58 protein-coding genes and 1 pseudogene (2 of these 59 running past the window's edge) are annotated in these 54172 nt (G+C 68.4%); 21 read left to right on the forward strand and 38 right to left on the reverse strand.

Features of this window, described 5'->3' with window-relative positions; translation table 11 throughout:
• The 3 genes from flhD to FJ694_RS11135 form a co-directional block, all read left to right on the forward strand.
• On the forward strand, positions 1–56 hold the end of the coding sequence (gene flhD / locus FJ694_RS11125; protein ID WP_157267050.1) for a flagellar transcriptional regulator FlhD. 268 nt of this gene lie to the left of the window's left edge; 56 of the gene's 324 nt are visible here — the last part of the coding sequence; the start codon falls outside the window, past its left edge; its stop codon occupies positions 54–56.
• Between the two features lie 14 nt (positions 57–70).
• A complete protein-coding gene (locus FJ694_RS11130) occupies positions 71–292 on the forward strand; it encodes a hypothetical protein (RefSeq protein WP_157267054.1) in 222 nt (73 codons plus the stop codon).
• 61 nt (positions 293–353) lie between these two features.
• Positions 354–671, forward strand: coding sequence for a thioredoxin domain-containing protein (locus FJ694_RS11135; protein ID WP_232539987.1), 318 nt, complete (start codon positions 354–356; stop codon positions 669–671).
• 31 nt (positions 672–702) lie between these two features.
• Here FJ694_RS11135 and ribA read toward each other — a convergent pair whose 3' ends face one another.
• Positions 703–1371, reverse strand: coding sequence for a GTP cyclohydrolase II (gene ribA, locus FJ694_RS11140; protein WP_157267057.1), 669 nt, complete (start codon positions 1369–1371; stop codon positions 703–705).
• On the opposite strand from ribA, the gene FJ694_RS11145 reads away from it, so the two are divergent.
• Together FJ694_RS11145 and FJ694_RS11150 are read left to right on the forward strand one after the other, a co-directional pair.
• Complete coding sequence (locus FJ694_RS11145) at positions 1282–1497, forward strand: nuclear transport factor 2 family protein (RefSeq protein ID WP_157267060.1); 216 nt, start codon at positions 1282–1284, stop codon at positions 1495–1497. The two genes, ribA and FJ694_RS11145, sit on opposite strands and share 90 nt — an antisense overlap.
• A gap of 125 nt (positions 1498–1622) precedes the next feature.
• Complete coding sequence (locus tag FJ694_RS11150) at positions 1623–2558, forward strand: alpha/beta hydrolase (RefSeq protein WP_157267063.1); 936 nt, start codon at positions 1623–1625, stop codon at positions 2556–2558.
• A 39-nt stretch (positions 2559–2597) separates the two neighbouring features.
• On the opposite strand, the gene FJ694_RS11155 is transcribed toward FJ694_RS11150, so the two are convergent.
• The 6 genes from FJ694_RS11155 to FJ694_RS11180 form a co-directional block, all read right to left on the reverse strand.
• Complete coding sequence (locus FJ694_RS11155) at positions 2598–5000, reverse strand: bifunctional diguanylate cyclase/phosphodiesterase (RefSeq protein WP_157267066.1); 2403 nt, start codon at positions 4998–5000, stop codon at positions 2598–2600.
• A gap of 102 nt (positions 5001–5102) precedes the next feature.
• Positions 5103–5510, reverse strand: coding sequence for a heme-binding protein (locus tag FJ694_RS11160; protein WP_157267069.1), 408 nt, complete (start codon positions 5508–5510; stop codon positions 5103–5105).
• Complete coding sequence (locus FJ694_RS11165; RefSeq protein ID WP_157267073.1) at positions 5507–6193, reverse strand: class II aldolase/adducin family protein; 687 nt, start codon at positions 6191–6193, stop codon at positions 5507–5509. Before FJ694_RS11165 ends, FJ694_RS11160 begins: the two co-directional genes overlap by 4 nt.
• 7 nt (positions 6194–6200) lie before the next feature.
• Complete coding sequence (locus FJ694_RS11170; protein ID WP_157267075.1) at positions 6201–7094, reverse strand: fumarylacetoacetate hydrolase family protein; 894 nt, start codon at positions 7092–7094, stop codon at positions 6201–6203.
• On the reverse strand, positions 7094–7624 hold the full coding sequence (locus FJ694_RS11175; RefSeq protein ID WP_232539989.1) for a VOC family protein: 531 nt from the start codon (positions 7622–7624) through the stop codon (positions 7094–7096). Before FJ694_RS11175 ends, FJ694_RS11170 begins: the two co-directional genes overlap by 1 nt.
• Positions 7625–7666: 42 nt before the next feature.
• A complete protein-coding gene (locus FJ694_RS11180; protein WP_157267078.1) occupies positions 7667–8704 on the reverse strand; it encodes a CDP-6-deoxy-delta-3,4-glucoseen reductase in 1038 nt (345 codons plus the stop codon).
• 248 nt (positions 8705–8952) lie between these two features.
• Here FJ694_RS11180 and FJ694_RS11185 point away from each other — a divergent pair, with 248 nt between their 5' ends.
• The 4 genes from FJ694_RS11185 to FJ694_RS11200 are packed head-to-tail and all read left to right on the forward strand — an operon-like array spanning position 8953 to position 11010.
• The gene (locus FJ694_RS11185; RefSeq protein WP_375140211.1) at positions 8953–9735 is read left to right on the forward strand and encodes a fumarylacetoacetate hydrolase family protein; all 783 of its coding nucleotides are present in this window, start codon (positions 8953–8955) and stop codon (positions 9733–9735) included.
• Between the two features lie 19 nt (positions 9736–9754).
• Positions 9755–10543, forward strand: a complete 789-nt coding sequence (gene dmpH, locus FJ694_RS11190; RefSeq protein WP_157267084.1) for a 2-oxo-3-hexenedioate decarboxylase — start codon at positions 9755–9757, stop codon at positions 10541–10543.
• A gap of 19 nt (positions 10544–10562) precedes the next feature.
• Positions 10563–10754 (forward strand): 4-oxalocrotonate tautomerase, encoded by a 192-nt coding sequence (locus tag FJ694_RS11195; RefSeq protein WP_157267087.1) that lies wholly within the window; start codon positions 10563–10565, stop codon positions 10752–10754.
• 19 nt (positions 10755–10773) lie between these two features.
• The gene (locus FJ694_RS11200; RefSeq protein ID WP_157267090.1) at positions 10774–11010 is read left to right on the forward strand and encodes a DUF2798 domain-containing protein; all 237 of its coding nucleotides are present in this window, start codon (positions 10774–10776) and stop codon (positions 11008–11010) included.
• A 253-nt stretch (positions 11011–11263) separates the two neighbouring features.
• Here FJ694_RS11200 and FJ694_RS11205 read toward each other — a convergent pair whose 3' ends face one another.
• From FJ694_RS11205 to FJ694_RS11250, 10 genes are all read right to left on the reverse strand, one after another.
• Positions 11264–12244 carry a Bug family tripartite tricarboxylate transporter substrate binding protein gene (locus FJ694_RS11205; protein ID WP_157267093.1) on the reverse strand — a complete coding sequence of 327 codons (981 nt, stop codon included), beginning with the start codon at positions 12242–12244 and terminating at the stop codon, positions 11264–11266.
• Positions 12245–12259: 15 nt separating this feature from the next.
• Complete coding sequence (locus tag FJ694_RS11210; RefSeq protein WP_157267096.1) at positions 12260–15826, reverse strand: indolepyruvate ferredoxin oxidoreductase family protein; 3567 nt, start codon at positions 15824–15826, stop codon at positions 12260–12262.
• An 11-nt stretch (positions 15827–15837) separates the two neighbouring features.
• Entirely contained in the window at positions 15838–16710 is an 873-nt protein-coding gene (locus tag FJ694_RS11215) for a VOC family protein (protein ID WP_157267100.1), read from the reverse strand.
• Positions 16711–16748: 38 nt separating this feature from the next.
• Complete coding sequence (locus FJ694_RS11220; RefSeq protein WP_157267104.1) at positions 16749–18215, reverse strand: 2-hydroxymuconic semialdehyde dehydrogenase; 1467 nt, start codon at positions 18213–18215, stop codon at positions 16749–16751.
• A gap of 49 nt (positions 18216–18264) precedes the next feature.
• Entirely contained in the window at positions 18265–19377 is a 1113-nt protein-coding gene (locus FJ694_RS11225; protein WP_157267107.1) for a porin, read from the reverse strand.
• Positions 19378–19612: 235 nt separating this feature from the next.
• On the reverse strand, positions 19613–20641 hold the full coding sequence (locus FJ694_RS11230) for a LysR family transcriptional regulator (protein ID WP_198320795.1): 1029 nt from the start codon (positions 20639–20641) through the stop codon (positions 19613–19615).
• Positions 20642–20798: 157 nt separating this feature from the next.
• Entirely contained in the window at positions 20799–21239 is a 441-nt protein-coding gene (locus FJ694_RS11235) for a MaoC family dehydratase (protein ID WP_157267113.1), read from the reverse strand.
• A gap of 141 nt (positions 21240–21380) precedes the next feature.
• A complete protein-coding gene (locus FJ694_RS11240) occupies positions 21381–22262 on the reverse strand; it encodes a VOC family protein (RefSeq protein WP_157267116.1) in 882 nt (293 codons plus the stop codon).
• Between the two features lies 1 nt (position 22263).
• Entirely contained in the window at positions 22264–23115 is an 852-nt protein-coding gene (locus tag FJ694_RS11245; protein ID WP_157267119.1) for an alpha/beta fold hydrolase, read from the reverse strand.
• A gap of 82 nt (positions 23116–23197) precedes the next feature.
• Positions 23198–24127 carry a LysR family transcriptional regulator gene (locus FJ694_RS11250; RefSeq protein ID WP_198320796.1) on the reverse strand — a complete coding sequence of 310 codons (930 nt, stop codon included), beginning with the start codon at positions 24125–24127 and terminating at the stop codon, positions 23198–23200.
• A 154-nt stretch (positions 24128–24281) separates the two neighbouring features.
• On the opposite strand from FJ694_RS11250, the gene FJ694_RS11255 reads away from it, so the two are divergent.
• On the forward strand, positions 24282–25100 hold the full coding sequence (locus tag FJ694_RS11255; protein ID WP_157267126.1) for a sulfite exporter TauE/SafE family protein: 819 nt from the start codon (positions 24282–24284) through the stop codon (positions 25098–25100).
• A 71-nt stretch (positions 25101–25171) separates the two neighbouring features.
• Here the strand turns inward: FJ694_RS11255 and FJ694_RS11260 are convergent, their stop codons facing one another.
• From FJ694_RS11260 to FJ694_RS11270, 3 genes are read right to left on the reverse strand one after another with little or no spacing between them, the layout of a single operon-like run.
• Positions 25172–26494 carry a TRAP transporter large permease gene (locus FJ694_RS11260; protein ID WP_157267129.1) on the reverse strand — a complete coding sequence of 441 codons (1323 nt, stop codon included), beginning with the start codon at positions 26492–26494 and terminating at the stop codon, positions 25172–25174.
• Between the two features lie 2 nt (positions 26495–26496).
• Positions 26497–27075 (reverse strand): TRAP transporter small permease subunit, encoded by a 579-nt coding sequence (locus tag FJ694_RS11265; protein WP_157267132.1) that lies wholly within the window; start codon positions 27073–27075, stop codon positions 26497–26499.
• 29 nt (positions 27076–27104) lie between these two features.
• Positions 27105–28205: a C4-dicarboxylate TRAP transporter substrate-binding protein gene (locus FJ694_RS11270; protein ID WP_157267135.1), complete on the reverse strand. Its 1101-nt coding sequence runs from the start codon at positions 28203–28205 to the stop codon at positions 27105–27107.
• A 426-nt stretch (positions 28206–28631) separates the two neighbouring features.
• On the opposite strand from FJ694_RS11270, the pseudogene ycaC reads away from it, so the two are divergent.
• Positions 28632–29236: pseudogene (gene ycaC, locus FJ694_RS11275) on the forward strand (isochorismate family cysteine hydrolase YcaC).
• Between the two features lie 221 nt (positions 29237–29457).
• On the opposite strand, the gene FJ694_RS11280 reads toward ycaC, so the two are convergent.
• From FJ694_RS11280 to FJ694_RS11290, 3 genes are all read right to left on the reverse strand, one after another.
• The gene (locus tag FJ694_RS11280; RefSeq protein WP_157267139.1) at positions 29458–29712 is read right to left on the reverse strand and encodes a hypothetical protein; all 255 of its coding nucleotides are present in this window, start codon (positions 29710–29712) and stop codon (positions 29458–29460) included.
• The gene (locus FJ694_RS11285) at positions 29709–32108 is read right to left on the reverse strand and encodes a bifunctional diguanylate cyclase/phosphodiesterase (protein ID WP_157267141.1); all 2400 of its coding nucleotides are present in this window, start codon (positions 32106–32108) and stop codon (positions 29709–29711) included. Before FJ694_RS11285 ends, FJ694_RS11280 begins: the two co-directional genes overlap by 4 nt.
• A gap of 357 nt (positions 32109–32465) precedes the next feature.
• Positions 32466–32852, reverse strand: a complete 387-nt coding sequence (locus tag FJ694_RS11290) for a DUF4188 domain-containing protein (RefSeq protein ID WP_157267144.1) — start codon at positions 32850–32852, stop codon at positions 32466–32468.
• A 108-nt stretch (positions 32853–32960) separates the two neighbouring features.
• Here FJ694_RS11290 and FJ694_RS11295 point away from each other — a divergent pair, with 108 nt between their 5' ends.
• Entirely contained in the window at positions 32961–33662 is a 702-nt protein-coding gene (locus FJ694_RS11295; RefSeq protein WP_157267147.1) for a hypothetical protein, read from the forward strand.
• Positions 33659–34495, forward strand: a complete 837-nt coding sequence (locus FJ694_RS11300) for a hypothetical protein (RefSeq protein WP_157267150.1) — start codon at positions 33659–33661, stop codon at positions 34493–34495. Before FJ694_RS11295 ends, FJ694_RS11300 begins: the two co-directional genes overlap by 4 nt.
• A 101-nt stretch (positions 34496–34596) precedes the next feature.
• Here the strand turns inward: FJ694_RS11300 and FJ694_RS37590 are convergent, their stop codons facing one another.
• From FJ694_RS37590 to FJ694_RS11310, 3 genes are all read right to left on the reverse strand, one after another.
• Complete coding sequence (locus FJ694_RS37590; protein ID WP_259373161.1) at positions 34597–34728, reverse strand: hypothetical protein; 132 nt, start codon at positions 34726–34728, stop codon at positions 34597–34599.
• 407 nt (positions 34729–35135) lie between these two features.
• Positions 35136–36200: a ParB/RepB/Spo0J family partition protein gene (locus FJ694_RS11305; protein ID WP_157267153.1), complete on the reverse strand. Its 1065-nt coding sequence runs from the start codon at positions 36198–36200 to the stop codon at positions 35136–35138.
• Positions 36197–37330 (reverse strand): ParA family protein, encoded by a 1134-nt coding sequence (locus FJ694_RS11310; protein ID WP_157267156.1) that lies wholly within the window; start codon positions 37328–37330, stop codon positions 36197–36199. Before FJ694_RS11310 ends, FJ694_RS11305 begins: the two co-directional genes overlap by 4 nt.
• Positions 37331–38325: 995 nt before the next feature.
• Here FJ694_RS11310 and FJ694_RS11315 point away from each other — a divergent pair.
• Positions 38326–39792, forward strand: coding sequence for a replication initiation protein (locus FJ694_RS11315; protein WP_157267159.1), 1467 nt, complete (start codon positions 38326–38328; stop codon positions 39790–39792).
• 145 nt (positions 39793–39937) lie between these two features.
• Here the strand turns inward: FJ694_RS11315 and FJ694_RS11320 are convergent, their stop codons facing one another.
• Both FJ694_RS11320 and FJ694_RS11325 read right to left on the reverse strand, forming a co-directional pair.
• Positions 39938–40081 (reverse strand): hypothetical protein, encoded by a 144-nt coding sequence (locus FJ694_RS11320; protein WP_157267162.1) that lies wholly within the window; start codon positions 40079–40081, stop codon positions 39938–39940.
• A 47-nt stretch (positions 40082–40128) separates the two neighbouring features.
• A protein-coding gene (locus tag FJ694_RS11325) for an IS3 family transposase (protein WP_232539992.1) occupies positions 40129–41288 on the reverse strand; the annotation gives its coding sequence in 2 pieces (ribosomal slippage) (positions 40129–41054 and positions 41054–41288; 1161 coding nt in all).
• 53 nt (positions 41289–41341) lie between these two features.
• Here FJ694_RS11325 and FJ694_RS37925 point away from each other — a divergent pair.
• Positions 41342–41629: a TrfB-related DNA-binding protein gene (locus tag FJ694_RS37925; RefSeq protein ID WP_157267165.1), complete on the forward strand. Its 288-nt coding sequence runs from the start codon at positions 41342–41344 to the stop codon at positions 41627–41629.
• Between the two features lie 126 nt (positions 41630–41755).
• The gene (locus FJ694_RS11335; RefSeq protein WP_157267168.1) at positions 41756–41950 is read left to right on the forward strand and encodes a hypothetical protein; all 195 of its coding nucleotides are present in this window, start codon (positions 41756–41758) and stop codon (positions 41948–41950) included.
• A 61-nt stretch (positions 41951–42011) separates the two neighbouring features.
• Here FJ694_RS11335 and FJ694_RS11340 read toward each other — a convergent pair whose 3' ends face one another.
• Positions 42012–42389: a hypothetical protein gene (locus FJ694_RS11340; RefSeq protein ID WP_157267171.1), complete on the reverse strand. Its 378-nt coding sequence runs from the start codon at positions 42387–42389 to the stop codon at positions 42012–42014.
• 69 nt (positions 42390–42458) lie between these two features.
• Positions 42459–42980 (reverse strand): hypothetical protein, encoded by a 522-nt coding sequence (locus FJ694_RS36680; protein ID WP_198320797.1) that lies wholly within the window; start codon positions 42978–42980, stop codon positions 42459–42461.
• A 43-nt stretch (positions 42981–43023) separates the two neighbouring features.
• Between FJ694_RS36680 and FJ694_RS11350 the strand changes: the two genes are divergently transcribed.
• Entirely contained in the window at positions 43024–43239 is a 216-nt protein-coding gene (locus FJ694_RS11350) for a hypothetical protein (protein ID WP_157267174.1), read from the forward strand.
• Between the two features lie 157 nt (positions 43240–43396).
• On the forward strand, positions 43397–43690 hold the full coding sequence (locus tag FJ694_RS11355) for a hypothetical protein (RefSeq protein WP_157267177.1): 294 nt from the start codon (positions 43397–43399) through the stop codon (positions 43688–43690).
• A gap of 55 nt (positions 43691–43745) precedes the next feature.
• Here the strand turns inward: FJ694_RS11355 and FJ694_RS11360 are convergent, their stop codons facing one another.
• From FJ694_RS11360 to FJ694_RS11390, 7 genes are all read right to left on the reverse strand, one after another.
• Positions 43746–44639, reverse strand: a complete 894-nt coding sequence (locus FJ694_RS11360; RefSeq protein WP_198320798.1) for a LysR family transcriptional regulator — start codon at positions 44637–44639, stop codon at positions 43746–43748.
• A gap of 63 nt (positions 44640–44702) precedes the next feature.
• Positions 44703–45797 carry an Ldh family oxidoreductase gene (locus FJ694_RS11365; RefSeq protein ID WP_157267184.1) on the reverse strand — a complete coding sequence of 365 codons (1095 nt, stop codon included), beginning with the start codon at positions 45795–45797 and terminating at the stop codon, positions 44703–44705.
• A complete protein-coding gene (locus FJ694_RS11370; protein ID WP_157267187.1) occupies positions 45794–46768 on the reverse strand; it encodes a Bug family tripartite tricarboxylate transporter substrate binding protein in 975 nt (324 codons plus the stop codon). The genes FJ694_RS11365 and FJ694_RS11370 overlap by 4 nt, the downstream gene beginning before the upstream one ends.
• Positions 46769–47678: 910 nt before the next feature.
• Complete coding sequence (locus tag FJ694_RS11375; protein ID WP_157267189.1) at positions 47679–48629, reverse strand: 2-hydroxyacid dehydrogenase; 951 nt, start codon at positions 48627–48629, stop codon at positions 47679–47681.
• 78 nt (positions 48630–48707) lie between these two features.
• Positions 48708–49418: a ribonuclease activity regulator RraA gene (locus FJ694_RS11380; RefSeq protein WP_157267192.1), complete on the reverse strand. Its 711-nt coding sequence runs from the start codon at positions 49416–49418 to the stop codon at positions 48708–48710.
• Positions 49419–49420: 2 nt separating this feature from the next.
• Positions 49421–50395, reverse strand: a complete 975-nt coding sequence (locus tag FJ694_RS11385; protein WP_157267195.1) for a tripartite tricarboxylate transporter substrate binding protein — start codon at positions 50393–50395, stop codon at positions 49421–49423.
• Between the two features lie 37 nt (positions 50396–50432).
• Entirely contained in the window at positions 50433–51380 is a 948-nt protein-coding gene (locus FJ694_RS11390) for a Bug family tripartite tricarboxylate transporter substrate binding protein (protein ID WP_375140210.1), read from the reverse strand.
• A gap of 183 nt (positions 51381–51563) precedes the next feature.
• On the opposite strand from FJ694_RS11390, the gene FJ694_RS11395 reads away from it, so the two are divergent.
• Positions 51564–52481, forward strand: coding sequence for a LysR family transcriptional regulator (locus FJ694_RS11395; protein WP_375140212.1), 918 nt, complete (start codon positions 51564–51566; stop codon positions 52479–52481).
• A 67-nt stretch (positions 52482–52548) separates the two neighbouring features.
• Here the strand turns inward: FJ694_RS11395 and FJ694_RS11400 are convergent, their stop codons facing one another.
• Entirely contained in the window at positions 52549–53049 is a 501-nt protein-coding gene (locus tag FJ694_RS11400) for an acyl-CoA thioesterase (RefSeq protein WP_157267203.1), read from the reverse strand.
• 209 nt (positions 53050–53258) lie between these two features.
• On the opposite strand from FJ694_RS11400, the gene FJ694_RS11405 reads away from it, so the two are divergent.
• Together FJ694_RS11405 and kdgD are read left to right on the forward strand one after the other, a co-directional pair.
• Positions 53259–53963: a FadR/GntR family transcriptional regulator gene (locus tag FJ694_RS11405; RefSeq protein ID WP_157267206.1), complete on the forward strand. Its 705-nt coding sequence runs from the start codon at positions 53259–53261 to the stop codon at positions 53961–53963.
• A gap of 190 nt (positions 53964–54153) precedes the next feature.
• On the forward strand, positions 54154–54172 hold the 5' portion of the coding sequence (gene kdgD / locus FJ694_RS11410) for a 5-dehydro-4-deoxyglucarate dehydratase (RefSeq protein ID WP_157267209.1). 893 nt of this gene lie beyond the right edge of the window; only the first 19 of its 912 coding nucleotides appear in the window; its start codon is at positions 54154–54156; its stop codon lies beyond the right edge, outside the window.

Consider the following 54172-nt stretch of genomic DNA (forward strand, 5'->3'; position numbering starts at 1 on the left):
CAAGCCGCCTGCATGCAGCAATCCTGATGGCCGGGCGCCATCTGGAAGCCGCCTGACCACCATTAGCGAGTTGCTGCGCCTGGACTTCAAGGGCAGCCCCAACCGCGCCACGCTGGCCGTCCTGCGCGGCACCTACCACCTCCCCAAGCGCACGGCGGCCTACGTCTCGGTCGGTCACATGCGCAACGACGGCGCGCCGGCGCTGGCGGTGAGTTCCGGCGCCGCGGGCAGCGCGCCCGAGCCCGGCGGCAACCAGAACAGCGTGATCGTCGGTCTGCGCCATGCGTTCTGACGCCCAACGCGCCGCCCCGGCTGCCGAGCCCGGAGACACCTTTCAATGAAGGACGCCCCGCATGGACAGGCTGATGCCTCTGCAGCCCGTACCGCCCCAGGCCGTACCCACGGTGGGCGGCCGCAACCGGAGCCTGCAGCAGGCCGACATCCCGATGCTGCAGCTGATCGTCTTCTACCGTGGCTCGCACTGCCCCGTCTGCCAGCGTCGAGGAGCCACCCATCTTGAGCGAACCGGGCGTGTCCCTCGTCAAGCCGGACTGCACGCTGTACGCGGCCTTCGTCAACACCAGGCCCTTCGCACGACCGCAACTCCGGGAAATCCTGCTTCGCTGCAGAAGATCCTGGAAGTGGACTATCCGGCGCGCGGCGAAGCGTGAGCAGATGTGCTGCGGGCCGTGGCCCGGCCCCTTACCGGGGCGCGAACGCTGCGTTCACGTGCATGTTCTGGGCCTTGGGCTCGCCGTCAAGCAACTGGTGTCCGAGCATCAGCTGCTTGGTCCGCAGGTAGGCGCGGTTGGCCTCGTGCACCGGTGTCAACAGCGGCACGCGCTCGTTCACCGGCAGGCCGGAGCGAAGCACTTGCTCGACCTTGCGCGGGTTGTTCGTCATCAGGCGCACGCTGCAAACGCCCAGGTCGCGCAGCATGGCAACGCCGACGCCGTAATCGCGCCCGTCCACGGGCAATCCCAGACGCAGGTTCGCTTCCACGGTATCGGCGCCCTCGTCCTGCAGCGCATAAGCGCGCAGTTTTTCCAGCAGGCCGATGCCGCGGCCCTCGTGCCCGCGCAGGTACACGATGACGCCGCGCCCTTCGCGGGCAACGCGCGCCATCGCCGTCTCCAGCTGCGGCTGGCAGTCGCAGCGCATGGAGCCGAAGCTCTCACCCGTGAGGCACTCTGAGTGCAGGCGGGCGAGGACAGCATCCCCAGCTGGGTCACCCAGGCACAGGGCAACATGCTCTCGGTCGGAAGACGCTTCCCTGTAGCCGTGCAACGTGAACAACCCCCCAACGTCGTCATTGCCGAGTTCGACGGCGACATCCGCGTCGCCGGCACGGGCCGCAAGTACGACAACCACTACATCAACGTCTTCACCTTCCGTGCCGACGGCAAGCTCGTGCACGTCAAGGAGTTCTTCAACCCGTTGGTGCTGATCGATGGCGGTGCCTTCGACAACGGGGCCCCTCGCACCGGGCGTCCCTGAGCACGCCCCCCACACGTTGCCTCCCCGCACTCCCTGCCTGTTGAAGGAACGCCATGAAACGCCGTGCCGCCGCCCAACTGCTTGCCACCTCGCTCCTGTCCATCGCCTCCTACGGAGTCCTGTCCATGAACACGCCTGTCCACGCCGCGCCCTCTTCCGAGCTTCGTCCCGGTCCCAACCGGGTGCACTTCACCAGCGAGGGCGTGCCCATGGTGGGAGACCTGTACCTGCCCGCGGGCTACCGCGCTGGCGACAAGCTGCCGGCCGTGGTCGTCACAGGCTCCTGGACCACCGTCAAGGAACAGATGGCCGGTGCCTACGCACGCCGGCTTGCCGAGCAGGGCTACGCTGCGCTGGCTTTCGACTTCCGCTTCTTTGGCGAGAGTGGCGGCGAGCCGCGGCAGCTCGAGTCGCCGGCGGCCAAGACGCGCGACATCCTCAGCGCCGTGACCTTCCTGGAATCGGTGCCGGCCGTGCACCGGGGCCGCATCGGCGCGCTGGCCGTGTGCGCCAGCGCCGGCTACATGGCCGATGCCGTGGCGCAGGACCGGCGACTGCGCGCCTACGTGGCGGTCGCGCCCTGGCTGCATGACGCCGAGTTGGTCGAGGCCATCTACGGTGGCGAGGCCGGCGTTCAGCGGCGCCTGCAGGCCACCGACGAGGCCGAGGCACAGGCGCGCCGGGGCGAAGGGGTGCGCTACGTGCCGGCCGTCAGCACCACCGACGCCAGTGCCGCCATGTTTGGCCAGCTGGACTACTACCTGAACCCGCGCCGCGGTGCGATCCCGGCCTGGGACAACCGCTTTGCCGTGCAGTCGTGGCGCGAGTGGCTGATCTACTCGCCCATGCCGTCGGCCGCGCGCATCCGCGTGCCGGTGCTGCTGGTGCACAGCGAGCAAGCGGCGGTGCCCGCGGGGGCCAGGAAATGGTTCGGCCAGGTGTCAGCGCCCAAGAAGATGCTCTGGCTCGACGGCGCGACGCAGTTCGATTTCTACGACCAGCCCGCACAGATGGAAGCGGCCATCCGTGCCGCCGTGGCCCACTTCGCGGCCAGCCTCTGACCGCGCTGCCAAGCCGCGCCCTCTGTTCCGTGGCACGGTCTAGTTACGGGCCTCGCACCAACTGTGGAACTGCTCAGCCGGCATAGGCCGGCTGATGCAGTAGCCCTGGGCCTGATCACATTGCAGCGCTGCGAGGTCGTCCAAAGTCTCCTTGTCTTCCACGCCCTCGCCGATCACGAGCAGCCGCAGGTCATGGGCCAGCTCGATGGTCGAGCGCACGATGGCGGCCGAGCCGCTTTCGCGACGCATGCGGCTGACGAAGGACTGGTCGATCTTGATGGCGTCCACCGGCAGGCGCTGCAGGTAGGACAGCGAGGAATAGCCCGTGCCGTAGTCGTCTATGGCCAGGCGCAGCTCCAGCCGCTTGAGCCGCCCAAGCGTTTCCAGCGCCGCGTTGGGATCGAGCATCAATGCACTTTCAGTGAGCTCAAACTCGATCCAGTCGGGCTCCGCGCCCCAGGTCATCAGCGCTCCCTCGATGCGGTCAAGCAGCTTGGGGTCCTGCAGGTCGCGCGCCGAAAGGTTCACGGACAAGGGACACTCCTGCCCCTGTTCGCGCCAGGCATGGCTGTAGCGCAACGATGTGTTGAGCATCCAGTAGGTCAGCGGCGTGATGAGGCCGGTCTGCTCCGCGAGCTTGATGAAGTCGCCGGGATGGACCTGGCCCAACCGCGGATGCTGCCAGCGCACCAGGGCCTCCGCGCCGCACACCTTGCCCGTGTCCAGCTTCACCTTGGGCTGGCAGTACAGCAGCAACTCGTCCCGTGCCAGGGCCTCGCGCAGTTCGGCCAGAAGCTCCAGGCGCTGGGCATATTGCTGGTCCAGACCATTGCGGTAGAACGAGACTGAAGTGCCGCAGACGCGGCCCTGGGTCAGCGCCACGCCGGCTCGGCGCAGCAGGGCTTCGCCGTCATTGCCGTGCCCGGGATACAGACTGATGCCCACGTTGGCCCGCGCATCGAGCCGCAGCCCGGAAACGTCGATGGCGCCGCCCAGCGCCATCAGCAGCCGCTGGGCCAGCCCACCGGCCTCTTCAGCGCCGGCGCGTGGCAACACCACCGCGAACTCGGCCTCCGCAAGGCGGCCCAGCGTTGCCGGGCTGTCGCATAGCGCCTGCTGCAGCCGCTCACCGACGGCCTGTACCAGCTTGTCCACCTCGGTGCTGCCCAGCGTCTCGTTGAGCTCGGCCAGGTGCGTCAGGCCGATGCGCAGCAGCGCCAGCGAACGGCGCTGGTCGCGCGCGGCGGCAATGGCCTCGCTGAGCACCTCGCACAACTGCGCGCGGTTGGGCAGTCCCGTCACCGTGTCGAAGTACGCCATGCGGCGTATGGTCTGCTCGGCCGCCAGGGCCTTGGCACGGTGGTGCAGCGCATCCAGCCCATAGCCCAGATCGGCAACCGTGGCCGCAAGCAGTTCGACCTCCTGGGCATCGAATCCGTCGCATTCCTTGGCCAGGATGTAGAGCGCGCCCAGGACCTGCTCGCCGACACGCAGTGGCAGCAAGACCACCGAGCCGTAACTGCGGGAGGCGTACTCCTGCCGCAACGGAAAGCTCGGGTCGTTGGCCAGGTCATGAAACACCATGGGCTGACCCGCATCCAGCCGCGCAGCCCGTTCGGGGTCGCTGCGCAACCAGCTCAGGTTGCGCCGCCCATCCAGAAAGCCTTCCTCGAAGCCGGCATGGGCCATTGGGCGCACGCTCAGCATCTCGTCGTGCTCGAAGTAGCCGACCCAGGCCATGCGGTAGCCGCATTCCTCCACCGCCACGCGGCAGATCTCCTGCAGCAGCGCCGTTTCGTCACGGGCCTGGGCGAGCGCGCGGTTGACGGCCGCGCGCGTGCGCACGGCACGGTTGAGGCGCTGCACCTCGGCCTCGGCGCGCTCGCGGCGCCGGCGCAGCCGCAGGATTTCCAGGCCGAAGGCCACGTCGCCGGCGACCTCGTCCAGCACCTGCCGCTCCTGGCCGCTGAAGGCGTCCGTCTCCGGCGCCCCAATGGTCAGGGCCCCGAACAGCTCGCCCTCGATGCGCAAGGGCAGCGCCAGCACCGAGCCCAGGCCGTGACGGCGCGCCAGGTCGCGCCAGACGGCGGGGAAGAAGTCGCCCTGCGCGTCGTTGACCAGGCAGGCCGTGCCGGTGCGTATGGCCATGCCCGTGGCGCTGCGGCCGCGCTCGGTGTCGCTCCAGACCAGCGGCTCCACCTCGGTCTGGTTGGTCCCGCGCCCGGCATGGGCCAGCAGCGTGACGGTCTTGTCCGCGTCGTGCTCGGCCCGGCCTATGCGCGCCAGGTGGTAGCCGCCGTCCTCGACAACCACGCGGCAGATTTCCTGCATCAACGCGCCCTCTTCCTGGGCGCGCAGCAGGGCCCGATTGCAGCCGCTCAAGGTGCGCAACGCGCGCTCCAGGCGCTCCATGTCTTCCTGCTTGGACCGGGGCTTGTTCATGGCGTGACGCCGCGGACGCGGCGGGCAGAGGACCTGCCCGCCCTTTACTCCTTCCCTCGCCGGTCGTCACTCCCCGTGCAAACCCCAGGTGCTGCGAACGCGTCAAGCGGAGAGCACCGCGCAGCCCGCACGCGCGACTTGCGCGTCCTCGTGGGACTTCACGCCGCTAACGCCCAGGGCCCCAACCACGTGGCCGTCCACCACCACGGGCACGCCGCCTTCGAGCAGGCAGCCCAGCCCCGGCGCGCTGAGGAATCCCGTGCGCCCGGCGTTGAGCATCTCCTCGTAGAAGCGGCTCTCGCGCCGGCCCTGGGCGGCGGTCTGCGCCTTGGCGATGGCGATGGCCGCCGTTGCCGGCGCGGCGCCGTCCTCGCGCTCCAGCCACAGCAGGTGGCCGCCGTCGTCCACCACGGCGATGCACACCGGCCAGGCATTGCGGCGGGCCTCGGCTTGCGCCGCGGCCGCCATGCCGCGCACCACGTCCAGCGTCAGGTAGGGTTTTGCATTCATCGTTGTGCTCCAGTGGATTCCAGGGTCAGGTAGTCCCACAGGCGCTCGGCGATGCGCCCTTCCCAGGTGGCGCGTTCGCGGGCCTGTGCCTCGTCGGCAAAGCTCTGGTGGTTGGTGCCCGCGGCCGCGCGCACGGCCAGTTCCACGCGCGCGGCGTCTTCCAGGAACCAGGCCAGGGCCACGGCCTGCGGCAGCGAGGCCCCCACCGTGACGGCGCCGTTGCCCGCCAGCACGATGGCCGGCGCCTCGCCCAACGCGTGGGCCACGCGTGCCGCGCGGCTGTCGTCGCGCACCAGCGTCGGGTCGCCCCACAGCGGCACGCCGCCATGGAAGTAGCTGCCGAAGCCGTGCCGCGCGCGCGGCGTCAGCCCCATGGCGCCCAACGCCATCACCTGCGGCGACATGAAACGGCAGAGGGCCTGCACGTCGCCGCGGCGGCGGTAGATCTGCTGGTGCACCCGCACCTCGCCCAACACGCCGGGCGGCAGCGGGCCTTCCACCGGGACCACGGTGCCCTCATCGCCGGGGCCTATGAGCCCAAGCGGCTTGGCCGCGCACACCAGGAAGCTCGTGGGCGACAGCCGCAGGCTGACATGGCCGAAGGCCGTCACCAGGGCACCGCGCGCCAGCGCGCGGGCCGCGTCGCGCAGCAGTTGCTGCTGCTCGGGGGTCGCTTGGGACATGGCGGCCTCAACCAATGGTGATCTCGAACACGCCGATGTTCTCTATCCACTGCCGCACCACGTCGCCCGGCTGCAGGAAGCGGTTGCGCGCCATGCCCACGCCGGCCGGCGTGCCGGTGAGGATCACGTCGCCCGGCAGCAGCGTGACACAGGAGGAGAGGTGCGCGATCTGCTCACGCACGTCGTAGATCATCTGGCCGGTGTTGGAGTCCTGCATGAGCTCGCCGTTGACCCACAGCCGCATCTGCAGCTTGTGCGGGTCCGGAATGAACGCGGCGGGCGTGATGGCCGGGCCCAGCGGGCAGGAGCCGTCAAAAGTCTTCTGGCCTATCCAGTCCCAGCGGAAGGGCGAGTCGTCCGGCACGCCCTCGCGCGCGATGTGGTCGCGTGCCGAGAGGTCGTTGGCCACGGTGTAGCCGGCCACCACGTCCAGCGCGCGCTCCACGGGCACATCCTTGCAGCGCTGGCCTATGACCACGGCCAGTTCCAACTCCCAGTCCAGCATGCGCGTGCCGCGCGGGCGCTCCACGCGCGCGCCGGGGCCCACCACGGTGCTGCCGGTGGCCTTGGTGGAAAACCACGGCGACTGGCCGCCGGCCTTGGGGTCCTCGTCCAGCGGCAGGCCCAGGCGGCGCTTCATCTCCGCCACGTGGTCCTTGTAGTTGGCGCCGGCGAAGTAAATGTTGCGCGGTGCGGGCAACGGCGCCAACAGCTCCGCATCCATCTCCGGGCTGCGGTCGGCCAACCGTTGCGCGACGTCGGGCAGCCGCTCGGAGGCCTGCGCCCAGTCGTCGAGCACGTCCTGCATGCTCGCGTAGCGGCCGGAGGCATAGATCTTGTCGTTCTGCATCAGCCCGGTGCGGATGCCCTGGGCATTGCGGTAAGTCACGAGTTGCAGCATCACAGCACCTCCACGCGGGGCAGCACTTCATCCTCACGGCCGTGGCAGTGGCCGTCCTGCATCGAGAAGCGGTCGCCGAAGTCGAAGTAGTCGTCGTGCAGGAAGCCGTTCTCGTAGTGCTGGATCTCCCACCAGTTGTGGTCCAGGTCCACGAGGTAGAACGAGTAGACGCCGTGCTGGTCCAGCGGCTTGGTGACCTGGCGAATGCCGTACTCCTCCTTGTGTTGCAGCGCGTTGGCGTAGGCCTCGTCGACCTCGGCACGCGTGGCCACGTCCACGCCCCAGTGGTTGAGCAGGTGCACGGGCTTGAGCTGGTCGCCGACCTCGACGCAGATGATGTGGAAGCGCATGCCCAGCCGCACGGCCATCGAGGGGCTGGCATGGCGCACTACCTCCAGGCCGAGGAACTCCTCGTAGAAGCGGCGCGACGCCGCCAGGCTGTAGCACTCCAGCGTGCCGTGGCTGAGGCAGAAGGGCTTGACGAGCGAGCGCCCCTTGGGCGGTTCGACCCGGCAGTTCTCGGGAAGCATGGGGTGATCTCCTGATGTGGTGGGTGTGCAGGCAACCGCCGTTCAGGCAGCGGCCTTCTCTTTCTCGGTGAGGAAGGAGTCGGCGAAGAAGGCGCCGGCGGGCAGGCCGCATTCGTGCGAGAAGTCGCGCCGCGCGGCCTCCACCATCAGCGGCGTGCCGCAGGCGTAGACCTCGTGGCCCGAGAGGTCCGGGAAGTCCTGCATCACCGCGTGGTGGACGAAGCCGGTGCGCCCTTCCCAGCGGCACGCGGCCGTGGCGTTGCTGAGCACCGGCACATAGCGGATGTGCACATGCTCGCGCGCCCATTGCTCGCACAGCTCGTGCATGTAGAGGTCCGCGCGCGTGCGGCCGCCCCAGTACAGCGTGACCGGGCGCTCGATGCCGCGCGCCAGGCTGTCGCCGACGATGGACTTGATGGGCGCGAAGCCCGTGCCCGAGGCCAGCAGCACGATGGGCTTGTCGCTCTTGTCGCGCAGGAAGAACGAGCCCAGCGGCAGCTCGACCTTGTGCACCTCGCGCAGTTGCATGCCGCCATCGAACACGCGGTCCGTGAAGCGGCCGCCGGGCAGGTGGCGGATGTGCAGCTCCACGCTGCGCACGCCGGCCGGGCTGGGCGTGGTGGCGATGGAGTAGCTGCGGCGCGTGCCGTCGCGCAGCACGAACTCGATGTACTGGCCGGCGCGGAATGCGATGGGCTCGTTCATCGGCATGCCCACCGTGACGATCATCACGTCCGGCGCCGCGCGCTTCATGTCCAGGATGCGGCAAGGCACGAACTTGGATTTCACGCCGGCGCCGACGTCGATCTCATCGACCTCGATGGTCACGTCGCTGCAGGGCCGCGCCTGGCACAGCAGCGCATAGCCGCGGGCGCGGTCCTCGGCCGTGAGGTACTTGGGATGCACCTCGCCCAGGTCCACCTCGCCGGCCTTCACATGGCCGCGGCAGGTGTTGCACACGCCGGAGCGGCAGCTGTAGGGCAGCATCAGGCCCGAGGCCAGGCCGGCGCGAAGGATCTCGGTGTCGGGGTCGCAGCGGAAGCTGCGCCCGCTGGGGCTGATCGTGACGGTGTAGACCATGGCGGACTCCGTTCGAAGCGGTGTTGGGCGGTGTGAGGCAATGAACATCGACGCCGCAAAGCCTATGCACCGGCCCTTCGTGGAGCCACTCAAGAAGCTGAATGGCGCGCATTCGGCGCATGAATTCCGCCGGCGCCGCGCGGCCATTCAGCGCGCGAATTCGCCGCATTCGCAAAGCTCGTTCGACACCCCTTCGCCTCTTGACCAGACTCGGCCGTGTTCCTTCAGACGGGAAGACCGCCATGCCTTTGAACCCTGCCACCCTCCAGGCCCTGGGCGACGAGCTCTATGACGCCTGGGCCACCAACAGCGTCGTGGAGCCGCTGACCTCGCGCGTCGAGGGCATCACCATTGACGATGCCTACCGCATCCAGTTGCGCACCATCGAGCGCCGCGTGCAAGGCGGCGAGCGCCATGTCGGCAAGAAGATCGGCCTGACCGCCGCCGTGGTGCAGGCCGCCTTCGGCGTGGACCGCCCCGACTTCGGCCACCTTCTCTCCGGCATGAGCCACAACGACGGCGCCACCATTCCCGCGGCCCGCTTCATCCAGCCCAAGGGCGAAGGCGAGCTGGGCTTCGTGCTCAAGCGCGACCTGCTCGGCCCGGGCATCACCAACGCCCATGTGCTGGCCGCCACCGAGTGCGTGCTGCCCTGCTTCGAGATCGTCGATTCGCGCATCCGCGACTGGCAGATCAAGGTGCAGGACACCATTGCCGACAACGGCTCCTCGGCCGCCTTCGTGATCGGTGATCACGCCGTCGACCCGCGCCGCGTGGACCTGTCCACCGTGGGCATGGTGCTGGAGAAGAACGGCGAGATCATCGGCACCGGCGCGGGCGCCGCCACGCTGGGCCACCCCCTCAACGCCGTCACGTGGCTGGCCAATGCGCTGGGCGCCTACGGCATACCGCTCAAGGCCGGCGAGGTGATCCTGGCCGGGTCGCTGTCGATCATGTTCCCCATCGCCGCCGGCGACCACCTGCGCATGACGCTGGGCGGCGTCGGCTCGGCGTCCTGCCGCTTTGCCTGAACCGAGAGGAGCACGACCCATGAATCTCAACGCCGCCACGCTGGACGCCCTGGCCGTCCATCTGGAGACCGCCGAACGCCAGGCGCGCGACGTGGTCAAGATCACCGACGAGCACCCGCAGATGGACTGGGAGGACGCCTATGCCATACAGGACCGCATCCGCGCCTTGAAGCTTGCCCGCGGCAGCCGCCTCACCGGCCTGAAGATGGGCCTGACATCGTTCGCCAAGATGAAGCAGATGGGTGTGGAAGCACCGATCTGGGGCTTCCTGGTGGACGACTACGTGCGGCCCGACGGCGGGGCCATCGAAATGGGCACGCTGATCCATCCCAAGGTCGAGGCCGAGATTGCCTTCGTCACCAAGGCGCCGCTGCGCGGCCCGGGCTGCCACATCGGCGACGTGCTGGCCGCCACGGACTTCGTGCTGCCGGCGGTGGAGGTCATCGACTCGCGCTACCGCGACTTCCGCTTCGACCTCAAGAGCGTGATCGCCGACAACTGCTCCTCGGCCCGCTACGTCACGGGCGGCGTCGCGCGCCCGGCCGAGGAACTGGACCTGCGCGCGCTGGGCATCGTCATCGAGAAGAACGGCGAGGTCATAGCCACCGGCGCCGGCGCCGCCGTGCTCGGCCACCCAGCGGCCAGCGTCGCGATGCTGGCCAACATGCTGGGGGAGCGCGGGCAGGAGCTCCCGGCCGGCACCTTCATCATGACCGGCGGCGCCACCGAGGCCTACGCGGTGGAGCGCGGCGACTCGGTGGTGGTGCGCTACCAGGGCCTGGGATCGGTCTCGATGCGCTTCGTTTGAGATCGGCAAGGAAAACCACATGCCGATCCTGACCGTTCGCGTCCTGGAAGGGCGCCCACCCGAGAAGATCGAGGCGCTGATCAGCGCCCTCACCGAGGCCGCCAGCCGGGTGCTCGATGCGCCGGCCGAGTCTGTGCGCGTGCTCGTGGAAGAGGTGCCCAGGACGCACTGGGGCATCGGCGGCCAGAGCGCCGCCGCGCGCGGCCGATGAGCACGAGCGGAGGCCAGTGATGCGCAAGCTTTCGCGCCGCTGGCGCCCCGTGGTGGCGTCGTTCTGGATGTCGCTGGCGATGAGCCTGGTGCTCTGCACCGTCCTCACGGCCGCACGGAACGGCGGCGCCGATGCCGGCTTTGTGTCCCGCTGGCTGCAGAGTTGGCTGCTGGCCTGGCCGGTGGCCATGCTCGCCTCGCTGGCGGCGCTGCCGCTGGTGGGGCGGCTGGTGGACTGGATGGTGGAGGCGGGGTGAACTGAATCCGCTCCCGTGCCTTGCCATCGTTTGACGCCGCCCGGTGGGTCGAGCCCGCCGGGCGGCGTTGTCCATTGCAGCCCTGGCTGCGGACGCCCACTGCCGTCCGGGGAAAGCGGCACCTTGTCACGCCCCGTCAGCCCAGGCGCTGTGCCCTTGAAGCGTCATGCCCGCGCAGGCAGGTATTCGCACGAGTACCGGAATGAAGAAAGGCTGCCGCAGCAGCCCCCGGAACGAAGCACATCGAACCCCGTCAATCCAGTCTCAGGTTCGTGCGCCGCACGACGTCGCCCCACTCCTGTGTCTCGCGCTCGATCAGCGCCGCAAATGCACGCCAGTCGAGCTCCGGGCGTTCGTAGCCGAGTGCCTTGTAGCGCTCGATCACCTCCGGCCGTGCCAGCGCCTGGCCGATGTCGCCGGCAATGCGCTCCATCACGGGGACCGGTACGGCCGCCGGGGCAAACAGCCCGGTCCAGCCGCTCACCTCGTAGCCTTGCAAGCCCGGGATCTCGCTGCTCGTCGGCACCTCGGGATACGAGGGCTCGCGCGCCGGCGCGGCATAGGCCAGGAAGCGCAGCCGTCCCGCCTTCTCCAGGGCCCCGGCACTGGCGACGGAGCCCAATGCCCAGTCCACCTCGCCGCTGGCCACGGCAGCGTAGAGCTGGCCGAAGTCCCGGTAGGGCACATGCAGCATCTGCAGATCCCGCAGGGTCTGCAGGCGAAGGGCGCCCATGTGCCCAGGGCTGCCGTTGAACCACGACCCATAGCTCACCCGCCCCGGTTGCGCACGCGCCTCGCGCAGCAGGTCCTCAACGCTGCGGAAGCGGCTGTTGCGCCCCACGGCGACGAAGAAATGGCTGCGCAGCAGCATGCGCAGCGGGGCGAAGTCACGCGCCGGGTCGTAAGGCAGCTTGCGGAAGGTATGCGGATGCGTGGTGAGGTGGTTGCTGTCGAGCTGGATCAGGTCGTGCCCATCCGTCGCACCCTGGAGGAAGGAAGCGATGGCGAGGAAGCCATTACCCCCCGGCTTGTTCTCCACCAGCACCGGCTGCTTCCACTGCCGAGCCAGTTGCTCCGCTACCAGGCGCAGCGCGGCGTCGGGGCCGCTGCCCGCCGGGAACGGCGTGGTAATGCGCACCGGGCGCTGTGGGAACGGCGCGGGCTGGGCCCGGCTCACGCCGGGCAGTCCAGCCATGGCACCGAGCAGAACACGAAGCACATGCCTTCGGATCATGGTGGACTCCTCTACTCAGGCGGCCAGCGACTCGGCGGCGACCTCGCGCGGCGCGCGCCAGGCCTGCAGCAGGGACTGCTGCCGCTCACGGAAGCGATCGATGGCGCGGGCCTTCACGTGCCCATAGCCGCGGATGTCGTCCGGCAGGCTCGCCAGCTCCACGGCCAGCGCATGGCGTGCGGCATCCAGCCCGGCGGCAAGCTCCTCCACCAGCTGCACGTACTCGCCGATGAGCCGTCGCTCCTCGCGCCGCTCCTCGGTGCGCCCGAACACGTCCAGCGGTCCGCCGCGCAGGCCCTTGAGCCGTGCCAGCAGCCGGAACACCGGCAGCATCCAGCCGCCGTACTCGCGCTTGAGGAGTTCGCCCGTGCGCGGGTCGCGCCGGGCCAGCAGCGGCGGCGCCAGGTGGTAGCGCAGCTCATAGCCGTTGGGGAAGCGCGAGCGCAGCTGCGCCAGGAAGGCCGGGTCGCTCTGCAGTCGCGCTACCTCGTACTCGTCCTTGTAGGCCATGAGCTTGTGCAGGTTGCGAGCCACCGCCTCGGTCAGCTCGCTGCGGCCCAGCGGCCTCTCGGCCCGCCACACCCGGCCCACCAGCTCGGCATAGCGCTGGGCATAAGCCGCGTTCTGGTAGGCGATGAGATCGGGCACGCGCACCTGGAGCAGCCGCAGCGCCTCGCCCTGCACGCCGGCCGCGCTGACGATGGCCAACGCCTCGGCCGACAGCACCGCTTCGGTCAGGAACGCACCGTCCGGCGTGGCTTGTCCCTCTTGGGCCGCCTTCAGCGCCGCCTGGCCCGCCTGCTGCACGTACGACGCGTCCAGCACCGCCATGCGCCCCCAGCGGAAGGCCAGGATGCTCAGCTCCACGGCCACCCCGCCCTGGCGCATGGCCTCCTCGATGGACCCGGCTGCCATCGGCAGTCCACCCGCCTGGTAGGCCACACCCACCAGGAAGCTGTTGGTGGCCATGCTGTCGCCGAACAGGCCCTCGGCCAGCGCCTGCGCGTCCAGGTACACGTTCTCGCCCTTGCGCGTGACGCGGTCGATGCCGCCGGTCAGCGCCCGCACCGCCGGGAAGATGACGTTGCGGTCGCGCACCATCTGCCCGGTGGGCGATTGCGTGGTGGACACCACCGCCAGCGTGCGCTCCGGGTGGCACTTGTCCAGGTTCTTCGGATCGGTGGCGTTGAGGACGTCGAAGCCCAGGTACAGGTCGGCACTGCCGTCGCTGATCTTGGGCACGCCCGCGAAGGGCTCGCGCGTGATCTTGATGTCGGAGATCACCGCCCCGCCCTTCTGTGCCAGGCCCGTCTGGTCCAAGCCGACGGCGTGGCGGCCTTCGAGGCGCGCGGCCTGCGCCAGCATCGCCGCCACCGTCACGCTGCCCGTGCCACCGATGCCCATGATGTGGATGCTGCAGTCCTGCGGCACCCGGCGCTGCGGGTCGGGCAGCTCGCGCTCCAGCGCCGGCATGCGCGCCTTGCGCTTCTTCTTGCCGTCCGCCGCGCCCGCCCCCGCGCCCTCCCGGGGCGTGACGGTCAGGAACGAGGGGCAGAAGCCCTGCACGCAGGAGTAGTCCTTGTTGCACGAGCCCTGGTGGATGCGCGTCTTGCGCCCGAACTCGGTGGCCACGGGCTCCACGCTCATGCAATTGGACTGCACGCCGCAGTCGCCGCAGCCCTCGCACACGCGCTCGTTGATCAGCACCTGCGCCGCAGGATCCTCGCGCTTGCCGCGGCTGCGCGCGCGGCGCAACTCGGCGGCGCATTCCTGGTCGTGGATCAGCACCGTCACGCCCGGCGTGGCCGCCAGCGCGGCCTGCGCCTCCTGCAGCCGGTCGCGGTGCCAGACCTCGGTGCCGCCCGACAGTGCCACGCTTGCATAGGACTGCGGCTGGTCGGTGGTGACGATCACGCGCTTGACGCCGTTGGCCAGCAGCTCGCTGACGATGTCGGCCACCGGGTGCGATCCCATCGCGTGCTGCCCGCCCGTCATCGACACATGCTGGTTGTGCAGCAGCTTGTAGGTGATGTTCACCCCGGCGGCCACCGCGTAGCGGATCGCCAGGCTGCCGGAGTGGAAGTAGGTGCCGTCGCCGATGTTCTGGAAGATGTGCGGCACCTCGGTGAAGGGTGCCAGGCCGATCCACTGCGCCCCCTCCGCGCCCATGTGTGTGCCCATCACGACATTGCGGTCCATCCACATCGACATGGTGTGGCAGCCGATGCCGGCGGACACCAGGCTGCCATCCAGCGGCTTGGTGGAGCTGTTGTGCGGGCAACCGGAGCAGTACCACGCGGTGCGCGCCATGGTGGGCAGCTTCTTGCGGCCGTGGATCTCGTCGAGCCGCCGCAGCCAGCCTTCGGCCGGCTCCAGGCGCGCCTTGCGCGACAGGCGCTGCACCAGCACGCGCGCGATGACGTCGGACTCGAACTCGCCCCAGCCCGGCAGCAGCGGCCGCTCCTGCTCGTCGAGCTTGCCCACGATGCGCGGCGCGTTGGCACGGCCGTACAGCACCTCCTTGGCGAACATCTCCAGGAAGGGCCGCTTCTCCTCGATGACCAGGATCTCCTCCAGCCCCTGCGCGAACTCGCGCACGATCTGCGGCTCCATCGGAAACAGCATGCCCATCTTGAGGATCCGCACGCCGTAGCGGCGCAGCGCCGCCTCGTCCATGCCCAGCTCGGCGCAGGCCTGCATCAGGTCGCGGTAGGTCTTGCCCGCGGCGACGATGCCCAGCCAAGCGTCCGGGTTCGGCAGGGTGACGTGGTTGAGCCTGTTCTCGCGCGCGTAGCGGCGCGCCATCTCCAGCCGCGCGGTGTAGAGCGAGCGCTCCATCTCCAGCGCCTCGGCACGCACGTTCATGCCCAGGTTCATGTGCGGCACGAAAGGCTTGCCGTCGAACTCCAGCTCCGGGATGACGAAGCGAAGCCGCTCCGGATCCACCTCCGCGCTGCCATGGCCGTCGGCGACGTTGGTGACGATCTTCATGCCCACCCAGAGCCCCGAGGCGCGCGAGAGCTGGTAGCCATGCAGGCCCAGGTCCAGGATTTCCTGCACGTCGCCCGGGTACAGCGAGGGAATGCCCACGTGGTACAGCATGGGCTCGGACTGGCTGGCGAGGCTGGAGGACTTGCAGCTCGGGTCGTCGCCGGCAATGGCCAGCACGCCGCCGTGGGGGCCGATGCCGGTGTAGTTGGCATGCTTGAGGGCGTCGCCGCTGCGGTCCACCCCCGGCGCCTTGCCGTACCACATGCCCGTGACACCATCGACCTTGCGCCGGCCCACGGCACCGAGCATCTGCGAGCCCCACACCGCCGTGGCGGCCAGGTCCTCGTTGACGCCGTCCACGAAGCGGATGTTGTGCGCCTCCAGCCGCTGCTGGTGGCGCATCAACGTCTCGTCAAGCATGCCCAGCGGCGAGCCGCGGTAGCCCGACACCATCATCCCGGTCTTCAAGCCGCGCCGGGTGTCGCTGCGCACCTGGTCCAGCGCCAGGCGCACCAGCGCGTCGATGCCGCCCAGGTGGATCGTTCCCCGCTCCACATCCAGCGGCGAGGGAGCGCGTGCCTTGTTGCTCATGCGGACTCTCCTCAGCTGCTCTTGCGGAACTCGGCGATGTCGGGGCGCGCGCCCCACATGCAGAAGCCGGCCGGGTTGAAGGGAAACTGGCGCGGCTGGTAGCCCGCAGCCTCGTCCTCGACCGTGATGCTGCGCACGCCGCAGGAGTATTCGTAGACCAGGCCGTCCGGACCTTCGAAGTACAGGAAGCGCGCGCCGGAGGTCGGATGCCGGCCGGGGCCGAAGACGATGCGCACGCCCCGCTCCTTGAGCAAATACCAGGAGCGCATGAGGTCGTCCACGCTCTCCACCTGGTGGTTGATGTGCTGGATGCCGGCGCGCTGGCTGGGGAACAGCGCGATCTTGTGGTGCACGTCGTCGATGCGCAGCAGCGGCGCGTCGCCGATCCAGTCGCTCACCTTGGCGCTGCAGACCTGCGTCCAGAAGGCCTCGTCGCGCCTGGCGTCCGTCGTGCACAGCCCGACGTGGCTGAAGCCCGTGATGCCGGCGTCGCGCTGCCCGTGGTAGCGCCGGCCCGAGTGGTGGGGCTTCCACACCAGCTCGACGCGGTTGCCGGTCGGGTCCTGGAAGCGGACCAGCGCCGCCACGCGGCGCGCCTCGCATTCGTCCGGCGTGCCCCAGGCCACCGGCACGCGCAGCGCTTCCAGCTCGGCGGCCGCGGCATCGAGCTCGGCCTTGGCGGTGGCTTCGAAAGCGACGGTGTGATCGCTCGGGTCGCCCTCGAAGTAGACCAGCGTGTGGTCGCGGTCGTCGGACTTGAAGTAGACGTGGCCCCTCTCGCGGCGCGCAATGTCCAGGCCCAGCAGCTCGGTGGCGAACCGGGTGGCGTCCTCCAGGCTGGAGACGCCGACGCGGCAGTAGCGGATGTCGTGCAGGTTGATCATGGTGATCTCCTCGGAACGTGATGGCGGGTGGCTCGGCGTCAGAGCCGCACGCAGACGTTGCGCAGCTCGGTGTAGAACTCCAGCGAGTGCACGCCGCCTTCGCGGCCGATGCCCGAAAGCTTCGAGCCGCCGAAAGCGGTGCGCAGGTCGCGCAGGAACCAGGCGTTGATCCAGCACACGCCCACCTCCAGCCGCGAGGCCAGGCGGTGCGCGCGCTGCAGGTCGCGCGTCCAGACGGTGGCGGCCAGGCCATAGGGCGTGTCGTTGGCCAGGCGCAGCACCTCCGCTTCGTCGTCGAAGGGACGGACGTGGCAGCAGGGGCCGAAGATCTCCTCGCGCACCACCGGGTGGTCGTCGGGCAGGCCGGTCCAGATGGTGGGCTCGATCCAGGCACCGCCGACCAGCTCCGCCGGCACCTCCGGGACGCCGCCGCCGGTAACGACGGTGGCGCCCGCGGCACGGGCCTGCTCGTAGTAGCCCAGCACCTTCTGGCGATGCTCGGCGCTGATCAGCGGGCCCAGCACCGTGCCCGGGTCCTCGGGCCGGCCCAGCTTCCAGCTCTCGACCTTGGCCTTGAGCGCGGCGACGAAGCGCTCGAAGATCGGCCGCTCCACGTACACGCGCTCGGTGCCCAGGCAGACCTGGCCGGTGTTCTCGAAGGCGGCGCGGGCGATGCCTTCCACCGCGGCGTCGAAGTCGCAGTCGGCGAAGACGATGCCGGGGTTCTTGCCGCCGAGTTCGAAGGAAACCGGGCGCACGCGGTCGGCCACCGCCTTCATGATGGCAGCGCCGGTGCGCGTCTCGCCGGTGAAGGTGACGGCGTCGATGCCGGGGTGTCGGGTCAGGAATTCGCCGGCCGAATCGGGCCCGAAGCCGTGCACCACGTTGTAGACGCCCGCGGGCACGCCCACCTTGGCCATGACCTCGCCCAGCAGCGCCGCGGTGCTGGGCGTTTCCTCCGAGGGCTTGACGACCACGGTGTTGCCGCAGGCCAGCGCCGGGCCGACCTTCCACGTCATCAGCAGCAGCGGCAGGTTCCAGGGCGCGATGACGGCGATCACGCCCTTGGGCACGCGCAGCGCATAGTTGATCGCCTGGCCGCCGTCAGGCGTGGCCATCTCGAAGAACTCCGAGGGCACATTCTTCACCACGTCGGCGAAGACCTTGAAGTTGGCCGCGCCGCGCGGGATGTCCAGGCGCCGGGCCAGCGCGTGCGGCTTGCCGGTGTCGGCCACCTCGGCCTGCAGGAAGTCGTCGAAGCGACGGTTGATCTCGTCGGCCACCCCGTACAGCAGATCGACGCGCTGCTGCACCGACAGCCGGCCCCACGGGCCGTGCAGCGCGGCGCGGGCGGCCGCGACGGCGGCATCGACCTCGGGCTGGCCGGCCTCGGCCACGCGCGAGACCAACCGGCCGTCCACGGGCGAGCGGTTGTCGAAGAAGCGGCCCGACTGGCTGGGCAGGTGTTCGTTGGCGATGAAGTGCAGGGTCTGGGGCGTGCTCATGAAGTCCTCGGGTGACGGTGAGGTGGAGACAGGGGGCGGATGGCGGGACTCAGAAGGCGTGGCGCAGGCCGACGATCACGCCGTTCTGGTTGCCGCCGGGCACGGGCGCGCTGCCCGCGGCGCCGGAGCTCACCGACAGCGCCAACGCACCGTCGTTGCGCATGTGACCGACCGAGACGTAGGCCGCCGTGCGCCTGGAGAGGTGGTAGGTGCCGCGCAGGGCGGCCAGCGTGGCGCGGTTCGGGCTGTCCTTGAAGTCCAGGCGCAGCAGCTCGCCATCGAGCGTGAAGCGCGGGCTCAACGCATAGGCCGCGCCGGCGAACAGCAGGTCGCTGCGCGGCGTGGGGCTGCCCTCGTTGCGGCGGCGCAGAACCCCCGCGCCGAGCTTGAGGTCGCCGAGCTTGACCCAGCCGTTGAGCATGGAGCGCGTGTCCTTCAGCCCCGCGCCCAGGCCGCCGAAGGCGCCCGGGCCGCCGTGCTGTCGGTCCACCACCGCGGCCACGCCCCAGCTGGGCGCGTCGTACTTGAGCATCGCGGACCACTCGCGGCAGGTGCTGGACTTGCCGGCCGCCTCGCCGGGGCAATTGGTGCCCACGGGGCTGGGGCCGGCGTTGACGGCGTCGCGCCCGAGGCTGTAGGTCGCGCCCACGGTGAAGCCGCCGAAGTTGCCGCGGTAGGCCAGCGCATTGTCGGCACGGGCGTTGGGGATGTAGGGGTCCAGCGAAGCCGAGCCGAACACGTTGGGCCCGAGGATGTCGGCGTCCTGCATGGACCAGAACAGCATGGTGTACTGGCGCCCGAAGCTCACCGTGCCCCACGGCCCTGCCAGGCCCACAAAGGCCTGGCGGCCGAAGAGCCGGCCGCCCTGTCCCGAAAGGCCCGTGTCCATGCCCAGTCCGGCTTCCAGCGTGAAAACCGCGCGCAGTCCGCCGCCCAGATCCTCGCTGCCGCGCAGGCCCCAGCGCGACGGCAGCGAAGCCGTGTTGGAGGGCATACGGGTGAGACGCTCGCCGCTTGCGCCGACCTTGTCGATGATTTCAACGCCGGTGTCGACGAGGCCGTAGAGGGTAACGTTTGAGGGCGCTGGCGATGGGCTTTGTGCCCAGGCGGCCTGGGAGCCGGCTGCAATCGAGAATGCCGCACAGACAGCGAGTTTTTTCATGGTGCACGAGGGTCGTGGTGGTGGAAAGGCTGCTGGAAATTCTGGGCAGCCTCCCCTCGCGTGACCAATTGAGAGTCGGAATGCGGTGGATTCAGCGGCGTGATGGGTGGCGGGGCCCGTGGCGTCCCGGCCCATGCGGTCAGGGTTGAGAAGGCACACATCTGCCGGCCCGTCCCGGGCGAACCGGGAGGACCGGATCGGGCTGCCGGGGGGTGCCCGGGGCCCGCCCTCGCCGTCAGCTGGGCTGGGAATCGTCCGGGATGGAGTCGGCCGGCGCGGCCGGCGGAACGCCGGCATCTTCCGGGGGCAGCAGGTCACGCTCCGCGGGCATGACGTTGTTGGGGCCGGCCGCCGCGTACAGCCCGGCGATGAGCCGGCGCAGCCAGCGGTTGCCCGGATCCTGGTGGAAGCGCTTGTGCCAGAACTGGCTGATCTCGAAGAACGGGATCTCGAAGGGCGCCGGGAAGATGCGCACCGGCGTGAGCGCCGCGCAGGCTTGCGCCAGGCGGCTGGGCAGCGTGGTCAGCACGTCGATGGAGGCCACCACGCGCGTGAAGCCCAGGAAGTGTGCCGCGCGCAGCACGATGCGCCGCTGGATGCCGTGGCGTGCGAGCGCCGTTTCGATCGCGCGTTCCTGCACCTCGTGGCCGCCACCCTGCGGTGTGTACACCGCATGCGGCAGCCGCGCGTACTGCGCCAGGTCCAGATGCTCGCCCACCAGGCCGCTGTCGGCGCGCACCATGCACACGTAGTGCTCGCGAAACAGGCTCTGCACGTGGAACGGCCCCTGGAAGTCGTGGAAATAGCCCAGTGCCAAGTCCACGTCGCCGCTGCTCATCGCGGCCTCGCGCGGCCTGGAGCCGGTGGGAGCCACGGTGTCCAGGCTGACGTGGGGCGCTTGCCGCTGCAGCGCCTCCATCAGGCCCGGCAGCAGCACCATCTGGCCCACGTCGCTCATGTAGATGCGAAAACGCCGGTCGGACGTTTCAGCAGAGAACTCCGGGTGGTGGCCCAGGGTGCGGCGTATCTGCTCGATGGACTCACGCAGCGGCGCGCTGATCTCCTCGGCGCGCGGCGTGGGCACCATGCCGGCCGAGGTGCGGACGAACAGCGGGTCGCCCAACGAGGAGCGCAGCCGGTTGAGCGCGTTGCTCACCGCCGACTGCGTCAGGCCGAGGTTGGCCGCGGCCAGCGTGGTGCTGCGGGTTTCGAGCACGGCCTCGAACACGAGCAGCAGGTTGAGGTCGATCCGCGGTGCTGTCATGGGGACCTCCAGCATGCGGGCGCGGGACCGCCCGCTTCGCCGGGGATGCTAAGCATGGCGCCCAACGTGGCGCCAGGGGACAAGCCCCACGGCGGCCGCGCTTCGACGGCGCGCAGCCGGCACGCCGGGCCTGCACCGGGCTCGCACCGGGCCGCGCTCAGGACGCCCCTGCTGAGCGGGGAACCTTGACCACGGCATCGCCCGTGATCACCACCAGCGAGTCGTGCACCGTGCAGACGGTTTCAAGATGCGCAATGCCCTTGTCCTTTTGCACCCTGGTCACTGAGACGGTCGCGCTCACGGTGTCGCCCGGGCGCACCGGCGCGACGAAGCGCAGGTTCTGGCCCAGGTAGATGCTGCCCGGACCGGGCAGCCGATTGGCAATGGCGGCGGAGATGATGCTGGCGCTGAGCATGCCGTGGGCGATGCGCCCCTTGAACGGCGTGCGTGCCGCGAAGGCCTCGTTGGTGTGCACCGCGTTGTGGTCGCCGGAGACGCCGGCGAACAGCACGATGTCCGCATCCGTGATGGTCTTGGAGAAGCTGGCCTTCATGCCGACTTCCAGATCGTCGATGGTGTAGCCGCCAAGATCGTTCATGGGTGCTGTTCCTTGAAGCGTGGTCTCGATGGCTCGCATTCTTGGCAACGCGGGGCGGCGCGACCAATGTAGTTGCGAAATTCGACCGATTCAGCGCCGCAATCTGCCCCGGCGGCCCGGCCTTCGGAGAGACAGTGGCCATCAGGCACGCACCCAGGACGTGCCCCAGTGGTTGTACATGCGGCGCGAGTTGGGCCACTGCCGGGGTGGCTGCACGCGCGTCATGACTTCTAGCTCGGCCGAGATCTCGATGTTGTTGCCGTCCGGGTCCTTGATCATGAAGAAGAGGTTGTGCCCCGGCCCGTGCCGGCCCGGCCCCCACCAGGGCGCGATGTCGAGATCGCCCAAGTAGTCCAGCCAGTCGCGCAGGTCGTTCCAGCAGGTGGTCTCGTAGCAATGGTGGTCATGGCGCGCGCTGGTCCCGGTGAACACGGCCAGGCTGTGGTGCTCGGGATCGGCACGGAAGAAGTGCACGTGGGCCTGCCCCGGGGGCTCGTGCTCCTGGCTCTTGAGCACCGTGTCGGAGACGGCGAAGCCCAGCACATCGGCATAGAAGGTGCGCAGCGGCTCCAGCTGCGTGGTCGCCACCACCGCGTGCTGCAGGCGTGCCGGCAACGCGGCGGCGCGGGTCGAGGCTGCAGACGCTGCAGTTCCCATCTGCACCGGCAGCCCGAACACGGCCAGCCGCCCGTCCGGGTCGCGTACCGCCACGGCGCCGGGCTCGAACAGCGGCGTCGGCGACTGCAGCAGCGGCACGCCGGCCGCCTCGAGCCGGTGCCGCAGTGCGGCAAGCTGGTCGGCATGCTCGATACGCCAGGCGCTGAAAGGATGGTGTCCGCGCTCGCCGCGGCCCAGCAGCAGCCGGCGCCCGGGACCCTGCGCCAGCACCAGGTCCTCAGACAGCACGGCAGGTGCCATGCCGAGGACGTCACGGTAGAAGCGCGCCAGCGCCTGCGGATCGGGCGAGTCCAGGCGCAGGTGGTCCAGCGTCGCTGGCCAGAGGGCGGAGTCGGTGCGGTGCATCTCAGGCCCCTTTCAGGAAATCGATGTGGACGCGGTTGAAGGTCTGCGGGTCCTCGAATTGCGGCCAGTGGCCGCAGCGTTCCATGACGACGAAGCGCGCGCCGGGGATGGCGTCGGCCAGGTTGCGGCCCACTTGCAGGCTGCTGCCGGGGTCGTGCTCCGTCCACAGCACCAGTGTGGGCTGCTCGATGCGGCCCAGCTCCCGCGGCGTCAGCAGGTTGGGCAGCCGGTACTCCGCGGTATGCAGGCACATGATGTGTTCCATGGTCCGGCCAAAGCCAGGCTGGCTGTAGATGCGGTGCCGCAGCTCCACCATCTCGTCGCTGACCTGCGACGGGTCCAGCAGCAGCCACTCCAGCCGCCGGCGCACGGACTCGCGCGTGGGAGCACGCGCCGCCTCGATGGACAGCGCGTGCACCCGCGCGCTCACCGCCGGGTCGTAGTGCACGCCGGCCGCGGTGTTGAGCACAAGGCGGGAGACGCGCTGCGGCGCGGTCGTCGCCAGCCGGGCCGCGACCCAGCCGCCCAAGGACTCGCCGGAGACATGCGCGCGTTCTATGCCCAGCGCATCCATCAGCGCCAGCAGGTGCGCCACGTAATGCCGCGGCTCGTAGGGATGGTCAGGCCGGTCGCTGTAGCCGTGCCCAAGCATGTCCGGGACGATGACGCGAAAGTGCCGCGCGTGGTCTGCGATGTTGCGCGTGTAGGCCTCCAGGTAGCCGCCGCTGCCGTGCAGCAGCAGCAGGGTCTCAGGGTGTTCGCTGCCCGCCTCCAGGTAGCGGGTGCGCACACCGCCAGCATCGGCGTAAGCGATACGGTGCGGGCATGACGCCAGGTCCAGCCACATCGACATGGGTTTCTCCGTTGGTTGCGACGGAAAGCACCTTACCGATGGCTCGCATCATGAAACAGCGCAGCGGCTGAATGCCGCCCATTCAGGCCGCGGATGAAAGCGGCGGCGGCGGGACGTCCACCCCGCCGCCGAACAGCCGCCGCAGCGTGCCGCGCAGCCAGGCGTTGGCGGGGTCCTGGTGACTGCGCTGGTGCCAGAACTGGCGCACCGTGAAGGGCGGCAGCTCGATGGGCGCCTCCAGCACGCGCAGACTGCCCAGGGCAGCGGTGGCGGCCAGCCGGCCGGGCACCAGGGCCACGAGGTCCGACCCCGCCACCAGGGGCAGCACGGGGCCGAACTCGCGCAGCTCCAGCCGCACGTGCAGCGCCTCGGCTTGCAGCCGGTCCTTGAGCTGGCCGTGGCCGGTGCCGGGAGAGGCCACCGCCACGAAGGCCTCGCCGCGCAGCGCATGCGAGCCAGCGGCCTCGCGCAGGCGCGGATGCTGCGCGCGAGCGATGGCGACGTAGCGGTCCTCGAACAGGCGCTGCTGCACGATGCCGCCCTCTAGCGCGGGCAGGTGGCCGATGGCCAGGTCCAGCTCGCCGTCAGCAAAGCGCTCGCGCACCTCGCGCGCAGGGTACTGGCCGACCTTGAGCTGTACCCGGGGCGCGATCGCGGTGAGCTCTCGCAGCAGCGTTGGCAGCAGCACCAGGGCGCCCACGTCGGTGGTGCACAGGTGGAAGCTGCGCGTGGCCTGGGCCGGCTCGAAGGCGGGCTGCATCTCGAAGGAGCGGTCCAGCAGTTCCAGCGCCTGCCGCACCAGCGGCGCCATGGCCTGCGCGCGCTCGGTGGGCTGCAGCCCGCGGCCGCAGCGAACGAACAGCGGGTCGCCGAAATGGCGGCGCAGCCGCAGCAGCGCGTTGCTCGTGGCCGGCTGCGACAGGCCCAGGCGCTCGCCGCCGCGGGTCAGGCTGCCGGCCGTGACGATGGCGTCGAAAACGCGCAGCAGGTTCAGGTCAGGCAAGGCTTGCATGGCGGCGTTGCTCCTCCAGGGGCACGCGGCACGCGGCAGCGCAGGTTTCATCCAGCGCGTGAATGTCCGGCATCCAGCGGGCGGTCTGTTCCATGGCGAGGGTGCGTTCGAGGATGGATGCCCGCTCATCCACTCTATTCAACCCCCAAGCACCATGGACATTTTCGACCTTTCCCTGCTCCTGCCGATTGCCGTTCTCGGCCTGGCGGCGGGCTTCCTGGCCGGCCTGCTGGGCATTGGCGGCGGCATGCTGCTCGTCCCCGGTTTGACCTTCATCCTGGGTCCGCGCATTGGCGACCCCGGTCTCACCGTCAAGGTCGCCATCGCCACCTCGATGGCCACCATCGTCGTGACCTCGGTGTCCAGCGTCCTGGCCCACCAGCGCCGCGGCGTGATCCGCTGGGACATCGTGGCCCGCCTGGCGCCGGGCGTGGTGCTCGGCGGCCTGATCGGCGGCATCGGTCTCTTTGCACACCTCAAGGGTCAATGGCTGGCCCTGGGCTTTGCCACCTTCGTGGCCTGGAGCGGCTGGCGCATGCTGGCTTCCGGCTCCGCCCCGCCCCGCCGCGGCCTGCCCGGCACGCCGGGCATGGCGGCCGTGGGCACCGGCATAGGCACGCTCTCCGGCCTGGTAGGCGCGGGCGGCGGTTTCCTGGCCGTGCCCTTCATGGTGGCCTGCAGCGTGCCGCTGCACGCCGCGGTGGCCACCAGCGCCGCGCTGGGCCTGCCGGTGGCGCTGTCCAACGTCGCCGGCCACGCGGCGGCCGGCTGGGATCTGCGCGCGGCCATTCCCGGCGCCTGGGGTTACTTCCACGGGATCGCACTGGTGGGCGTGGCGCTGTGCAGCGTGCCGGCGGCGCAGTTGGGCGCGCGGGCCGCGCATGCCCTGCCCGCACGGCGGTTGCGCCGCGCGTTCGCCGTGGTGCTGTGGGCCTTGGCGGCCTACATGTTCGTGCAAGGCCTGCGCGGGTAGGCCGCAGGACACGAAACAACAGGCGGCCGGCCCAACGGCCGCCGCCCGCCTGTGCAGACACAGGAGCATGCTCACATCCGCGCCAGCCAGGTGCTCAGCGCCGGAAAGGCGATCAGCAGGCCCAGCAGCGCCGCCATGGCCAGCACGAAGGGCGCGGTGCCGGCGAACACGTCGCGCGTGGTGATGCGGCGATCGTCCAGCGTGGACTTCACCGTGTACACCGAGATGCCGAAGGGCGGCGTCAGCAGGCCGATCTCCACCGCCACGATGGTGACGATGCCGAACCAGATCAGGTCCATGCCCAGCGCCGAGGCCACCGGCAGCACGATGGGCAGCAGGATCAGCATGATCGACACCGAGTCGATCAGGCAGCCCAGCAGCAGCACGATCGCCAGGTACAGCACCAGGAAGCCGTAGAAGCCCAGGTCCAGTTGCGTGATGAAGTCGGCAATGCCCGCCGGCAGGCCGCTGAGCGCGAGCATGCGGCTGTAGAGCGCGGCGGCCAGAATCAGGAACAGGATGGAGACCGTCACATGGCCGGTCTCCACCAGCACGCGCCAGAGGTTGCCGCCGCCCAGCCGCCGCTTGGCCAGCGCGATGGCCAGAGCGCCAGCCGCACCCACCGCGCCGGCCTCGGTGGTGGTGAACAGGCCGCCGTACAGGCCGCCCAGCACCAGCACGATCAGGCCGAGAATGGGCACGCCTTTCTTCAACACCGAGGACACCGGCTCGGCCAGGGTGGCCGCCAGCACCTTCGCAGCGTCAGGCGCGGCGAACATCCGCCCAGGAGCGAGCCAGGCCATGCCGATGATCAGGCCGCCGAACAGCAGCGCCAGCAGTGCGCCGGGAATGACGCCGGCCAGGAACATGCGCCCGACCGACTCCTCCGCCAGCACGCCGTAGATGATCATCAGCAGGCTGGGCGGGATCAGCATGCCCAGCACCGAGCTGCCGGCCACGACACCCACGGCGAAGCGCGGCGCGTAGCCGTGGCGCACCATCTCCGGCACCGCCACCTTGGTGAAGACGGCGGCCGAGGCGATGGAGACGCCCGTGATGGCCGCAAAGGCGGCGTTGGCCCCCACCGTGGCCACGCCCAGGCCGCCTCGGATGCGCCGGAACAGCCACTCGAACACGTCGAAGGTTTCCCGCCCGACGCCCGAGACGCTGACCAGCAGCCCCATCAGCACGAACAGCGGGACCACGCCGTAAGTGTGGTCCTGCAGCGCATCGTTGGCTGCTGCGGCGACCATGCGCGCAGCCAGGCCGCCGTCCTTGAGCAGCAGGATGCCGGCGAAGGAGGTCAGGCCCAGCGCGATGGCGATGTGCATGCCTGCGACGACGGCGCCCAGCAGCACCAGCACGGAAAACATTCCGATCTCGATGCCGCTCATGATCAGGCTCCGTAGGCGACGGAAGAGCGCTTGGCGCCGAAGGCCTGGCGCAGTTCGGCCACGGCCAGCAGCAGGAACTGCACCAGCGTGGCGGCCGAGCCGATCAGCGAGACCAGCAGCACCGGCCAGGTCGGCGCGGTGAAGACGCCCTCGACGCCGATGAAGTCGTTCTCCGTCCAGGCCTGGGCGAAGGGCTCCAGCGTGGCCATGAAGACCACGCCACAGAAGGCCGCGCCGCAGGCCAGCAGCACGGCCTGCAGCAGCGCGCCGGCGCGAGGGTGGCGCCGACGAAAGCCGTCGATGAAGATCTCGGCGCGGCTGAGACGGCCGTGGCGCAGCGCGCTGGCCAGCTGCAGGAACACGATGGCGACGATGGACAGTGCCACCAGCTCGGTGACGCCGGTGATCGGACCGTCGAACAGGTTGCGCGACGCAACGTCCGCACACACCAGCAGCATCATCGCCGCGATGAGCAGCGAACCCAGGCTGGCCAAGCCATCGACGGCCCAGCCGAAGAGGCTTGAGGGCGCGGTGCGCGCGCCGGCCTGCGTGTTGTCGTGAAGATCAGCTCCGTGGGACATGGCGGTTCTCCAAAGTCGCTGGCGGTTCGTCACTTGTCCCACTCGCGCAGAGGCGCGACGCCGAGCTGGCGCACGGCCTGCATGTAGGCCGTCAGCACCTGCGTGCCGGGTTGGCCTTTGGCGTCCAGGCCTTTGGCCCAGTCCCGACCCAGTGCGGGCAACGCCCTGATCCAGGCCTCGCGTTCGGCAGCCGGCAGCGCGCTGATGCGAACCGGCGGGTTCTGGGACTTGCCGCGCTCCACCATGACCTGCAGGGCGGCCTTGCGGCTGTCGAGCATCAGCTCTCCCAGGCGACGGCTGTAGTCCCGCGCCACGGCCTGCATCACGGACCTTACCTCGGCCGGCAGGCGGTTCCAGCTGTCCTTGTTGACCGCCAGTGCGCCGGAGAGGAAGGAGCCCAGGTCCACCTGCGTGATGTAGGGCGTGACCTCGTGCAGCTTGATGCCGATCGCGCCGGAGGCGATGGTGATGACGCCACTGACCACGCCCGTCTTGACGTCGTTGTAGTAGCTGGGCAGTGCGCTGTTGACCGGCACGATGCCCGCGCCGCCGGCCATCAGCGCCACGGCGCCGGAGGCGGCGAATTTCTTGCCCTTGAGGTCCGCGAGGCCGTTGACGGGGAAGGTGGTGTAGAGGTCCAGCGTGTCGGCGGCCGTCGCCGCCAGGAACACGGCGTTGTTGCGTTCCCACTCGGCCTTGAGCGCCGGCGTGGACGGCACCAGGCGATTGAAGATGTCGATCACCTGGCGCGGATCGCCGGTGAGCGCCGGCGCGTAGCTCGACACCTGCGACAGCGGCAGCCTGGCGCCTTCGGTGGCGGCGAAGACCCAGCCCACGTCCACCACGCCCTGTCCGAGCGAGCTGAGCGTGGCGTTGGGCTTGTAGAGCACGCCGCCATAGCCCTCGCGCCAGGCGATGCGGTAGCGGTTGCCCGCCTCGGCCAGGCGCTTGTTGACCTCGGGCTGGAAGTAGGACTGCATCAGCCCGACCCAGGGCACCACCGTGGGGTGGCTGGCGCCGATAGTCAGGTTGATGGTCTGTTGCGCCGTCGCCGGAAAGGCAGTGGCGGCGGCCGTGGCCGCGACGGCCACGGCCATGCGGCGGTGAAGGCCGCGAAGCAGCACTTGCATGACAGGTCTCCTTGGGTGGTTCGAAATCCGGCCGGGCCCGACGGGCCTTCGGTGAAGACCAGCTTAGGAAGAGCCTCCTCCTCGAACCACTCAAGAAGCGAAATGGGATCTATCAGCGGCATGAATCGGCGAGGAGCACAGCCGCCGATTCGGCCCGCCGCAGTTCGGGCAACCTGCGGCCGTGCCGCGCTGCGAGCGGGCGTCGCCTCGCCCCATCGGCCGGGCCGTGTTGAAGCACGATCACGACGTCAGACATTGCCGACGGTACGCAGGCCTCATGCGGTCCTACGGCGGAGCTTCCTGGAAGTCGTGTTTGATCACTGCCATCGGCCGGGGTATCAAAGACGACGTCCTGCAGGTGACAGCCTCGACGAACGGCGCCCGACGGCGCAAGGAGATCTCACGAGCTACAAGCCTTACCAGCGTCTGGACAGGGACAACGCCGCCGTGCTGCTGGTGGACTACCAGTCAGGCCTGCTGTCGCTGGTGCGTGACATCGAGCCCGACCGGTCCAAGAACAACGTGCTGGCGCTGGCCGATCTGGCCAAGCATTTCAAGCTGCCCACCATCCTGACCACCAGCTTCGAGGACAGCCCCAACGGCCCGCTGGTGCCTAAGCTGAAGGCCCTGTTCCCCGACGCGCCCTTCATCCGCGACCGGACCAGATCAACGCCTGGGACAACGCCGACTTCCTCAACGCCGTCAACGCCACGGGCAGGAAGCAGCTGATCATCGCCGGCGTCGTGACCGAGGTCTGCGTGGCGTTCCCGGTACTGTCGGCACTCGCCGAAGGCTACGCGGTGTTCGTCATCACCGACGCCTCAGGCACCTTCAACCAGATGACCCGCGATGCGGCGTGGCGCCGCATGAGCGAGGCCGGCGCTCAGCTCATGACTTGGTTCGGCGCGGCCTGCGAGCTCCACCGCGACTGGCGCAACGACGTGGAGGGGCTCGGCACGCTGTTCTCCAACCACATTCCCGATTACCGCAACCTCATCACCAGCTACACCACGCTCAAGGGCGGGCGCTGAGCATGACAGCCCGGGGATGGCGGCCCGCCCCGGCTCGTCTTCAGTGCGAAGACGAGGCCAGCGAGGCGGTGCCGCAGGTCGGCAGACTTTCGACACCCATGGTCCATGCCGTGTGCCTCAGTGGCCGAGGAGTGAATGCTTCAGCCTGGATTGGCATCAACACTCATGCGAGCCGGGACGAGCAGCCGCTTCTTTGAGCACGCGCCGATCGGCATGGCCCATCACGGATCACGGGCATTCATGCCTGCAGCAGATCCTCGCAGCGGCCAAGCTTCTTCGAGTTCATTCACAATCGACCGCGCCAGGCCCTCAAGATCCGGAAACAGCGTGGCCTGCGTGATGTTCATCCGATAGAGCGCATGCAATGCCTCAGCACGCAGGTGACCGGCCAGTTGCAGACGGGGGTCATGCTCGGGATGCGGCACGCCTTCTGAAGGCCGCTGATCCCGTTCTTGAGCAAGCTGCGGCGCCGTCAAGCCCGGCCCACGCACCATCCCTGGAACTGGTCGGCCGGCAGCGGCCGGCTGATGCAATAGCCCTGCGCCTGGTCGCAGGCCATGGCGGCGAGATCGTTGAAGGTTTCATCGTCCTCCACGCCTTCGGCAATGACGAGCAGGCGCAGGCTGTGCGCCAGGTCGATCGTGGAGTGCACGATCGCCGCCGAGTCGCTGTCGCGCCTCATTCTCTTGATGAACGTCTGGTCGATCTTGAGGGCGTCCACCGGCAGGCGTTGCAGGTAGGCCAGCGAGGAATATCCGGTGCCGTAGTCATCGATGGCGATGCGCAAGTCCAGCCGCTTGAGCTGGTGCAGCTTCTCCAGTGCGGCCGACGGGTCGAGCATCAGTGCGCTTTCGGTGAGCTCGAATTCGATCCAGTCCGGCTCGGCACCCCAGGTGGCCAGTGCTCCCTCGATGCGTCCGAGCAGCTTGGGGTCGTGCAGGTCGCGGGCCGACAGGTTCACCGACAAGGGCAGTGCATGACCCTGTTCGCGCCAGGCATAGCTGTGCTGCAACACCGCCTCCAGCATCCAGTAGGTCAACGGCGTGATGAGGCCGGTCTGCTCGGCCAGGGCGATGAAGTCGCCCGGGTTCACCTGTCCCAGGCGGGCATGCTGCCAGCGCACAAGCGCCTCGGCGCCGCAGACCTGTGCGGAATCGATCTTGAGCTTGGGCTGGCAGTACAGCATCAGCTCGTCGCGCTCGATGGCCTTGCGCAACTCGCCCATGAGCTCTAGGCGCTGGGCGCAGTCGCGGTCGAATCCGCTCCTGAAAAGCATAACCGGGTTGCCCGAGGCGCGTGCCTGCGCCAGAGCGATGCCGGCATGGCGCATCAGCGCCTCGGCGTCCTTGCCATGGCCTGGAAAGAGGCTGATGCCGGCATTCGAGCGCGCGTCGAGCAGCACCCCCGCGACGTCGACCGGATCGTCGAGCGCCGCCACCAGCCGCTGCGCCAGCGCCATGGCCGGCTCGGCGCCACAGCGCGGCAGCAGCACCGCGAACTCGGCGTCGGCCAGGCGGCCCAGCGTGCCGGCATCGCCCACCGTCTGCTGCAGCCGCTGGGCCACTGCCTGCACCAGCTTGTCGACTTCGGTGCCGCCCAGCGTCGCATTGAGTTCCTGCAGGTGCGCCATGCCGATGCGCACGAAGGCGAGCGCGCGCCGCTCGCCCCGTGCCGCGTCGATGGCCGTGCCGAGCAGCTGGCACAGGCGCGTCCGGTTGGGCAGCCCGGTCACGGCGTCGAAGTAAGCCATGCGCCGGATGGTTTCCTCGGCCGCCGCCGCCTTGAGGCGGTGGCGTAGCGCCCCCAGCCCGTACCCAAGGTCGTCGACCGTGGCCATGAGCAGTTGCACCTCCTGCTCGTCGAAGCCGTCGGTTTCCGCCGCCAGGATCTGCACCGACCCCACGAGCTGGCCCTCGACGCGCAGCGGCAGCGTCACGAGCGAGCCGTAGCCGCGCCGTCTCGCCTCCTCCCGAAACGGGTAGGCGGGGTTGCGGGTGACGTCGTGCATGACGAGCGGCCGCTGCGCGTCCAGGCACGCCGCCATGGTGCGGCCGATCCTAGAGGCGGCCAGGCTGCGCCGCAGCGCCAGGAAGCCGTCCTCGAAGCCGGCGTGGGCCATGGGGCGCATCGTCCGGGCCTCGTCGGCTTCGATGTAGCCCACCCACGCCAGCCGGTAGCCGCACCCCTCCACCGCCACGCGGCACAGTTCCTGCAGCAGCACCGTCTCGTCCTGCGCCTGGGTCAGCGCCCGGTTGGCGGCCGCGCGCACACGCAGCGCCCGGTTCAGGCGCAGCACCTCGGCTTCGGCCTGCTCGCGCCGTTGGCGCAGCCGCAGGAACTCTAGGCCGAAGGCAACGTCGTCCGCGACCTCGCGCAACACCTGCCGCTCGTGGCTGCCGAACGCATCCACCTCGGGGGCGCCGATGCTCAAGGCGCCGAACAGCTCGCCCTCGATGCGCAGCGGCAGCGCCAGCACCGAGCCGAGGCCGCGACGGCGCGCGAAGTCGCGCCACATGGCGGGGTAGGCCTGCGACTGCACGTCGTTGACCAGGCACTCCACTCCGGTGCGGATGGCCGTGCCGGTGGCGCTACGGCCGCGCTCGGTGTCGCTCCACCACAGCGCGTTGATCTCCGCGGCGTGATGGCCGCGCCCGGCGTGCGCCAGCGTCGTGATCGTCTGCTCCGCGTCATGCTCGGCCCGGCCGATGCGTGCCAGGCAATACCCGGCTTCATCGACCACCACGCGGCAGATCTCGTGCAGCAGCGCCGATTCCTCGGTGGCCCGCAGCAACGCGCGGTTACAACCGCTGAGCGTGCGCAGCGCGCGTTCCAGGCGTTGCTGCTTGTCCTGGACTTGAACAACGTCATCCATGGGGGCGCCTCACTGAAACGGCCGCTGGGGGCCAGTGACGCCGCTGTACTCCTTGTGTCGTCCACCGTCACTGCCAACCATGCTGGGACATCGTAACGAGAGGCCACCGTATCGATCTTGATTTATTGATAACTGCCATTATCAACAGCAAAACAAATTACCTCCGATCGGCACATTGCTTGGTTGGTCAGGTTTAAGGAATAGGCGTGACAAGGACTTGGACAAGGTCAAAGTTTCGTAGACGGCTTTTGTCCCGGCATTCGCAGGCGGTTCTCCGTTCATGCCGGGCGTGGCTGGCCGCTACTCCCTGGATGTCGAAGCTGATCCCTGGCGTCCCGCCATACTGGACACCGCGGTTTACATGAAGCCGCTGGCTCCGACCAGCCGCCCCGCCCTGCCCAGCCCGAACGGCGGCATGTTCACGTAGATGCTCTCGCAGTTGGCGGCTGAGGCGAGATAGGTCTCGTTCCAGATGCCCACCGAGCCGTCCGTGCCGACGGCGCGGTTGAACCGGCGCCAAGCCGGCAAGTGCGCTGCCGTCCTGTCGTGGGCGTAGGCCTGCAGCTGCTCGATGCCGCGCCAGTACTGCACCATGATGGCGGTGCCGCCGAGCCAGCTCTCGGCGTGCAGGCAACCCATCTGCGGATGGCGTTGCAGCCCATTGATCATGCGCGGCATGGCGCCGAGCATGGGCATCCACCTGTGCACGAGCCAGAGCTTGTTGACGCGCAGGCCGATCCGCATTGACTCACCCGGTTTGCTACCGGGCGAGATCCTGTCCGCCTGCTTGCCTCACGTAACTTGCCTCCGGTCGGAAGGTCCGGGCGGAGCAGCAGAACGTGGCGAGTCAGCATGGCAACACGCAAGGAATTGATTGAGACAGTGGGCGCACGGTATCGAACCAGCACCATCGCGGAGCGCAGCACGATCCTGGACGAGTTCGTAGCCATCACGGGCTACCGCCGCAAGCATGCAATCCGGCTGCTGTCCCGGCCTGCTGCGCAGCCCCAGAAGCGGCGGACGCGGGCGCGGTACGGCGCCGCGGTGCGCGAGGCACTGTGTGTTCTGTGGGAGGTGTTGGACCGCGTGTGCTCCAAGCGGCTCAAGGTGATGATCCCGGTGCTGCTGCCGGCCTTGATCCAGCACGGCAAGCTTGAAGACGATACTGCCTTGAAGGCCCAACTCGCGCAGGTCAGCCCGGCCACCATAGACCGGCTTCTGGCACCCGTGCGAGTGGCCGCCGCCAAGGGAAGGCGACGTGCCGCGGGCAAGAGTTCTGCGATCCGCAGATCCGTGCCAATCAGGAACTTTGGCGACTGGAACGACCCCGTGCCCGGCTATGTCGAGGTGGACTTCGTCGCTCACTGCGGACCGCACCTGTCGGGCAGCTTCGTTCAGACGCTCGTGCTGACCGATATCGCCACAGGCTGGACCGAATGCGTGCCGGTGCTCACCCGTGATGGAGCTTTGGTAATCGATGCCATTGCCAAGGCGCGCGAACTGTTCCCGTTCCCATTGCTCGGCTGGACTTCGACAACGACAGCGTCTTCATGAACGAACGCGTCGTGGGGTGGTGCCGCGGGCAAGGGCTGGAGGTCACTCGCGCACGGGCTTACCGGAAGAACGATCAAGCCTGGGTTGAGCAAAAGAACGGAGCCATCGTCCGGAGGCTGGTCGGCTATGGGCGCTTTGAAGGGCTGGAGTCCGTGCAGATGCTGACCAAGCTGTACCGGGCATCCCGGCTGCATACGAATCTCGTGCAGCCGTCCTTCAAGCTCAGGAGCAAGACGCGCGTCGGCGCCCAAGTCGTCAAGCAGTACCACCCGCCCGTACCACCGGCGCACCGGGTGCTTCTGCACGAGGCGGTTAGCGGCGAAGCCAAGCACACTCTGCAGGGGCAGCTTGCTGCAGCCGACCCGGTTCTGCTCTTCGCTGAGATCCGAGCTGCTCAGGCCGACCTGGGTCGGCGGGTGGACCGCCGTGGCCTGGACGGCTCGATCTCTGAACAAGGCCAGGTGCCGGCCGCTGTGTTGACCCCCAAGGACTTGGATGGAAAGGGCGAGCAGCGGGCTATCCATCGGCACGCCTACAACCGGCGTAAACCGGTCCTCAAGCAACCGCGCATGCTCGACAAGTATGAAGCGCAGATACGCCAGTGGCTCGCAGTGCAGCCGGGCATTACGGCAGTGGATGTACTGCAGCGCCTCCTGGACATTGCGCCTGCTGGAACCTTTGCTTCGAAGCACCTGCGAACCGTTCAACGGGCACTTGAGATCTGGCGTGCTGAAGCAGTCCGGCAATGGATCGATCAATGTCGATGGGGCGTCGATTCCCTTGACTTCCCCGTTCAAGAAGCCATCCAGGCGCCCGGTAACATTCCTTCGTGAGGCAACACGCGGGGTCAGTTCCTGGTGTCGCTTGACACCAAGTCCACAGCGGGTGCTCGCCGTGGCCGAGCGCTGCACACAGGTCGGCCAGGGTTGTCGATCTAGCGCTCGGCGGTCTGCCCGTGCCGGCCTCGCAGCGGCACCAGGTAGTCGCAGTAGACCGTGCCGGCGCCAGCGCCGGCGGCCATCGTGCAGGCGGGCCCCTGGGTAGGTTCGCCGGCGTAGCGGCTCACGCCGTCTTCTGGACTGACACCGGGCCCGCCATTTCCAGCAGGTTGAACTGCAAGGCGACCTGGATCAGCGCGCCTTGCTGCTCAAGCGCCAGATGCAGCGTACGGATGTCGCCGCGCAGTTGGCCAGTGCCGGCAGCCGGCCCTGCGCCTACACCGCGGCGCGCCGCCGCAGCTCGCAAAGCGACACGACTTCCAGCTGCCCCATGGAGAAACGCCGCCCTGTGGCGACGTTCACCAGAGTGTTGCCTTCATCCTGAAGCCGCCGCTGCGTGGCAGCGTGGTCGCCTTCATTGAATCCCGTGACGCATCCGAACCAGGCGATGACGCTCCCTCGGGCCACACGACGCGGCGTTCCCCAGTCTCGAAAATCGCCAAGTCTTTGATTTCAAAGGAATCTCTATTAGAGATCAGGCCTGCACGGCTTTTGTCGACTCCTGCACGAGTTCCGCCGCCATCTCCTTGAGCAGCGCTTCCATGCGAGCCTGAACGCGGGCCATGTCGACCTTGGCCGAGAAATTCACGCGCACTGCCGACTCGCCCACGGAGAGTTCCGCAAAGCGGAAGCGACCGGCGTTGATGCGTACCGGGCTCGATGCCGGCTTGAGAGCGCGGGGTGCCGAGCGCACATGGGCCGCGGCCTGGCGCTGCTGCAGCCGGCCTTCCATGACCAGGCGCACCGCCTCGACTGCGCGCACGACGCTGGCCGGTGTGGTGCAGACCTTGGCCAGCTCCTCGGCGCAATTGGCGCCGATGCTTTCAGGGCGCTGCTCGATCAGGGCCAGCACCTCGGCGGGCAGTCGCGCGAAGGCGAACAGCTTGGACAGCGTGGCCTCCGGTACCCCGGCCAGGCGTGCGAGCTCGGCCTGGGTGGCGCCGCTGCTGTCCTTTTCCCGAGCAAAACCCCGCCACTTCTCGAAGTCAGGCAGCGGCGCCGCCAGCAGGTTGGCGAAGAACGCCGCACGATCGACTTCCCGGTCGCCGAGTTCCAGCACCGACACGCGGATCGTCGTCCGACCCAATTCCCGGTAGACCGCCACCCGGTTCTCGCCGCTGACGATCTCGAAGCGCCCACCCGCGCGCGGCCGCACGACGACCGGATGCACCAGGGGATTGTGGCGCAGGTTCTCGCGCAACTCGGCGTATTCCTCAGCCGTGAGTCGGCGCCGGCGTCCCGGCACGCTGTCGAGCGCCTCCAGCGGCAGCTCCAGTGGGGGCCGGTCAGCCAGCTCGGCTTCGAGCTGGCGCACGCGCGCCTGGGCCGCTTCCACGCGCTGGTTGGCGCCGTGGATGAGCGTTGCCCCCGGTGCCGTGCGGGCTTGGTGCGCGGGCGCGGCCGCTGCAGTGGGAGCAGGCACGGCCGCCGGTGCCGGGGCGGGTGCATGGGCGGCTGGCGCGGCCGCGGCATGCGGCAGCGTCACGGGATTGGCGGCCTCGGACGCCGCCTTGCGCGCCATCAGGTGCTTGAAGCTCATGCTGCGGTGCTCCACACGGTCGAGAATGCCAGGGCGTCGATTAGGCGCGCGACATGGTCGGTGGCGTCGCGCAACTTGGCATAGGTCCGGGCACTGCCCTCGTATTTCGTCATGTCGTACAGCGTGCCGAACTGCAGCCCGCCCAGGGAGGTCACGGGACTGCGCGGGATCTCCACCGGCAGGATGTAGGGGCCGTAGGTCTGCAGGATGCGCTCGCGAACCATGGCGCTGGCCATGTTGGTGGCATCGACCTTGTTAAGCAGCACGCGCATGAAGGAGAAGTCCTTCTGCACGCCGTAGCCCTCGCCCAGCGTCACCATCAGGTCCTGCAGCAGCGTCCAGTAGCTCACCGAGCTGGCGTAGTCCAGGTTCTCGGCGGGCAGCGGCATCAACAGCCCATCGGCCGCCATTGCGGCGTTCACGGCCATGTAGGACAACGACGGGGCGGTGTCGATGAGGATGTAGTCGTAGCGCACGCGCAGTGGTTGCAGCGCGTCGTAGAGCAGCGCCCACCACGACACGCTGTCCTGCGTCGCCATCTGCGGCAGTAGGCCTTCGGCCGCGAACAGGTCGGGCGTGGCCGGCACGATGTCGATGCCGTCCCAGTAGCTCGGCCGCACGGCATAGCCCAGGTCCCGGGGCGCGTCGGGCTCCGGGCGGAAGATGGCCAGCGCCGTGTCCTTCTCCGTGACGTCGGTGCCCGGTAGCCAGCCCGCCAGCGCGGTGGCCGAGCCCTGGGGATCAAGGTCGAGCACCAGCACGTCGCGGCCCAGCAACGACAGACTCTGTGCCAAGTGCATCGTGGTGGTGGTTTTGCCGGAGCCGCCCTTGAAGTTGACGGTGGCAATGGTGCAGGCTGCGGCGCCCGCGGGGCGCCTGGGTACTTCCAGCAGCGCCTTGATCCAGGCGCGCGTCTCGCTGAGCGTATAGGAGCGCCGTCCGCCGGGACCGGCAGGCAATCCCTGGGGCAAGTCACGGTGCGCGCGCAGGTAGTTTTGCTGACGTACGTCGATGCCGCACAGCGCGGCTACCTGACCGCCATGAAAAACCGGTGGCTCCTTGCGCGGCTTGGGCTCCAGCATGCGCTGGCGCAAGTCGCTCAGGAGATGGGCGGCGTTGTCGGTGAGCACGCGCAACGCTTGCAAGCCGAAGACCGGTGAAGCGGCAACCGCTGTGTCTGGCATATCGATCCATGTAGTGAACAGCGGATTTTGTACGGATCGGCCCGAAAAATGCAAAACGTACGAATGAATGCGTCGCATGCCGGAAACGGTTCCAGGCACGTTACGAGGTGGAAGCCCCGTGCCAAGGTGACGGCGTTGTGCAGCTACGGCAGGTCTATTGGCGGGCTTCCTTGGCAAGGTGACGTTCTTGTGTCGCGCCAGTCGTCGGCACCCGCCATGCTGCAGTAAGGTGACGTTCTTGTGCCGGATCAGTGCAAGCGCGGTACTCGGCACGGCACCGGCAGCAGAGCTGCAGCACAAAAACGTCACCTTCGTCTCCTGAGGCGTCGTTCCCGCGTCGTTTGAGCACAAGGAAGTCACCTTTGCCCGTTCCTGGGCGAAGGCCATGCTGCAGGCGGCCCAGACGGCTTAGCACTGAGCGGTCAAGCCACGGGCGGCACACTCGCTTTTGCATTCCTGAATCTTGCCCCGCCACTGCTGGCAAGCCTTTAAGCAGTTAAAAGACCAGCAAGCATTAGAGAGGCGAAAAATGCAAGCGTGACAGGCACTTGCTGTCAGCAAGGTGACGTGCTTGTGCTTTCCACCCCGGCAAGGTGACGCCGTTGTGCTAAAGGTGACGGCTTTGTGCAGAGCAAGGTGACGTTGTTGTGCACAAAGGGGTACGGATTTGTGCCGTAGCGGTGACGGATTTGTGCAAGGTGACGGCCTTGTGCAAACGGTGCTAAGTGCCTGTCGCGTCGCGTCTTTGCTGGTCCTGGGCACGGCAAGGTGACTTTCTTGTGCCCTGGCGCGGCCAAGGTGACGCATTTGTGTTGCGCACACCGGCCGCGGCAGGGCCGCTCCGGTGATGCACAAAGGTGACGGCACATTTGACGGCTGTCACCTTTGGTCCTAGCCTTGCGACCTCGCCTCGCGCATCCATCGCCACAGAGTCCACCGTCGTGCCCAAGCCGCCCCAGCGCATCGCCACCAGCGAGCAGTACGCGCTGGAGCTGTTCCAGGAAACCGTCGGGCGTAAGGGCACCGCGGCGACGATCGCCGATGCCGACAAGGACCTCACGTTCAAAAAGAACAACGTCTTCATCGACGTGGGCGAGCTCAGCCTGCTCGGCCGCCGCAGCCTCAACGTCATGGATTTCCTGGCCTCGGGCGCCGCGCCCGATGTCACCGACTTCGACTGCGACCTGGCGCTGTTTCGCTTCCTGCTCAACTACGACAGCCGCAACTACAAGCACATGCGCGAGGCGCTGCGGGAGACGCAGAAGTCCACCGTGCTGGTGGAAGTCGAGCATGCGAGCTCGCGCCCGGGAGCCGACGTCAAGGACTTCGTCTCAATTTCGCTGGTCAACATGGTGGCCGTTACCGGCGGGCGCGTGTACTTCCAGTTCCACCCCGCCATCCGCCGGCTGCAAAGGGACCAGCGCGGCTACACCTTCCTGTCGCTGCGCACCACGTCGGCGTTCTCGTCGCAGTACGCGCACGCGCTGTACGAGCGGCTGCGCTCGGTGGCTTTCCGGGGCTCGCCCACGGAGTGGCTCACGGTCGACGAGGCACGGCGCTGGGCCGGTGCCAGCGGCGACAAGTACGCCGACGAATTCAAGGCCTTCAAGCGCCGCGTGCTGGAGATCGCCAGGACGCAGATCAACGAGCTATCGGACCTGCACGTGGAGTACGAGACGCGCTCCTCGCCCGGCTCGAAGAAGGTGACGCACGTTCGCTTCGTCTTCCGCGAGCAGGAGGGCCGCGGCATGCAGCTGTTCCACGAGTCCGAGGCGCGCAAGGATCTCTACAACACGCTGCGCGGCGAGTTCGGCCTGGGCACGCGCGAGATCGAGGACATCGCGCGCCGGCCGCAGGACTTCACGCAGGACCGCATCGAGGCGGCCGTCGCCTTCGTGCGCCACCGCATGAGGAAGGGCGGCAAGAAGGTGCATGCCCCGGGCAAGCTGCTGCTCAAAGCGCTAGAGGAGGGCTGGACCATCCCGACGGCCGAGCTGGAGGATGCGCTGCCGGCACCCGCTGCACCGGTGCCCGCGCAGGAGCAGGCCCCAGGCGCTGCTGCGGCATCCCTGCCTGGCGCAGCCGAGACAGCAACGCCCGTGGCCGATCCGGCCGCGACGCGGCTGCAGCGCGAGTACGAGCAGGGCGGCGAGCAGGGATTCGCGGCCTATCTGATGCTCGACGCCACCACGCAGGCGGGGCTGCTGGCGTCCTTCGCGCGCACCGCGCCGTTTCGTGCCCTGCAGGCCCAGATGCAGCGTGCCAAGGGTCCTGTCACGGAGGCCGAGCTGCGTGCCACCGAGCGGCTGCGCCTGGCGTTCGGTCAGCACGTGCTGGCCGCGCAGAAGAAGGCAGCGCGCGGCCATCTTGTCTCCACGCGGCCGCAGGCCAAGTTGTTCGAGCGATAGCGCGTCAGGGGTGCTCGCACGGCTTCAGTGGGACAGCTCCTGCCTTTCAAAGCACTGGCGAGAAATTGGTAAGCGCAGCTTTCTCATCATTAAGGCCTGTGCACCGTGGCCGAAGCTACAGGTCACGTTGTCTACCGAACCCGGTTCAAGGCATCACCGGCGTCATGTCCCACTGCACCAGCGCCCAGTTCACCGTCTTGTCGTCGGCGTAGTCGTCGCCGATCAGGCCGATGCTCAGTCCACCGGGGAAATAGGTCCCGGCCGGGCTCGGCTGCCTGCGCGGGGGCATGTCCTGGGTGACCTTGCCCCTGTTTCCCGCAGTTCTTAGCCGTCGTTCTATGCGGCGTTCTTGTGCTGTGCCGCCTGCCAGCGTTGCTCGAACTGCATGGGGCTCAGGTAGCCCAGCGAGGAATGCAGTCGGCGATGGTTGTGGAAGGTCATCCAGGCAACGACCTCGTCCATCGCCTGGCGCAGCGTTGCGAACTTGCGGCCGTGCAGTCTGCCAACCTTGAGGTGCCCCCACAAGCTTTCCGTCGGGGCGTTATCCCAACAGTTTCCCTTGCGGCTCATCGAGGAACGCATGCCATAGCCACGCAAGACTCTCTGGAACTCGTGACTGCAGTATTGACTGCCCCTGTCGGAGTGGAAGACGAGCCCGGGCTCGGGCTGGCGCCGGAACCAGGCCATGCGCAGCGCGTCCGTGACCAGGCTGGTTTGCATGTGGGGTTTCATGCTCCAGCCCACCAGCTGGCGGCTGTGCAGGTCCAGCACGGCAGCCAAGTACAGCCAACCTTCGTCGGTCGGGATGCAGGTGATGTCGCTGCTCCTGACCTGGTTGGGAGCCGCGGGGCTGAAGTTGCGCTGCAGCAGGTCCGGTGCCATTGGCAAGTTATGCCGACTGTCGGTGGTGACGACGAACTTGCGCTTGCCGCGAGCCCGGATGCCGTGCGGGCTCATGAGGCGGCGCACACGCTCCTTGCTCACGCGGTGACCCCGCCCCAGCAACTCCCTCCACATCCGCGGCCAGCCGTTCTCCTGACGAACCTCCGCATGGATGGCTCGCATGTGCACCAGCAGCATCTCGTCGCTGAGCCTGCCCGACCCCGGCCGGCTGGGCTTGCGTGCGTCGCGCCGGCGTCGATGTTCCAGGTACCCGCTGACGCTCATGCGCAGCACCTCGCAGGCCAGCGACAGCGGCCATTGCTGGCCCTGACGCTCTATCCAGGCGTACTTCACCCCTGCGCCTTCGCGAAGTACGCCGTCGCCTTTTCCAGGATGTCGCGCTGCATCTTCACGCGCGCAAGCGCGGCACGCAGCCGCGCGATCTCCATCTGCTCGGGCGTCACGACCTTGTCGCCAGCGCCTTGCAGCGTCCCTTTGGCCGCGTCACGCACCCAGTTGCTCAAAGTCGCCTTGGGCACCCCCAGGACCTTCGCCGTCACGCCTACCGACTGCCCGTCATGGACCAGCCTGACCGCCTCCAGCTTGGACTCCAGCGTGTACCTGGCGCGGGCCTGCTTCTATTTCATCCAGTACCTCCTTGCTCTGATTGGACCGTCAGCAAGAACTACGTTTTTCGAGGCAAGGTCACGGCACGGGCGTCGCTGTACGCGCTCGGGCAGCTGCATCCGTCGAGCCGCGCCTGACCGCCATCGTCGATCGGGTGCTCGCTGCCGCCCAGGATGCCCCGAGGGACTGGGTGCGTGTGGAGGTCTGTCTGCCGCCCGATCTGGCGCAGCGGGTGCGCGAGATGGAAGCGCAGGCGAGGGCCCGGCTTGTTGGGGATCGCGCTGAGGCAAGTCGCGAAGGCCAGGGGCAGCAACAGCCACCGGCCTGATTCCGCAGCTGAAGGGCACTGCCGCGGCGTGTCGCCGACGCGACGCGACGCGACGCGTCAACGCTGTGTAATCGGATTCGGCGTCAATTCGGGTGGCGTTGACGCAAGTTGCAGGAGCTGAGGGAGATGTCGCTGTTGAGGGTGGTTTTCAGGCGCGGCCGGGTCGTGAGGAAGTCGAAGTTCGACAACCTGGGCGAATCTTCAGTCGATGCGCTCAAGCGGGTCGAGGCCGAATGCGACTGGAGCGACGCCGTGCTGCGGTTCGCCGAGCTGGCGTCGGAGCCTCATCAGCCCAAGGAGTCGCCAGCGTACAGCGGCTGAAGTCTTCGGGCTCCTGCTGGTGAAGCGGCAGGATCAGCACCGAGCCCGGCATGCCGCGCCTTCAGGCGTGCCCCGGCGCGTACGAGAAGCCGCCGCCGTGCTCCATCTCCAGGCGGTTTTCTTCAAGCAGATCCTCCTGCACCGGGTCCGGTGCGCCGCCTTCACTGCGGTGCGCCCGGTACCAAGCCGCAATCAGCAGCACCACGAGCGGCTCCGCCCCGTCCACCATCTCATCGAGGTCCAGGGCACTGGCCTCGCAGATCGCTGCGATGGGCGCCATGGAAAAGCGCACGCGGCCATTGACCACATCACGCGACAAGCGCAGGTCCGCGAACTCGACGCCTTGCGGAATCGTCACACGCAGCTCTCTCACGGCATCCCCCCAAGTTGCCATGCCGTGATGTTCGTTCTTCGCTCGGGACTTGAGCGGCCGGGCCATGAAAATCCCTGCCCCAGGGCGCGAGTCCGGCAGGGCAGCGGGCAGGGTGGGTCAAGGCTGAGGCAGCCGTCAGGACGCGGTGGCCTCGGCGCCCGGCGTGTCCGTGGCCGGCGGTGCCTCAGGCGCGGCGGCGGATTCCCCGCCCAAAGCATGTGCTGGACCGTTTCCGCCATTGGCAGCACTTGTCTTGCGCGCGGCCTGCTTGCCCGCAGCCTTCTTCGCCGGAGCCTTCTTGACAGCAGCTTTCTTCGCGGGCGCCTTCTTCGCTGCGGGCGTCGCGGCGTCAAGCGCTTCGGCCGACTGGGCAGCATCTGCCGTCGCAGCCTGGGTGCGCGTCTTCTTCGCAGCGGCCTTCTTGGCGGCAGCCTTCTTCGCAGGCGCCGGCGCCGGAGCCGGTGCAGCAGCGGCCTTCTTGGCCGCCGGCGCAGCCGTCTTGGCGCCGCGCGGGGCACGGCCTTCCTCCATGCCGAAGCGCTTGGCAGCCTTGGCGTCGGTCGTGACGAGGTGCGCGCCCTTGGGCGTCACGGGCTGCTCCAGCCGCACGGCGCCGTTTTGGTCCATCTTCGCCAGCGTCTGCGCCAGCTTGGCCACCGCGCGGGAGAGCTGCTTGATGGTCTTGGCGCCTACTGCGAGATTGGCCAAGTCGATCTTCGTGCGGAACGTGGCTGCGGCAGCCGCTGGCTGCACGGCTTTCGACGCCGCCTTCTTGGCAATGGGCGTGGCCTTCTTTGCGGCCACCTTCTTGGTGGCAACGGTCTTCCTGGTCGGCATCGTGGGTTACTCCCTCAACGGAACGAACGGTGTTGTGACAGCCGGGATTATTGACGCGACAAGTGCCGTGCCCTTTTGACACCCCAGGCGAACGAGCGGGCTGGGCCTTGAGCGCTGCAGTGCCAAGCGCTGCAGAGATGCGGCAAGGGCGGCAGTACACGGACGTTGCTGTGCCTGTTCAGTACAGCGGGCGCGATACATTGATGCTGTGAACGCGTTTCTGAAGGAGGGTGCCCATGAACAGATCCAGCCCCGTGGGGATGATGTTGCAGTACGCGTTCGGTCCTGGTCCAGTAAGCGCCAAGCCACCCAGCGGGTCGGAATTCCAGGCCAGCAACGACACCACGTGCGAGGTGTCGCCGCAGATGCTGGCACTGGCCGCCGCTGCCAGAACTTGGTGGGAGGCCGGCCGTCCCAAGGGCTGGTCGCTGGAGCAGCACCTCGCCGATCCGGCTGCTGGCTGCAACGCTTCAGCGCGGGAGCGCGCGCTGGCTGAAGCGGTTGCGCAATGGGTGAAGCAGAGCAGGTAAGGGTGCTGCGAGTCGTGGGCCGCGGGTCCGAATGGCCTCGGCCATGAGCTGCCGTTCAGGCGTTTGCAGCGCGTACCAGTTCAGTGAACCGGGCGACCACCGGTTTTTCTTCCACATCCTTGCGCCGCCAGACCAGGCACATTTCCGACACCGCATGCGCGGGCAAGGCAATGGGGCGCATGACGGTGCCTTCCATCGACAGGCAACCGGCTGAGCGCTGCAGCAGCGCCAGCCCGATACCGCTGGCGACCAGCCCCAACATGCAGTAGGTCTGGCGCACGTACTGCACATAGCGTGGCGTCACTCCCGCGGCATGGAACACGCTGGTCAGCAACTCGTACATGCGCCCACCCTGGCCTGGCTCGTACATGACCAGGGGCTGCCCATCGAGGTGCCGCAGTTGCAGCCGCCGACGCGTGGCCAACGCATGTCCTGCGGGCAAGGCCACGACAAACGGCTCCCGTAGCAGCGTGGTGCTGTCCAGGTCCGGCAAGGCCACCGGCGGCCGCACGATGCCCACGTCGATGCGCCCGGTGCGCAGCGCTTCGAGCTGTTCCGATGAGCTCATGTCGCGCAGCACGATCTGCACGCGTGGCAGCTGCGCGGCTGCCGCTGCCACGATGCGGGGCAGCAGGGTGAAGCTGGCGCCGGCGACGTAGCCCAGCGCGATGTTGCCTTCCTCGCCCGACTCGGCGCGCCGCGCGGCCAGCGCGGCCGATTGCGCCACTTCCAGCAGCCGCTGCGCCTCGGGCAGGAAGGCCTGTCCCGCCGGCGTGAGGCGCACCACGTGCGGCCCGCGCTCCAGCAACCGCACGCCCAGTGCGTGCTCCAGCTGCTGCAGCTGCCGGCTCAGCGGCGGCTGGGTCATGTTCAGCCGCTGTGCCGCGCGGCCGAAGTGCAGCTCGGTGGCAAGCGCAACGAAGCAGCGGATCTGGCTGAACTGGAACATGGCGGGCAACATGCGGCGCCCGCGGCAGGGGCACGGCGCGCAAAGGCTGCGCAAATCGGGCCTTCAGTCTACCGGGGGCATGCCGACATCCAGCCGCTGCGCCCAGTCCGCGAGCGCATTCCAGGTCGCGGAGGGATAGGCCACGCCATGGGCGCGAGCCTGTTGCTCTCGGCGCGCCGCCTGGTCGCCGGGCATGCGCACCGGCCGCGACGCGTCGATGGGGCGGTTGGCCCTGCACTGCTGCGACAGGTGGTCGGTCTGCGCGACGAAAGCCTCGCGCCCGGCGAAGAAGGCCGGGTCGATGACCTGCAGGAACACGTTGCCGCCCCAGCGCTTGGGCGTGTCCAGTCGGCCGTGGCCGGAGAGCCCCTGCGACAGCGCCTCGATCATCAGTGCCAGTCCGAAGCCCTTGTGCCCGTACTCCTGGCCGCCGACGAGCTGCAGCGAGCCGCGCGGTTCAGCATGCTCCAGTACCGCCGGGTCGCGCGTGGGCCGCCCCTGTGCGTCCAGCAGCCAGGGATGCTCAAACTGCTCGCCCGCGGCGTGCTTCTGGCGTGTCATGGAGGTCGTGGTGATGGAAGCGCACATGTCCACCAGCACGGGATGCCCGGGGCCGGGCCAGCCGACGGCGAAGGGATTCGGGGTGAACAGCGCCTCGGTGCCGCCGTAGGGCGCCACGCGCCGCGCCGCGGGCTCGGAATTGGCGATAACCGCCACGCAGCCGCGGTCCGCAGCCTGCTTGGTCAGCGCCGCGAGGCAGCCGATGTGGTGGCTCTTGCGGATCGCCACCGTCACCACGCCCAGCTCAGCCGAGCGCTGCACGCCCATGTCAATGGCACGGCTCATCAGCCACAGCCCGGGCAGGTAGCCGCCGTCCCAAACTACAGCCGCGCCGCTGTCAGCGACCACCTCGGGCTCGCCGCGCAGGGCCATGCCGCCCCTGGTGATGTCGGCCAGGTACAGCGGCGCCATGGCCAGCCCATGGGTGCGCCGCCCCATCATGTCGGTGAGCACCAGCAGCCGTGCCACCTCGGCGGCCTTGTCCCGCTCCATGCCGGCGGCCTCGAACAGGGATTGGCCGAAGCTGGTGAGCGACTCGGCGGTGTACCGCCGCGTGCCGTGTTCGCACCCGGTGTCCTTTGATTGCGGTGCCGTCATTGCCCGCCCTCGATCTGGCCGCCGGCCTGCTTCACGACCTCGGCCCAGCGCGTGCGCTCCTTGGCGATGAAGTCGGTGGTGTCCTGCGCTCCCAGGGCGGAAACCTCCATGCCGGCTTCCGTCAGCTGCGCGCGCAAGGCGGGTGACTGCACGATGCGCGAGAGCTCGGTGCTCAGCCGCGCCACGTGCTCCTTGGGCAGCTTGGACGACACGGTCACGCCCTGCCAGGTACCGGAGACGAAGTCGCTCACCCCCTGCTCGGCCAGCGTGGGCGCGTCGGGCAACAGCGGCGAGCGGGCGGCCCTGGACACGCCGATGACCTTGAGCTTGCCGGCCTTCACCAGCGGCAGCGTGGCCGGCATGCCGTTCAGGACTGCCTGCGTGTTGTTGGCCATGGTATCGGCCACGGCCGGCGCGCCGCCCTTGTAGGGCACGTACTGCCAGCGCAGCCCGGTGAGCTGGGCCAACTGCACGGTGGCCAGGTGATTCGGGGTGCCCGACCCCGGCACCGCGACGTTGAGCCGCGAAGACCTGGACAGGGCCACGAGCTCCTTCAGGCTGGAGGCTTGCAGTGCCGTGGGCACGACCAGCAGGTGAGGCGCATAGGCCAGCATCGCCACGCCCTGCAGGTCGCGGCTCACGTCGTAGCTCATGTCCTTGTAGACCAGCGGCGCGGCGGCCAGGCCGCCCACGTCGCACAGCAGGATGGTGTGCCCGTCGGTAGCCTGCGCTACCGCAGCAGCACCGATGTTGCCGCCGGCGCCGCCGCGGTTCTCCACGATCACCAGCACGCCCAGCGCGTCGCTGAGCGGCTTGCTGATGAGCCGCGCGATGATGTCCGAGGTCCCGCCCGCCGCATTGGGCACGACGATCTTGAGCGGCCGGTTGGGCCAGGCCTGCGCCTGGACGCTGCCGGCGGCCGCCAGGGCGAGGGCTGCCAGCGCTTGCAGCGCGGTGCGACGTGATGCCATGACGCTTGTCTCCTGTGATGTCAGCGGGCCTGTGCGTCAGGCCTCGCAGTCATTGCATCACCGATGACGATGCCGGTCCAATGCGATGGCTGGATGGAATGATGCCGAATTTGAATCGCGTGCTGCAAGCAGATTCCGGTTCATGTAGCAGCTTCAGGCTGAAGCTTGCCGCTCGGCTGTTGGCTGCGTGGGCCGGCTGCCGCTGCGTCTACAAGAACCTGTCTATGACAGATTCAAGCTGGATAAAGTTGGGTGAGCAACTCCATTCAAGCAATGATGATCGCCTACTTGGCAAAGCCGTCGCACGGCAGTCGCTTGTATTGATTAAGTTGCATGAGTAACGTGATTGAAATCATGCTGCAATGCAATCGCTGGTGATAATGGTCTTTCGCACGTCTGCCAATTTTCTTCCGTGACACTACTTCGATCGGAAGACTTATCGCTATAGCGGCGTAGAACTGCCAGCTGTCAAAGGCATGACGCCTCAACTCAATACGCCGTCGACTTCAGTGTCCGGTTCTTCCACCGTGCCGGTCGCGGTCGACGTCGCGTTTTTGAACGATGCTCCCTATGCCGACGAGTGAAGCTGCCACCGCAGCTGTAGTCAGGCACTTCCAGGTGTCGTCAGCCTGGACCGCAGCCGCGTGCGGAATCTTGTGAATCACTGTCCGCGGCCGGCTTGCAGCTGGCTTCGAGGGGCGCCTGGGCCAGCGCTTGGCGCGCCAGCTGGTTCTGGATGCTTGCGCCAACTAAGAGGTGGGCTACGGCGTCTCTTGACCTTGGCGTCGTGTCAAGCCTCATGCTGGACGAGCAGCGCCGAGCTTTCGTACCACTACACGCTGCAAGCCGTAGCCGCAGTAAGCGATGGGTCAGGGCCGCCTGCGCGACGGCCCCGGGGCAGTTCGCAGGCTTAAGCGGTTTGTGGCCGGCCGGCGCGCGGGCCCGCGAGCTCGAAATGACGCGCCAGCGAATCGACGACGTGCTCGGCCATGCCGCGCCTGGCTTCCTCGGTAGCCGAGCCGATGTGCGGCGTCAGCACCAGCCGGCGGTCGTTCAGCAGCGCGGCGGGCACCTCCGGCTCGTGCTCGAAGACGTCGAGCGCCGCACCCGCGATCCGGTCGGCGGCAAGGGCAGCAATCAGGGCCTGCTCGTCCACGACCGGGCCGCGCGAGATGTTGACCAGGAAACCCTTTGGTCCCAATGCATCGAGAACGCGTGCATCCACCAGGTGGTGCGTCGCGCTCGACAGCGGACACGTCAGGATCAGCAGGTCGCTGTCCGCGGCAAGCGCGGCGACGTCGCCGAAGTACTCGAGGTCCACGGGCTTGCGCGTCGGGCCGAAGTACGCCACGCGCGAGCCGAAGGCGGCGAGCCGGCGTGCAATCGCCAGGCCGATGGTGCCCAGGCCGACGATGCCCACGCGCATGCGCGAGATCGAGCGGCCCAGCGGGTACTGCTTGCGTTGCGGCCACTGCCCCGAGCGGACGAAGGTGTCTGCATTGACGATGTCTCGCGTGAGCGCCAGCGCGAGTCCGAGCGCGGTGTTGGCGACGTCCTCGGCCAGCACGTGCGAGGTGTTCTCCAGCACGATGCCGCGCGCCTTGACGGCCTGCACGTCCACGTTGTCGAGTCCGGCGCTGTAGCTGGAGATGATCTCCAGCGCGGGCAGCGCGTCGAGCAGCCGAGCGTCCACCCGGGTCTTGCGCAGAGCCATGCCGCGAATGGCGGGCCCATGTTGCGCCAGGAACGAGGCCGCGTCCGTCGCGTGGCTGGGCAACTCGAGCACGGTGAACAGCGAGCGCAGTTCGGCGTTGGTCCAGTCGGGCAGGTCGGCAGCCTGCAGCAGGGTGGGTTTGGCCATGGGAGAACGTGCTTCCGGTGGGTGTAAGTCAGGGAGGACCGGGTGTCGGCCGGTCCCCGTGCGATCGGTGTGGCCGCGTCAGCGGCCCTGCGCCTGGCGCCAGGCGGCGAAATCGTCGAGCGTGGCAGGATCGGTGGGCGGATACAGGCCGACGATCGAGCGGCCTTCCATCACGCGCTGCGTCACGAAGTCCTCGAAGACGGTCATCTCGGTGGCCTCGGCGGCGACCTCGTCGGCCAGGTGGGCCGGGATCACGACCACGCCTTCGCCGTCGCCGACGACGATGTCGCCGGGGAACACCGGTGCGTCGCCGCAGCCGATGGGCACGTCGATGTCGATGGCCTGGTGCAGCGTCAGGTTGGTGGGCGCGGACGGCCGCTGGTGGTAGGCGGGGAAGGGCAGCTGCGCGATGTCGGGCGAGTCGCGCAAGCCGCCGTCGGTGACGATGCCGGCGGCGCCGCGCATCATCAGCCGCGAGACCAGGATGCCGCCGGCCGATGCGGCACGTGCGTCCTTGCGGCTGTCGATGACGAGCACCGCGCCGGGCGGGCACTGTTCGATGGCGACGCGCTGCGGATGCGCGCGGTCCTGGAACACCGAGATCGGGTTGAGATCCTCGCGCGCCGGGATGTAGCGCAGCGTGAATGCCGGGCCCACCATGTTGGGCCGGCCCGCGGCCAGCGGGCGCACGTCCTGGATGAACTGGTGGCGCAGTCCGCGCTTGAACAGCGCGGTGCACAGCGTTGCCGTGCTGACGCGGCGAAGGCGCTCCAGCGTTTCGGATTTCATGGTCATTCGGGCTGGATGCCCGCGCGCTGCGCGACCTGGGCCCAGCGCTGCATCTCGGTCTGGATGAAGGCGCCGAACTGCGCCGGCGTGCCGCCGGCGGGCTCGATGCCGGCGGCCATCAGCTTCTCGCGCACCTCGGGTGCCGCCAGGGCCTTGTTGGCCTCGGCGTTGAGCTTGGCCACCACTTCCCGGGGCGTGCCCGCGGGCGCCAGCAACCCGCCCCAGGTGCTCGTGTCATAGCCCTTGATGCCGGCCTCGGCCATGGTCGGCACCTCGGGCAGCACGCTGGAACGCCTGGACGTGGTCACGGCCAGTGCGCGCAGCTTGCCACCCTTGACCTGCGGCGCCACGGCGGCCACGGTGTCGAACATCAGCGCGGTGCGCCCGGCAATCAGGTCCGGATGCGCGGCCGTGCTGCCCTTGTAGGGCACGTGCGCGATGTCCACGCCGGCCATGGTCCTGAACAGCTCGGCCGACATGTGCGGCGCGCCGCCATTGCCGCTGGAGGCGTAGCTGAACTCGCCCGGATGGGCCTTGAGGTGGCCCACCAGCTCCGTGACGCTCTTCGCCGGCAGCTCCTTGTTGACCACCAGCACTAGCGGCACCACGTGCGTCTGCACCACGGGTTCGAAGCCCTTGACCGTGTCGAAGGGCAGCTTCCGGTACATGCTCGGATTGATGGCGTGGCTGCTGGCCACCAGCGCCAGCGTGTGGCCGTCGGGCGCGGCCTTGGCCACGAAGTCGGAGCCCAGCACGCCGGCGGCGCCGCCCTTGTTCTCGATGTTGACCGGCTGGCCCCAGGCCGCCGTGAAACGCGCGCCGATGAGCCGCGCCGCCATGTCGATGGCCCCGCCCGGCGAGGCCGGCACGACGATGGTGATGGGCTTGGCTGGCCAGGCCTGCTGAGCCTGGGCGCCGGCGGCCAGGGCGAGCATGCCCATCGCCGCCACGCCGCGCAGCGTGGTGCTGATCTTCATGGGAAATCTCCTCGGGCTACGAAAAGGGAGGCGGGGCTTACTCGACCGTGACCTTGCGGTCCTGGATGATCTGCGCGTAGCGTTTGCGGTCGTCGTCGATGAGCCTGGCGAAGGCCGCGGGCGTGCCGGCCGCGGGGATGGCGCCCAGGTCGGAGAATTTCCTTCTCACCTCGTCCTGCGACATCACGGCGCGCACGTCGGCGGCGGCCTTGTCCGTGATCTCCTGCGGCGTGCCCGCCGGCGCGAGCAGCCCGATCCAGGAGATGCTGTTGAAGCCCGGCACGCCGGCTTCGGACAGCGTGGGCACGTCGGGCAGCGCGGGCACGCGCTTGTCGCTGGTCACGGCCAGTGCGCGCAGCTTGCCGGCCTTGAGGTGGCCGCTGGCCTCGAACGCCGTCATGAACGAGAGCTGCACGTGGCCGGCGATGAGGTCCGACACCGCCGGGCCGCCGCCGCGGTAGGGCACGTGCAGGATGAAGCTGCCGGTGCTGTCCTTGAACATCTCCGCCGCCAGGTGCGGCCCGCCGCCGGCGCCGGAGCTGCTGTAGCTGAGCTGCCCGGGTCGGGACTTGGCGTAGGCGATGAACTCCTTGACCGTCTTCGCCGGCACCGAGGGATTGACCATCATCGCCAGCGGCAGCTCGGCCACCAGCGTGATGGGCGCGAAGGCCTTGTCGGGGTCGTAGGGCAGCTTCTTGTAGAGCGCCGGGTTGATGGACTGGGTGCCGACGTTGCCCATGAGCAGCGTGTACCCGTCGGGCTTGGCCTTGGCCACCATGTCCGCGCCGATCTGGCCCGCGGCGCCGCCCTTGTTCTCGACCACCACGGTCTGGCCCCAGCGCCGCGTCAGCTGCTCGGCCAGGATGCGCGCGCCGGTGTCCGTGCCGCCGCCTGGCGGGAACGGCACCACGATCGTCACCGGCTTGGACGGCCAGGGGCCGGACTGCGCCAGGGCCGGAGCAGCCATGGCCAGCATGGATGCCATGGCGGCGAGGACGGGGAATGCGAACGGGGTCCGGGGCATGTCGTCTCCTGTGGCGAGCGCCTTCTGCGCTCTTGTGAGGGGTGCCGCCTGCGGGCGGCCCCTGGTGTCTGAAAGGCAGTGTAGGAAGACGATCGATAAAGATCCAAGGTTAAATTTGGATCGGCCAATACAACTTATGGATTGATCATGGACCTGTTCCAGCTGCGCTGCTTCGTGGCGGTGTGCGAGGAGCTCCACTTCGGAAAAGCTGCCGTGCGGTTGCACATGACGCAGCCGCCTCTGAGCCGCCAGATCCAGCTGCTCGAGGACTCGGTGGGCGCACGGCTGCTCGAGCGCACCAGTCGCAGCGTGGCACTGACCGCGGCCGGGACCGTGCTCTACAAGGACGCCCTCAAGCTGCTGAAGCTGGCCGACGCCGCGGTGGCCAACGCGCGGCTCACCGCCAGCGGCGATTCGGGCCGGGTCACCGTCGGCTACACGGCGGTGTCCGGCTACGTGCTGATACCGCAGCTGCTGCTGCAGGCGCAGCAGGCGCTGCCGGGCATCGAGATCGTCCTGGAGGAAATGGTCTCGTCGCAGCAGCTGCGCGCGCTGGCCGACGAGGCGCTGGACCTGGCCTTCGTGCGGCCCCTGGCCTCCGAGGCCGACCTGCTCTATCACCGCGTCGTGCGCGAGCCGATGCAGCTGGCGCTGCCGGCCTCGCATGCGCTGGCGGGCAAGCGCCGCATCACCCTGGCCGACCTCGCCGGGCAGCCGCTCATCATGTATTCCCAGAAGGAAGGCCAGTACTTCCACGACAAGATCAAGAACCTGTTCGCGGCCACCGGCGTGCAGCCGCGCTACGTCCACCACATGGGTCAAACGCACGCGATCGTGGCGCTGGTGCAGGCCGGCATCGGAGTTGCCATCGTGCCGGCATCGGCCAGGCACCTGTACTTCGAGCAGGTCGAGTTCCGTGACCTGTGGCGCCGGGACGTGGTGGCGGAGATCTACCTGGCCTGGCGCCGCGCCGAGCGCAACCCGGCACAGCGGCGCCTGCGCGAGTTCATCCTCAAGACGCTGGGCGCGGGAAGCGCACCGGGCACAGAGCCTGAAGGCTGACGGCGCAGCTGGAGGCTTCTCGAGAGCCCCCTGGGCCGCCATCAGCGCAGCGCCCGCCGTTCCAGCCTCAAGCCGAAAGCGCAGGCAAGGATTCGGTGCGCAAGGCAGCCGAGCGCTCTTCCAGTTCCAGTCGAAGCTTCTTGCGCACCAGCGCGGCAGCATGGCGCCGCCGCTCGTCCGGGGAGAACGGGCGCAGCGGGGGCACGGGCACCGGCTTGCGCTCGTCGTCCACGGCCACCATGGTGAAGAAGCAGCTGTTGACGTGCCGCACTTCCTGGGTGCGGATGTCTTCGGCAATGACGCGGATGCCGATTTCCATCGATGACGTGCCGGTGTGGTTCACCGACGCCAGGAACGTCACCAGATCGCCGACATGGACCGGCTGGCGAAACATCACCTGGTCCACGCTGAGCGTGACGACGTAGCGCCCCGCGTAACGGCTGGCGCAGGCATAGGCGACCTGGTCGAGCAGCTTGAGGATGGTGCCGCCATGCACGTTGCCCGCGAAGTTGGCCGTGTCGGGCGTCATCAGGACGGTCATGGTGAGCTGGTGTGGGGGCAAATTCATCGCAGTTGTCCCATGAGTCGAGCTTTCAAGACCAAGCCAGGGTGGACTGCGCAATCGCAGGCTCCGTGACTTGCAAGGTTCCCAGGGCAAGAAACGCCGATTCCTGACAAAAAACGCATCCTTGTTGTATGTCGTCAGTCATCGTACAACTATCATTATTCAATGTATGGTGGGTGTCAATTCATGGCACACCGCAAAGGCAGCTAATCATGGACAAGGTCATGGCACCACCGCGGCGTTCGCGCACGCTGGAACTGGTGGACGAACTGGGTCACCGCATCCGCGCAGGACAATTGCCGGTGGGCCGGAAACTGCCTCCAGAGGCTGCTGTCATGGCGGAGTTCGGCGTGAGCCGCACTGTGGTGCGCGAGGCCATCTCAAGGCTGCAGGCCGCAGGCTGGATCACCACAAGGCATGGGGTGGGCTCATTTGTCTCCAGCCCGGCGGAAGCGGCGTTTTGCGTCACTGCGCAACAGTTGCGGACCCTGCGCGAGGCGGTCGCTCTGCTGGAGTTGCGCATCGGCATCGAAACTGAAGCCGCTGCTCTGGCAGCCCAGCGCCGGTCAAGGGTGAACCTTGAAGAAATGGCAACTGCCATTGAGGAATTCGACGGTGCCATCAACGAGGGCGGCGATGCCGTGGAGCCGGACTGTCGCTTCCACGTTGCCGTCGCACGGGCGACGGGCAACGCACATTTCGTCAGCCTGCTGAGCTCTTTGAGCTTGGGGATGATTCCCCGTGCCCGCCTGGGCAGCGAGGGTGGTGCGGCATCTCGCGACGAGTTGCGACAGGTCAACGCGGAGCACCGCGCCGTCTTCGACGCCATCGCTGCGCAGGACGCGAGTACGGCCCGGGCAGCGATGCGCGTGCACCTGACCAACAGCCTGCAGCGCAAGCGCCAGGCGATGAACTGAGGGCAGCAGACCGCTTCCAACGCGCCCGGGCCTTCAGTGGCCAGTGACTACCGCACGGGGCCGTCCTACGTGTTCTCCACATCCCTGAATTCTTGAATACAGAAATCCTTGGTTGTACGATGACTGGGTCGGCGCATGAGGCGGTTGTCTGATGTTGTCGCATCACTGAATCACATCCCGGAGAACGAACATGTCCCCTCAAGAACTGA

This window comes from Azohydromonas aeria, from assembly GCF_009760915.1.
Taxonomy (GTDB): domain Bacteria; phylum Pseudomonadota; class Gammaproteobacteria; order Burkholderiales; family Burkholderiaceae_C; genus Azohydromonas; species Azohydromonas aeria.

Bases quoted from the DNA above. Each gene is read 5' to 3' on its own strand.
- FJ694_RS11135 (WP_232539987.1), top strand. From the start codon at position 354: ATGGACAGGCTGATGCCTCTGCAGCCCGTACCGCCCCAGGCCGTACCC.
- FJ694_RS11150 (WP_157267063.1), top strand. From the start codon at position 1,623: ATGAACACGCCTGTCCACGCCGCGCCCTCTTCCGAGCTTCGTCCCGGT.
- FJ694_RS11155 (WP_157267066.1), bottom strand. From the start codon at position 5,000: ATGAACAAGCCCCGGTCCAAGCAGGAAGACATGGAGCGCCTGGAGCGC.
- FJ694_RS11160 (WP_157267069.1), bottom strand. From the start codon at position 5,510: ATGAATGCAAAACCCTACCTGACGCTGGACGTGGTGCGCGGCATGGCG.
- FJ694_RS11165 (WP_157267073.1), bottom strand. From the start codon at position 6,193: ATGTCCCAAGCGACCCCCGAGCAGCAGCAACTGCTGCGCGACGCGGCC.
- FJ694_RS11170 (WP_157267075.1), bottom strand. From the start codon at position 7,094: ATGCTGCAACTCGTGACTTACCGCAATGCCCAGGGCATCCGCACCGGG.
- FJ694_RS11175 (WP_232539989.1), bottom strand. From the start codon at position 7,624: ATGCTTCCCGAGAACTGCCGGGTCGAACCGCCCAAGGGGCGCTCGCTC.
- FJ694_RS11180 (WP_157267078.1), bottom strand. From the start codon at position 8,704: ATGGTCTACACCGTCACGATCAGCCCCAGCGGGCGCAGCTTCCGCTGC.
- dmpH (WP_157267084.1), top strand. From the start codon at position 9,755: ATGAATCTCAACGCCGCCACGCTGGACGCCCTGGCCGTCCATCTGGAG.
- FJ694_RS11195 (WP_157267087.1), top strand. From the start codon at position 10,563: ATGCCGATCCTGACCGTTCGCGTCCTGGAAGGGCGCCCACCCGAGAAG.
- FJ694_RS11200 (WP_157267090.1), top strand. From the start codon at position 10,774: ATGCGCAAGCTTTCGCGCCGCTGGCGCCCCGTGGTGGCGTCGTTCTGG.
- FJ694_RS11205 (WP_157267093.1), bottom strand. From the start codon at position 12,244: ATGATCCGAAGGCATGTGCTTCGTGTTCTGCTCGGTGCCATGGCTGGA.
- FJ694_RS11210 (WP_157267096.1), bottom strand. From the start codon at position 15,826: ATGAGCAACAAGGCACGCGCTCCCTCGCCGCTGGATGTGGAGCGGGGA.
- FJ694_RS11215 (WP_157267100.1), bottom strand. From the start codon at position 16,710: ATGATCAACCTGCACGACATCCGCTACTGCCGCGTCGGCGTCTCCAGC.
- FJ694_RS11220 (WP_157267104.1), bottom strand. From the start codon at position 18,215: ATGAGCACGCCCCAGACCCTGCACTTCATCGCCAACGAACACCTGCCC.
- FJ694_RS11225 (WP_157267107.1), bottom strand. From the start codon at position 19,377: ATGAAAAAACTCGCTGTCTGTGCGGCATTCTCGATTGCAGCCGGCTCC.
- FJ694_RS11230 (WP_198320795.1), bottom strand. From the start codon at position 20,641: ATGACAGCACCGCGGATCGACCTCAACCTGCTGCTCGTGTTCGAGGCC.
- FJ694_RS11235 (WP_157267113.1), bottom strand. From the start codon at position 21,239: ATGAACGATCTTGGCGGCTACACCATCGACGATCTGGAAGTCGGCATG.
- FJ694_RS11240 (WP_157267116.1), bottom strand. From the start codon at position 22,262: ATGCACCGCACCGACTCCGCCCTCTGGCCAGCGACGCTGGACCACCTG.
- FJ694_RS11245 (WP_157267119.1), bottom strand. From the start codon at position 23,115: ATGTCGATGTGGCTGGACCTGGCGTCATGCCCGCACCGTATCGCTTAC.
- FJ694_RS11250 (WP_198320796.1), bottom strand. From the start codon at position 24,127: ATGCAAGCCTTGCCTGACCTGAACCTGCTGCGCGTTTTCGACGCCATC.
- FJ694_RS11255 (WP_157267126.1), top strand. From the start codon at position 24,282: ATGGACATTTTCGACCTTTCCCTGCTCCTGCCGATTGCCGTTCTCGGC.
- FJ694_RS11260 (WP_157267129.1), bottom strand. From the start codon at position 26,494: ATGAGCGGCATCGAGATCGGAATGTTTTCCGTGCTGGTGCTGCTGGGC.
- FJ694_RS11265 (WP_157267132.1), bottom strand. From the start codon at position 27,075: ATGTCCCACGGAGCTGATCTTCACGACAACACGCAGGCCGGCGCGCGC.
- FJ694_RS11270 (WP_157267135.1), bottom strand. From the start codon at position 28,205: ATGCAAGTGCTGCTTCGCGGCCTTCACCGCCGCATGGCCGTGGCCGTC.
- FJ694_RS11285 (WP_157267141.1), bottom strand. From the start codon at position 32,108: ATGGATGACGTTGTTCAAGTCCAGGACAAGCAGCAACGCCTGGAACGC.
- FJ694_RS11290 (WP_157267144.1), bottom strand. From the start codon at position 32,852: ATGCGGATCGGCCTGCGCGTCAACAAGCTCTGGCTCGTGCACAGGTGG.
- FJ694_RS11295 (WP_157267147.1), top strand. From the start codon at position 32,961: ATGGCAACACGCAAGGAATTGATTGAGACAGTGGGCGCACGGTATCGA.
- FJ694_RS11300 (WP_157267150.1), top strand. From the start codon at position 33,659: ATGAACGAACGCGTCGTGGGGTGGTGCCGCGGGCAAGGGCTGGAGGTC.
- FJ694_RS11305 (WP_157267153.1), bottom strand. From the start codon at position 36,200: ATGAGCTTCAAGCACCTGATGGCGCGCAAGGCGGCGTCCGAGGCCGCC.
- FJ694_RS11320 (WP_157267162.1), bottom strand. From the start codon at position 40,081: ATGCCCCCGCGCAGGCAGCCGAGCCCGGCCGGGACCTATTTCCCCGGT.
- FJ694_RS11335 (WP_157267168.1), top strand. From the start codon at position 41,756: ATGTCGCTGTTGAGGGTGGTTTTCAGGCGCGGCCGGGTCGTGAGGAAG.
- FJ694_RS11340 (WP_157267171.1), bottom strand. From the start codon at position 42,389: ATGGCCCGGCCGCTCAAGTCCCGAGCGAAGAACGAACATCACGGCATG.
- FJ694_RS11355 (WP_157267177.1), top strand. From the start codon at position 43,397: ATGAACAGATCCAGCCCCGTGGGGATGATGTTGCAGTACGCGTTCGGT.
- FJ694_RS11360 (WP_198320798.1), bottom strand. From the start codon at position 44,639: ATGTTCCAGTTCAGCCAGATCCGCTGCTTCGTTGCGCTTGCCACCGAG.
- FJ694_RS11365 (WP_157267184.1), bottom strand. From the start codon at position 45,797: ATGACGGCACCGCAATCAAAGGACACCGGGTGCGAACACGGCACGCGG.
- FJ694_RS11370 (WP_157267187.1), bottom strand. From the start codon at position 46,768: ATGGCATCACGTCGCACCGCGCTGCAAGCGCTGGCAGCCCTCGCCCTG.
- FJ694_RS11375 (WP_157267189.1), bottom strand. From the start codon at position 48,629: ATGGCCAAACCCACCCTGCTGCAGGCTGCCGACCTGCCCGACTGGACC.
- FJ694_RS11380 (WP_157267192.1), bottom strand. From the start codon at position 49,418: ATGAAATCCGAAACGCTGGAGCGCCTTCGCCGCGTCAGCACGGCAACG.
- FJ694_RS11385 (WP_157267195.1), bottom strand. From the start codon at position 50,395: ATGAAGATCAGCACCACGCTGCGCGGCGTGGCGGCGATGGGCATGCTC.
- FJ694_RS11390 (WP_375140210.1), bottom strand. From the start codon at position 51,380: ATGGCATCCATGCTGGCCATGGCTGCTCCGGCCCTGGCGCAGTCCGGC.
- FJ694_RS11400 (WP_157267203.1), bottom strand. From the start codon at position 53,049: ATGAATTTGCCCCCACACCAGCTCACCATGACCGTCCTGATGACGCCC.
- FJ694_RS11405 (WP_157267206.1), top strand. From the start codon at position 53,259: ATGGACAAGGTCATGGCACCACCGCGGCGTTCGCGCACGCTGGAACTG.